This is a genomic window from Bartonella sp. AU55XJBT (assembly GCF_028618525.1).
The window spans coordinates 57,672-115,342 of record NZ_JAQITC010000003.1 but is presented as its reverse complement, the minus strand read 5'-3'; the positions used below and the strand labels follow the sequence as shown (position 1 = coordinate 115,342).

General features: G+C 39.1%; 42 protein-coding genes and 2 pseudogenes (2 of these 44 cut by a window edge). 19 read left to right on the top strand and 25 right to left on the bottom strand.

The window, feature by feature from the left end:
- The 11 genes from gpsA to acnA all read right to left on the bottom strand — a co-directional run.
- Positions 1-137, bottom strand: the beginning of a protein-coding gene (gene gpsA / locus PVV70_RS02635) for an NAD(P)H-dependent glycerol-3-phosphate dehydrogenase (protein WP_273757401.1). Its footprint begins 868 nt before the window's first position; only the first 137 of its 1,005 coding nucleotides appear in the window; its start codon is at positions 135-137; its stop codon lies off the left edge, out of view.
- 405 nt (positions 138-542) lie between these two features.
- A complete protein-coding gene (gene cyoD / locus PVV70_RS02630; protein ID WP_342760072.1) occupies positions 543-1,265 on the bottom strand; it encodes a cytochrome o ubiquinol oxidase subunit IV in 723 nt (240 codons plus the stop codon).
- A 5-nt stretch (positions 1,266-1,270) separates the two neighbouring features.
- Complete coding sequence (locus tag PVV70_RS02625; protein ID WP_273757403.1) at positions 1,271-1,939, bottom strand: cytochrome (ubi)quinol oxidase subunit III; 669 nt, start codon at positions 1,937-1,939, stop codon at positions 1,271-1,273.
- Entirely contained in the window at positions 1,936-3,954 is a 2,019-nt protein-coding gene (cyoB, locus tag PVV70_RS02620) for a cytochrome o ubiquinol oxidase subunit I (protein ID WP_273757404.1), read from the bottom strand. The genes PVV70_RS02625 and cyoB overlap by 4 nt, the downstream gene beginning before the upstream one ends.
- Positions 3,955-4,029: 75 nt before the next feature.
- Positions 4,030-5,001 carry a ubiquinol oxidase subunit II gene (gene cyoA / locus PVV70_RS02615; protein WP_273757405.1) on the bottom strand — a complete coding sequence of 324 codons (972 nt, stop codon included), beginning with the start codon at positions 4,999-5,001 and terminating at the stop codon, positions 4,030-4,032.
- 106 nt (positions 5,002-5,107) lie between these two features.
- Entirely contained in the window at positions 5,108-5,575 is a 468-nt protein-coding gene (aroQ, locus tag PVV70_RS02610) for a type II 3-dehydroquinate dehydratase (RefSeq protein WP_273757406.1), read from the bottom strand.
- 53 nt (positions 5,576-5,628) lie between these two features.
- Positions 5,629-6,762, bottom strand: coding sequence for a DNA replication/repair protein RecF (recF, locus tag PVV70_RS02605; protein WP_273757407.1), 1,134 nt, complete (start codon positions 6,760-6,762; stop codon positions 5,629-5,631).
- 20 nt (positions 6,763-6,782) lie between these two features.
- The gene (gene dnaN / locus PVV70_RS02600) at positions 6,783-7,904 is read right to left on the bottom strand and encodes a DNA polymerase III subunit beta (RefSeq protein ID WP_273757408.1); all 1,122 of its coding nucleotides are present in this window, start codon (positions 7,902-7,904) and stop codon (positions 6,783-6,785) included.
- A gap of 188 nt (positions 7,905-8,092) precedes the next feature.
- Positions 8,093-9,664, bottom strand: coding sequence for a chromosomal replication initiator protein DnaA (dnaA, locus tag PVV70_RS02595; protein ID WP_273757409.1), 1,572 nt, complete (start codon positions 9,662-9,664; stop codon positions 8,093-8,095).
- Positions 9,665-10,367: 703 nt separating this feature from the next.
- A complete protein-coding gene (gene rpsT, locus PVV70_RS02590; RefSeq protein ID WP_273757410.1) occupies positions 10,368-10,634 on the bottom strand; it encodes a 30S ribosomal protein S20 in 267 nt (88 codons plus the stop codon).
- 241 nt (positions 10,635-10,875) lie between these two features.
- Positions 10,876-13,563, bottom strand: a complete 2,688-nt coding sequence (gene acnA, locus PVV70_RS02585) for an aconitate hydratase AcnA (RefSeq protein ID WP_273757411.1) — start codon at positions 13,561-13,563, stop codon at positions 10,876-10,878.
- A 296-nt stretch (positions 13,564-13,859) separates the two neighbouring features.
- Here acnA and ccmA point away from each other — a divergent pair, with 296 nt between their 5' ends.
- Genes ccmA through PVV70_RS02560 form a run of 5 tightly spaced genes read left to right on the top strand, consistent with a single transcriptional unit; the run spans position 13,860 to position 16,805 of the window.
- The gene (ccmA, locus tag PVV70_RS02580) at positions 13,860-14,471 is read left to right on the top strand and encodes a heme ABC exporter ATP-binding protein CcmA (RefSeq protein WP_273717504.1); all 612 of its coding nucleotides are present in this window, start codon (positions 13,860-13,862) and stop codon (positions 14,469-14,471) included.
- 11 nt (positions 14,472-14,482) lie between these two features.
- Positions 14,483-15,148, top strand: coding sequence for a heme exporter protein CcmB (ccmB, locus tag PVV70_RS02575; protein ID WP_273717503.1), 666 nt, complete (start codon positions 14,483-14,485; stop codon positions 15,146-15,148).
- 46 nt (positions 15,149-15,194) lie between these two features.
- A complete protein-coding gene (locus PVV70_RS02570) occupies positions 15,195-15,974 on the top strand; it encodes a heme ABC transporter permease (RefSeq protein WP_273757412.1) in 780 nt (259 codons plus the stop codon).
- The gene (locus tag PVV70_RS02565) at positions 15,962-16,213 is read left to right on the top strand and encodes a hypothetical protein (RefSeq protein ID WP_273757413.1); all 252 of its coding nucleotides are present in this window, start codon (positions 15,962-15,964) and stop codon (positions 16,211-16,213) included. The genes PVV70_RS02570 and PVV70_RS02565 overlap by 13 nt, the downstream gene beginning before the upstream one ends.
- Positions 16,188-16,805, top strand: a complete 618-nt coding sequence (locus PVV70_RS02560) for a DsbE family thiol:disulfide interchange protein (RefSeq protein ID WP_273757414.1) — start codon at positions 16,188-16,190, stop codon at positions 16,803-16,805. The genes PVV70_RS02565 and PVV70_RS02560 overlap by 26 nt, the downstream gene beginning before the upstream one ends.
- A 535-nt stretch (positions 16,806-17,340) precedes the next feature.
- Here the strand turns inward: PVV70_RS02560 and PVV70_RS02555 are convergent.
- From PVV70_RS02555 to PVV70_RS02540, 3 genes and pseudogenes are all read right to left on the bottom strand, one after another.
- The gene (locus PVV70_RS02555) at positions 17,341-18,354 is read right to left on the bottom strand and encodes an Hsp33 family molecular chaperone (RefSeq protein ID WP_273757415.1); all 1,014 of its coding nucleotides are present in this window, start codon (positions 18,352-18,354) and stop codon (positions 17,341-17,343) included.
- Positions 18,355-18,389: 35 nt separating this feature from the next.
- Positions 18,390-19,187, bottom strand: a pseudogene (locus PVV70_RS09785) (ornithine carbamoyltransferase).
- A gap of 38 nt (positions 19,188-19,225) precedes the next feature.
- The gene (locus PVV70_RS02540) at positions 19,226-20,440 is read right to left on the bottom strand and encodes an aspartate aminotransferase family protein (RefSeq protein ID WP_273757597.1); all 1,215 of its coding nucleotides are present in this window, start codon (positions 20,438-20,440) and stop codon (positions 19,226-19,228) included.
- Between the two features lie 487 nt (positions 20,441-20,927).
- Between PVV70_RS02540 and PVV70_RS02535 the strand changes: the two genes are divergently transcribed.
- Positions 20,928-21,458, top strand: coding sequence for a GcrA family cell cycle regulator (locus tag PVV70_RS02535; RefSeq protein WP_273757418.1), 531 nt, complete (start codon positions 20,928-20,930; stop codon positions 21,456-21,458).
- Positions 21,459-22,278: 820 nt separating this feature from the next.
- Here PVV70_RS02535 and PVV70_RS02530 read toward each other — a convergent pair.
- Both PVV70_RS02530 and PVV70_RS02525 read right to left on the bottom strand, forming a co-directional pair.
- Positions 22,279-22,869, bottom strand: coding sequence for a Smr/MutS family protein (locus PVV70_RS02530; protein WP_273757419.1), 591 nt, complete (start codon positions 22,867-22,869; stop codon positions 22,279-22,281).
- 46 nt (positions 22,870-22,915) lie between these two features.
- A complete protein-coding gene (locus PVV70_RS02525; protein ID WP_273757420.1) occupies positions 22,916-23,608 on the bottom strand; it encodes a Tim44/TimA family putative adaptor protein in 693 nt (230 codons plus the stop codon).
- 168 nt (positions 23,609-23,776) lie between these two features.
- Here PVV70_RS02525 and PVV70_RS02520 point away from each other — a divergent pair, with 168 nt between their 5' ends.
- Positions 23,777-24,271 carry an FxsA family protein gene (locus PVV70_RS02520; RefSeq protein WP_273757421.1) on the top strand — a complete coding sequence of 165 codons (495 nt, stop codon included), beginning with the start codon at positions 23,777-23,779 and terminating at the stop codon, positions 24,269-24,271.
- Positions 24,272-24,416: 145 nt separating this feature from the next.
- Positions 24,417-24,893, top strand: a complete 477-nt coding sequence (secB, locus tag PVV70_RS02515; protein WP_100129769.1) for a protein-export chaperone SecB — start codon at positions 24,417-24,419, stop codon at positions 24,891-24,893.
- 68 nt (positions 24,894-24,961) lie between these two features.
- Here the strand turns inward: secB and PVV70_RS02510 are convergent, their stop codons facing one another.
- Complete coding sequence (locus PVV70_RS02510) at positions 24,962-27,262, bottom strand: NADP-dependent malic enzyme (protein WP_273757422.1); 2,301 nt, start codon at positions 27,260-27,262, stop codon at positions 24,962-24,964.
- A gap of 197 nt (positions 27,263-27,459) precedes the next feature.
- Here PVV70_RS02510 and mutS point away from each other — a divergent pair, with 197 nt between their 5' ends.
- Entirely contained in the window at positions 27,460-30,204 is a 2,745-nt protein-coding gene (gene mutS, locus PVV70_RS02505; protein WP_273757423.1) for a DNA mismatch repair protein MutS, read from the top strand.
- Positions 30,205-30,544: 340 nt separating this feature from the next.
- Here mutS and ilvD read toward each other — a convergent pair whose 3' ends face one another.
- The 3 genes from ilvD to PVV70_RS02490 form a co-directional block, all read right to left on the bottom strand.
- The gene (ilvD, locus tag PVV70_RS02500) at positions 30,545-32,383 is read right to left on the bottom strand and encodes a dihydroxy-acid dehydratase (protein ID WP_273757424.1); all 1,839 of its coding nucleotides are present in this window, start codon (positions 32,381-32,383) and stop codon (positions 30,545-30,547) included.
- 437 nt (positions 32,384-32,820) lie between these two features.
- The gene (locus tag PVV70_RS02495) at positions 32,821-33,072 is read right to left on the bottom strand and encodes a DUF1150 domain-containing protein (RefSeq protein ID WP_005774433.1); all 252 of its coding nucleotides are present in this window, start codon (positions 33,070-33,072) and stop codon (positions 32,821-32,823) included.
- 29 nt (positions 33,073-33,101) lie between these two features.
- Positions 33,102-33,530 carry an Hsp20 family protein gene (locus tag PVV70_RS02490; protein WP_273757425.1) on the bottom strand — a complete coding sequence of 143 codons (429 nt, stop codon included), beginning with the start codon at positions 33,528-33,530 and terminating at the stop codon, positions 33,102-33,104.
- Positions 33,531-33,650: 120 nt separating this feature from the next.
- On the opposite strand from PVV70_RS02490, the gene nth reads away from it, so the two are divergent.
- The 10 genes from nth to PVV70_RS02440 all read left to right on the top strand — a co-directional run bounded on the left by nth (position 33,651) and on the right by PVV70_RS02440 (position 43,948).
- Complete coding sequence (nth, locus tag PVV70_RS02485) at positions 33,651-34,391, top strand: endonuclease III (RefSeq protein WP_273757426.1); 741 nt, start codon at positions 33,651-33,653, stop codon at positions 34,389-34,391.
- Positions 34,392-34,547: 156 nt separating this feature from the next.
- Complete coding sequence (rpmI, locus tag PVV70_RS02480; protein WP_005774429.1) at positions 34,548-34,751, top strand: 50S ribosomal protein L35; 204 nt, start codon at positions 34,548-34,550, stop codon at positions 34,749-34,751.
- 33 nt (positions 34,752-34,784) lie between these two features.
- Entirely contained in the window at positions 34,785-35,186 is a 402-nt protein-coding gene (gene rplT / locus PVV70_RS02475; protein WP_005774428.1) for a 50S ribosomal protein L20, read from the top strand.
- A 94-nt stretch (positions 35,187-35,280) separates the two neighbouring features.
- Complete coding sequence (gene pheS, locus PVV70_RS02470; protein ID WP_273757427.1) at positions 35,281-36,363, top strand: phenylalanine--tRNA ligase subunit alpha; 1,083 nt, start codon at positions 35,281-35,283, stop codon at positions 36,361-36,363.
- Positions 36,364-36,394: 31 nt separating this feature from the next.
- Positions 36,395-38,809 carry a phenylalanine--tRNA ligase subunit beta gene (pheT, locus tag PVV70_RS02465; protein ID WP_273757428.1) on the top strand — a complete coding sequence of 805 codons (2,415 nt, stop codon included), beginning with the start codon at positions 36,395-36,397 and terminating at the stop codon, positions 38,807-38,809.
- Positions 38,810-39,638: 829 nt separating this feature from the next.
- The gene (locus PVV70_RS02460; RefSeq protein WP_273757429.1) at positions 39,639-40,547 is read left to right on the top strand and encodes a metal ABC transporter substrate-binding protein; all 909 of its coding nucleotides are present in this window, start codon (positions 39,639-39,641) and stop codon (positions 40,545-40,547) included.
- Positions 40,544-41,374, top strand: a complete 831-nt coding sequence (locus PVV70_RS02455; protein WP_273757430.1) for a manganese/iron ABC transporter ATP-binding protein — start codon at positions 40,544-40,546, stop codon at positions 41,372-41,374. The genes PVV70_RS02460 and PVV70_RS02455 overlap by 4 nt, the downstream gene beginning before the upstream one ends.
- On the top strand, positions 41,371-42,237 hold the full coding sequence (locus tag PVV70_RS02450) for a metal ABC transporter permease (protein WP_273757431.1): 867 nt from the start codon (positions 41,371-41,373) through the stop codon (positions 42,235-42,237). The genes PVV70_RS02455 and PVV70_RS02450 overlap by 4 nt, the downstream gene beginning before the upstream one ends.
- Positions 42,234-43,139, top strand: coding sequence for a metal ABC transporter permease (locus PVV70_RS02445; protein ID WP_273757433.1), 906 nt, complete (start codon positions 42,234-42,236; stop codon positions 43,137-43,139). The genes PVV70_RS02450 and PVV70_RS02445 overlap by 4 nt, the downstream gene beginning before the upstream one ends.
- Before the next feature lie 422 nt (positions 43,140-43,561).
- On the top strand, positions 43,562-43,948 hold the full coding sequence (locus PVV70_RS02440) for a YbaN family protein (protein ID WP_273757434.1): 387 nt from the start codon (positions 43,562-43,564) through the stop codon (positions 43,946-43,948).
- Positions 43,949-44,466: 518 nt separating this feature from the next.
- On the opposite strand, the gene pncB is transcribed toward PVV70_RS02440, so the two are convergent.
- From pncB to aroA, 5 genes and pseudogenes are all read right to left on the bottom strand, one after another.
- The gene (pncB, locus tag PVV70_RS02435; RefSeq protein WP_273757435.1) at positions 44,467-45,771 is read right to left on the bottom strand and encodes a nicotinate phosphoribosyltransferase; all 1,305 of its coding nucleotides are present in this window, start codon (positions 45,769-45,771) and stop codon (positions 44,467-44,469) included.
- A 116-nt stretch (positions 45,772-45,887) separates the two neighbouring features.
- Positions 45,888-54,472: pseudogene (locus PVV70_RS02430) on the bottom strand (GH36-type glycosyl hydrolase domain-containing protein).
- A 231-nt stretch (positions 54,473-54,703) separates the two neighbouring features.
- Positions 54,704-56,404 carry a 30S ribosomal protein S1 gene (gene rpsA / locus PVV70_RS02425; protein ID WP_273757436.1) on the bottom strand — a complete coding sequence of 567 codons (1,701 nt, stop codon included), beginning with the start codon at positions 56,402-56,404 and terminating at the stop codon, positions 54,704-54,706.
- A 133-nt stretch (positions 56,405-56,537) separates the two neighbouring features.
- Complete coding sequence (gene cmk / locus PVV70_RS02420) at positions 56,538-57,185, bottom strand: (d)CMP kinase (RefSeq protein ID WP_273757437.1); 648 nt, start codon at positions 57,183-57,185, stop codon at positions 56,538-56,540.
- Positions 57,182-57,671: the end of a 3-phosphoshikimate 1-carboxyvinyltransferase gene (aroA, locus tag PVV70_RS02415; protein WP_273757438.1), read on the bottom strand. It continues 839 nt past the right edge of the window; 490 of the gene's 1,329 nt are visible here — the last part of the coding sequence; its start codon lies off the right edge, out of view; it ends in the stop codon at positions 57,182-57,184. The genes cmk and aroA overlap by 4 nt, the downstream gene beginning before the upstream one ends.

Sequence of the window (57,671 nt, the reverse complement as noted above, 5' to 3'; positions counted from 1 at the left end):
CGTTGTTCTTGTAATTTCTCGATGTGTTGAGAATTATATCCCCAAAGTAAAACATTATGACCATTACGAGCAAGAGCAATCGCTAACGCAGTACCAAAAGAACCAGCACCAATAACTGTCATTGCAACGGTTTTCATTAAGTTTTCTGATTATTCTCTAAATTGTCGATTTCAGTTGCACGCTATTATTATAAATAACTTCAATGCTCTCTTTAATATAAATCTTGTAAAACTACAATGTTACTTCTTCGTAGCTTTATCTCACATAAACATAAAAATGTGTTCTTCACGCTCTCTTTATCTGTATTGAACTGTACAAATACCATCCTTTGTATATTCTACAAATAGCTCTCTATCTCAAAAATCAAAGCTTGACTAAATGCACAATGGATCGTCTTCTTAAAAATAAAAGCACGTCCAAAATCATGATATGCATTCTATTGATATCTTACCCTTAACCTCCTCTTCATATCCTACGAATCTTTGCGAGTCCCCCTGTAGAGCTTATGCATGCCACATCAGCTCTACAGGTATTTCTCACAACTATTCCACAGGAGAGTGCATACTTGGAGTTTGCTCCATGGGCACTTCTGAACCAGGCACTTGATCTACAGGAGTCTGCATACTTGGAACTTGCTCCATAGGTACTTCTGAACCAGGCGCTTGATCTACAGGAGTCTGCATACTTGGAACTTGCTCCATAGGTACTTCTGAACCAGGCGCTTGATCTACAGGAGTCTGCATACTCGGAACTTGCTCTATAGGCATTTCTGAACCAGGTACTTGATCTACAGCAGATTGCATACTTGGAGTTTGCTCCATGGAAATTTCTGAGTTCAGCGTCTTTTCTGGCTGTTTTCTTACAGATATATCTTTATTTGATAGCTGCCCAGATACTGAAGAATCATCCATTCTTGATATTTCTGGTTCAATAACACGTCCTGAACCACCCATCATATTATAATTCAAATGGGAAATAGCCCACCACGTACCCCCAATAATAACAAAAACGCAAATAGCAGCAAACCATAAAGCGCTTAAATTCCACTTAGCATCTGGACCAGAGCTCAAGTGTAAAAAGAAAACAATTTGTACTATAATCTGAATAATTGCCATCCCAATAAGATACGCAACCTTTGTACTAATTGCCCAACTTTCCATCATTCCATACATTACAGGAATAAAAGAACCTAAAGTGAAAAATACAGCCAGAATAAAACCGACCAAATAGGAACCAGTACTGGGACCATGTGTTTCTTTTTGCATGCTCATCACAACGCTCCTAACAGATAAACCATGGTGAAAACACCAACCCATACAATATCAAGTAAATGCCAAAAAATGGAAAGGCATGCTAAACGCGTTTTATTATTCTGATCCAAGCCATTATGACGGAGATGAAAAAACATCACAACCATCCAAAGAAGACCAACACTTACGTGAAGTCCATGGGTGCCAACCAAAGCAAAGAATGCTGACCAATAAGCAGAGAGAATTTCTCGACCAAAAAGCTGTAAACCTGTTGCAGGATCGATACCCGCATAAGCATTTGGATCATAATAAAAGACCTCACCCAATAATTCATGGAATTCATAAAGTTCCATACCAATGAAGCAACACCCAAATGCAAAGGTTATGGCCATCCATAAACGCACACCACTGATGTTATTTTTATGTGCCTGTACCATTGCAAAGCCATAAGTGACGGATGAAAACAATAAGAAAGCAGTCTCAACTAAAACAAACTTTAAATCTATAAATTCATTGCCCGCTTTACCGCCCCCATAAGAAGCAGAAAAGACAGCAAAACTTGAAAAAAGTGTCGAAAACAGGATCAAGTCTGAAAGAATATAGACCCAAAAACCAAACGTCATGACCGAGCTACTATCGTGGTGAAGTTTATCCACAGTACTCGCATTATTCATTGTTACTGCACTCATACTGTCACTCCTTGTTTTTTAAGAACAGCTGTAAAGGCATCTTCAGTTTTTTGTACTTCTTCAGCTGAAATATAATAACCATGGTGATCACCTGTTAATGAATGACACACAAGCGTTGCAATAAAACCAACCAGTCCGATCGCAACAAGCCACCAAATGTGCCAAACAAGTGCAAACCCAACAACTAATGAGAAGAAGCCAGCAATAATTCCAGCCGATGTATTCGACGGCATATGAATTTTTGTAAATCCACTTGTCGGACGTTGATAACCACTTTTCTTCATATTCCAATAAGCATCATCAGACTGTATCTTTGGAAGAAGAGCAAAATTATAGGAAGGAGGCGGTGAAGAGGTAAACCATTCAAGTGTACGTGCATCACCCCAAGAATCATTTAACGTTACCGGTAAGTGACCTTTATGCTTAATACCGTACCAAATTGCCAAAACAACCTGTAACACAAAACAAAGGATACCAAGTAAGATAATAAAAGCACCTAGAGCAGCAATAATAAACATCGGCTGCCAACTAGGTTCCATGTAATGCTGAAGACGACGCGTCGCTCCCATTAGCCCAAGGGCATAAACAGGGAAAAAGGCAAGATAAAAACCAATAAACCAACACCAGAAAGATGCAATCCCTAGCATACGATTTGGTTTATAACCAAAAACTTTTGGAAACCAAAAAGCAAGTCCAGCTAAATAAGCAAAAACCACACCTCCAATAATTGTATGGTGGAAATGCGCTACTAAAAAGAGCGAGTTATGAAACTGCCAATCAGCAGGAACAATCGATAATAAAACACCGGTTAATCCACCACCAACAAAGGTAAAGATCATGCCTATGCACCAAAGCATTGGAGGTTCAAAGCGTATCCTTCCTTTATACATCGTGAGCAACCAATTGAAAACTTTTACACCTGTTGGAACGGCAATAATCATCGTTGCGATACTAAAAAAGGTATTTACAGCTTCACCGCCACCCATTGTGAAGAAATGATGCCCCCAAACAAGAAGCGAAAGAATCAAAATAACCAACATGGCCCATATCATGGAAGTGTAACCAAAGAGGCGTTTTGAAGAAAAAGTTGATACGACCTCAGAAACAATTCCAAAAGCAGGAACAACCAAAACATAAACCTCTGGATGACCAAAAACCCAAACATAGTTAATCCATACCATTGGATTTCCGCCACCAACATTGGTAAAGAAATTCATGCTCAGATAACGATCACAGGCCAAAAGTGCAAAGGCTACAGTTAAGACAGGATAAATCACTAAAATAAGGACATTACTGACAAAAGCGCTCCAACAAAAAACAGGCATTCTCATCATTGTCATTCCAGGAGCACGCATCTTAATCATTGTTGCAACGAAATTGATTGCCCCCATAGTTGTCGCAATACCAGAAAGCTGAAGTGACCATAAATAATAGTCTACCCCTGTATCTGGACTCGTTTGCAACTCTGTAAAAGGTGGATACATGAGCCAACCACCACGACCAAAATTACCAACACCTAGCGATATATTAATCAAGATTGCTCCAGCTGCTGTAATCCAAAAACCTAGATTATTTGCAAAGGGAAAAGCAACATCACGCGCACCAATTTGAAGCGGTATAAGATAATTGAAAAGACCAAATAAAATGGGCGTAGCCATGAAAAAAATCATGATCGTGCCATGCGCCGAAAAAATTTGATCAAAATGCTCAGGGGGCAAATAACCTGCTGTCTCACTCCCAAGAGCTAAAGCTTGATGCGTTCGCATCATAAGCGCGTCCGCAAAACCGCGAACAAGCATAATAATTCCAAGTACTATATACATAATACCGATACGTTTATGGTCAACAGTTGTAATCCAATTTCGCCATAAAATCCCCCACCACCCAAGCGCCGTTAAAGCAACAAAAGCAACTAAACCAATTACAACAATCGCGATACATGTATATAAAACGATCGGCTCATGTGCAAGCGCATGAAAAGCACCTGCCGTAGGATCTGTAAGTCTTCCAAACATTTCTCAACCCATTTCAAATGAAATTCAAGTTTAAAAGAAACCTTATGTTAAAAGGGCTCTTTCTCTATTGATCCTTTAAATAACATCAGGATCAAATACTGAACACAATGCACCCCACAGTGTCTGAGCAGCAGCACGTTTCATTAAATCTTCATTACATACCGTATTTTCACCGACACATCGATTAACAATACGATAGTAAAGCCGCTTCTCAACGGGTGCAAAATAACGAACCTCAGCATCTTTCTCTTTCGCAGCAATATCACCCATACGAGGCGCAATAGAAAGTTGACGATAAGACTTACGATCAAGTGCTCGACCATTAGCCCGAGCTTTTACAATCCAATCTTCAAAATCCTGCGAAGACACAGAATGCCACTTAAACCGCATCCCTGAAAAACCATCGCCGCTGTAATTTGCTGAGGTCCCCTTGAATACGCCTTGTTCTTCAGCGATCAAATGCAACTTAGCATTCATCTGCGGCATAGCGTAAAGAACTGTACCCAATTTAGGGACCCAAAAGGCATTGACAGAATTTTCTGACGTCAATTGCAATAAAACTTGACGTCCTTTAGGCGCGTAAATTTCATTGACCGATGCAACACCATATTGAGGATAAATAAAAACCCATTTCCAATCAAGAGCTATAGCATCAATCTGCAACGGCTCTCCTTCACCCACAACCTCTATTGGAAGAGGCTTAGCAGGCTCAAGCTTATAGGTATAATAAGCCGCTAGTGAACCCAAAACCATTACAATTACAATTGGGATACCCCACATTACAGCTTCAATTTTATTTGAATGCGCCCAATCAGGAGAATAGTTCGCTTTCGTATTCGAAGCACGATATTTTATCGCTAAAAATACCACACTCACCATGACTGGAATGACAACACAAAGCATAACAAGCACACAAACAACAATCAAAATGAGCTGCTGACGTGCTACATAACCTGATGGCTGAAGGACATCCATTTTACAACCAGACAAAAGCAGTGCTCCCCCTAAAATCACAAGCATTCCTAATTGTCGAACAAAGCTTTTCATCTTCTTTTACCCCCGTCATATGCACTAAAAATTGCCATAAATATAATACCTCATATTGTACAGATTTGAAAATAATTATCAAGTGAATTCAATGCCTATATTATTCTTATCCAACGCTTAACTCTTTACCTTTACAACTTATTAATTGTTTTGCAATATACTCAAGCGCAAACCGATATCCATCACTTCCAAACCCACTTATGAGAGCGTCTACACCTGCCGATGTGTAAGAATGGTGACGGAAAGTTTCCCGTTGATGAATATGGGATAAATGAACTTCTACTTTTGGCCCTGAAAACATTTTTAGAGCATCAAGAAGAGCAACAGATGTATGACTGTAAGCCGCTGGGTTGATGATCAATCCAGAACTTAGCCCTATAGCTTCTTGTATCCATTCTACTAGCTGACCTTCATAGTTACTTTGATAAAAACTGATGATAAAATTAGCTTTCTTTGCCCATTCTTTGCAACTTTTTTCTATATCTTCTAAAGTTTCAGTTCCATAAATTTCTGGCTCACGTTGACCCAGAAAATTTAAATTAGGACCATTTAAAATCGTTATCATCACAGACATGGCAACCCTTTTCTTCTCGACCATCACTTATTAAAAAATATTTAGCATGTTTTTTACAGCAATAAAGTGCCATCCTTAATCTCAAAAAATTCCGCGCGTCCTTTTAAGTCATCAAATAAAAGACGATCTGTTCCTGTCATAAATGTTTGCACAGCTAAATCATCAAGAATATCAAATAAAGCAGCACGTCGATGTGAATCAAGATGAGCAGCCATTTCATCAAGAAGAAGAATGGGAGCCCTTTGCGATATCATACCTGTTAGACGAGCATGACACAAAACCAGACCTGTCAGCAACGCTTTTTGTTCGCCCGTTGAACAAGATGTTGCTGCTCTATTTTTATCCGCATAAAAAACTTGTAAATCTGTACGATGTGGTCCCTCTAATGTCCGCCCAGCAGCACGATCCATTGCACGATTACGCTGCAATTGATCACAAAATTGCTCTTCAACTTCAGTAGCTGATAGTCTCCTTAGAGCTGTTTCTAAAAAACCATCAATTTGCAAAAAAGCCCGTGGAAAAGGTATCTGAGATGGCATTTGTGTAAACATGTCATTTAAAAGCCTAATAACATCAATACGCGCCGCAGAAATAGCTGTCGCCAATTCTGCCATCTGCTTTTCTAAAGCATCAAACCAAGCAGTATCTTCATTGCCATCCAAAAATAAACGATTACGTGCGCGCATCGCTCTATCATAATCAGCTATGCGGCGCCTATGCAAAGGATCAATGGCCAAAACCATACGATCCAAAAAACGACGGCGCTCAAGCGAAGGACCTGTAAAAAGACTATCCATAGAGGGTGTTAAGATACTAATATGACTGTAATCTGTTAAACAATCACTTGGCGCATTCACACCATTAATATGGACCTTTCGACTGTTATCGCTAACCTCCAAAGCTGTACCAATCTTTACTTCACCATAAAGAGCACATTCAAGACAGGCAAAGATAACAAATCCTTCACCACCTCCATCTATCAAGCTAATATCAGAATATGCAGCCCGTCGCAAACCACGACCCGGAGAAAGAAAAGATAACGCCTCTAAAAGATTCGTCTTACCCGCACCGTTGTGGCCCGTGAAAACCACATGCTGACCCGAAAAATGAATATTAAAAAAAGAATAATTGCGATAACGTAAAAGCTTTAGCTGCCTCACAGACACTTTATGCACATGACTTGCCATGCATTGCAAAATAATCGCCCCTAAACACGAATAGGCATCAGTACATAAAGCACATCCGCATCATCATTATCACGAATCAAGGCTGGTGCTCCAGCTTCAGCCAGCATAAAAACCATTTCATCGCTTGAAAGCTGCCCAGCAATATCCAAAAGATACCGTGAATTAAACCCTATCTCAAGTGGTTCAGATGTGTAAGTTGCGGATAATTGATCTTCCGCACTGCCCGAATCAGGACTATTCACAACAAGCCTTAACTGTCCATGCTCAATCGTTAACTTAACTGCACGCCCCCGATCACTCGAAATCGTTGAAACTCGATCAACCGCAGAAGAAAAATCCTGTCTATTAACAACTAATTCTTTATCATTTCCAAGAGGGATAACACGTTGATAATCTGGAAATGTTCCATCAATTAACTTTGATGTAAAAATCACGGAACCTACAGAAAAACGAATCTTTGTCTCTGAAAGCTCTACACATACATTACCATCATTTTCTTCTGAAAGAAGTTTTTGCAACTCTCCTACAGCTTTACGAGGAACAATAACACCAGGCATTCCTTCAACTCCTGAAGGCGCTTCCATCTCAACTTGTGCCAAACGATGACCATCCGTTGCCACCAAACGCAGTTTCAAAACATCATCATGAATAACATGGAAGTAAATACCATTAAGATAATAGCGGGTTTCTTCAGTAGAAATGGCAAATTGCGTACAATCAAGTAAATGTTTCAACCCTGATGCCGATAGAGAAAAGCGATAACCAAACTGCCCAGGAAGTGACTCTGGAAAATCTGCCTTTGGAAGACACTGAAGTTGAAAATGCGCACAACCCGAAATAACGGACATTGTACCTGATTGATTCTCATCGACGGATAATGCAACTTCATTGCCATCAGGAAGCTTCCGAATAATATCATAGAGCAAATGTGCCGGAACAGTCGTTGCTCCGGCTTGTTCTACATTAACTGTAAAAGATTCTGTAACCTCTAAATCAAGATCTGTTGTCTTTAACTGTATATGACCATTTTCTGCATCAATCAGAACATTCGATAAAATAGGAACAGTATTACGGCGCTCTACCACACGGTGAACACGACCAAGAGACTTGAGAAATTGATTCCGATCCACTGTAATGCGCATAAAAGCCCCGTATGATTTACCAAAAACTATAAGAATTCCTTCGAATTAAAACAACAGATTCTTTTTAAAGAATCGCCTGCTGGAGTTTATTAAACCTCTTTTAAAATGGCAAGTCACTCCTGCATAAGAAAAAACAAACCCTTTTATTAAATCCCTTAAAGTTTCTTCAAAAAAAGAAATGATAAACGCTATACAGCCTGTTCTCCAATCAATCGCTTCAGTAATTCAAGTTCCTTGGCCAAGGTCTGATCACCGCAAACTAAATCTTCAATTTTACGTACAGCGTGTAAAACCGTTGTATGATCACGTCCACCAAAACGGCGTCCTATTTCTGGCAACGAGCGAGGCGTTAATACTTTCGCTAAATACATCGCAACTTGCCGTGGCTTTACAACCGTACGTGTTCGACGATTAGACAACAAGTCCTGTTTAGAAACATTATAATGGCGCGCTACCGTACGCTGAATTTCTTCAATCCGAATGCGCTTAGGTTCACCAGGACGAGTCAAGTGACCTAATAACTCATCAATTCGTTCTAAAGATAAATCAGACTCAAAAGATTGACGAAATAAGAGCTGGTTAAATGCACCTTCAATATCGCGCCCTGACCCTAAAACCGTTTTTGCAATATATTCCAAAACATCATCAGAAATTGATATCATGCTATCATCTTGCTGTGCCACTTTCAACCGCTGGCGCAACATTTGCAAACGCATTTCATAATCTGGTGCCTCAATTTCAAGGGCAACCCCTCCCTGAAGACGAGACCGAACGCGAAGATCAAGCGATTCTAATTCCGCTGGCGGACGATCTGCAGCGACAACAACCTGTTTTGCACTATCAAGCAACATATTAAGTAAATGGCAAAATTCATGTTGTATCGACTTACCTTGCAAAAACTGCATATCATCAATAATCAACAGGTCGATATCGCGAAGCTGTTCTTTAAAAGAAAGAGCATCATTATCACGAATAGCTGTTGCAAAACGCCACATAAAATATTCAGCAGTTAAATAAATAACACGTGCAGATGTTAAACGCTTCAATGCAGAAGCCGCAATCGCTTGAAGCAAATGTGTTTTTCCTAAACCAACAGACGCGTGAATAAAAAGAGGATTAAAACGCAAAGCACTTTTATGCCCCTCTGCAATTGAACGCGCCGCTGCTAAAGCAACGCGATTAGATGCCCCCTCAACAAAGCTTTCAAAAGTGTAGCGAGAATCAAGGGGAGATCCAAAAACTCCCGCTTGAGAACTTTTGACTGAATGCTCTGCAGAATTCTCAACAAAAGATGAAGTCGCCGGCTCCTCCAGCACAACAGAAGGCGCACTTGTTTTACAAACAACATCTCTTGAAACCCGTTCCATACCGCGAACGATGACTTCAACACGAAGAATTGCTGAGTTCTCTTGTTTCCATAAATGAGTCAAAAGAGAACCATAGTGATTATTAATCCATGAACGTAAAAAAGCTGTAGGAACAGAAAGCTTTACAAAAGTATGGCTATACTCAGCAAGTTTCACACGACCAAACCAACTGGTATAAGCTTCAACACCAACCTGCGCCTTTAATTGTGCCATAACGCGTACAAAAGCCGCCGCACTCTCCTCCTCTGAAACAATAGAATGCCCTATAGAAGCACTTCTACAAACAACCCCATCACTCTCTGTCATTCTATTCTTTATTATGTTCTCTGCCGACAGGATATTCACCGAAACCCTTTTAAAGGAACTAGCTTTAGAGTTCAATTTATCCACCATCTTCCATCCTGATAAAAATAAAATTTTGTCCTGCCAAACCACTAAAATAAATCTAGCAAAGGCAAAACGCCCTACCCCAAATAAGATTACTCACCCTCCCCTAGGATAGCCTCATCACAACCCCACTAACAAAGATGACCAATAAGATTTACTTGCACTCATGATATGACCCACCCTTCTAAAATGGTAAACATACCAACTAAGAGAACTAAAAAACCATCAAAAAAAACCACCCAACACAAAAGCTTTTAAAAAGCCTAAACCAAAGATTTTATATTCAACAAAATATAGGATAATGTGCTGATGTGACCCCTTCATACTTTTTAGTCTTCATGAGAACCATACAAAACAGCAGAGGTAAAAAGCAAGAGGTCAAAATAAAATCAAAAGCTCCAAAAAAATGCTCATTTCAATGAGGAATGAGAAAAATAATTGATTCAATTCATTTTTTTTCTCTGAATTTACCAATCATTAAAGAATCTCTTCAAATTAAAAAAAAAAAATAAAATGCTTGACAAAAAAGACTCTGTAAAAATCCACAAAGCTTGTGGATAACCATACTCCTCCCCTATAAACTTTCTCTCCTTTTTCAAGAGGAGAATCGTTGTCGATTCTTGTTTTCAATCGAAACTCTTTGAAAAGATAAACAAAAAGCCAGTATCCTTACGGATACTGGCTTGATTCTTAATAAAATAGAAAAAGCTTAAACGCTGAGAGCCTTTAAACGCTTCGCTAAACGTGACACTTTCCTCGCAGCAGTATTTTTATGAAAAACGCCTTTAGAAACCGCACGCATAATCTCAGGCTCAAAATTCTTAAATGCAATTTCTGCAGACGCTTTATCGCCCCCTGCTAAAGCATCATCAAACTTACGCATAAAAGTACGAACGCGTGAACGGCGGGCCCTATTAACCTGTGTGCGTGCTGCAACCTTGCGCACCGCTTTTCGAGCAGAAGGTGTATTCGCCATAAATATAATCTCTCTTTCAACACCTTGGTAAAATGATTCTCAATAACAACTCTACCAATGTAAATAAACCTAACCCAAGCAAAACTATAAAGTTTCCTATAACTCATGTAGCTTATAGCGCAATGTCAAAGCCAACGTCAATTAAATTTTCAAAGACAGACATAAAAAACGAAGCTAAATTCTCTAATCCGCAACTTTATAGCTTAATCGTTTAAAGATATTCCTCAACGAACAAAGGTATTTAAACAGCTAGCTTACGCAAGACATATTGTAAAATTCCACCATGATGCAAATAATCTAGCTCATCTTCAGTATCAACACGGCATAATAATGGAATGGTTCTTACCGTACCATCAGAAAAAGTAATTGTCGCCACTGTCTTTTGACGAGGTTTCAAGTTATGAATCCCTTCAATCGTTACCTTTTCATCTCCCTTTAAGTCTAAAGATTTCCAACTTAGCCCCTCCTCAAAGACAAAAGGAACAATGCCCATACCAACAAGATTAGAGCGATGAATCCTTTCAAAAGATTGCACAATTACCGCTTTGATACCAAGAAGATTGGTCCCCTTAGCGGCCCAATCGCGTGACGATCCATTGCCATATTCAATTCCCGCAAAAACAACGAGCGGAATACCTTCTTGTTTATACGCCATTGCTGCATCGTAGATGGTTTGTTCTACCGCTGACGGATAATGAACCGTATAACCTCCTTCTCGTCCATTTTCTCCTAACATAAAATTACGAATGCGAATATTGGCAAAGGTCCCACGAACCATAACTTCATGATTCCCACGACGGGTCCCATATTGATTAAAATCAGCGACGTTAACACCATGATCCATTAAATACTTTCCAGCAGGAGAAGCTGCTTTAATAGAACCAGCAGGAGAAATATGATCTGTCGTGATTTTATCACCAAACAAACCTAAAATTCGTGCCTCCTTAATATCTGGTAAAACATCTGGTGTTTTCTGCATATCATCGAAATATGGTGGATTACGAACATAGGTGGATTGTTCATCCCAAGAATACGTAGACCCCGTAGGGATCTGAACTTTTTGCCAATTTTCATCACCCTTAAAGACGTCTGCATACTTTTCGGCAAAAACCTTACGCGTGACATTTTCTTCGATAAACGCCTGTATTTCTTGAGAAGTTGGCCAAATATCTCTCAAGTAAATCGGTTGACCATCTGAATCTTCACCAAGAGGTTCTTTGGTTAAATCTTTACGTACCGTTCCGACAAGCGCATGTGCAACAACTAATGGAGGGGAAGCTAAATAATTCGCTTGCACATCAGGGGAAACTCGCCCTTCAAAATTACGATTTCCTGAAAGAACTGCAGCGGCAATGACACCATTGTCATTAATCGTTTTGGAAATATCTGGATGCAAAGGACCAGAATTCCCAATACATGTTGTGCACCCAAACCCTACTAAGTTAAATCCTAATGCATCTAAATCTTTTTGCAATCCCGAATTTTGAAGGTAAGCTTCAACGACTTGTGAACCAGGTGCAAGAGAAGTTTTTACCCATGGCTTACTTTTGAGACCTTTTGCCACAGCATTTCGCGCCAAAAGACCTGCTGCAATAAGAACACTTGGATTCGATGTATTTGTACAAGAAGTGATCGCTGCGATTACCACATCACCGTGACTAAGCGTATATTCTTCTCCTTCAACCTGATAATGCTCATCTTGTCCAGAAGTTTTCTTATAGTCTTCAACCAATGCCTTTTCAAAACCTTGCCCAACATTTTCCAATGCAATACGTCCTTCAGGACGTTTAGGACCAGCCATAGAAGGAACAACGGTTCCCATATCTAATTCAATGGTATCACTAAAAATGGGATTAGCCACCACTTCGTCATGCCACATTCCTTGTGCTTTGGAGTAAGCCTCCACTAAGGCAATTCGATTTTCATCACGCCCTGTCATATTGAGATAACGCACCGTCTCCTTATCAATTGGAAAAAAGCCACAGGTTGCTCCATATTCAGGTGCCATATTCCCTATCGTCGCCCGATCAGCAAGCGTCATATGCTCCAAACCAGGGCCAAAAAATTCAACAAATTTACCAACAACGCCCTTCTGGCGGAGCATTTGGGTCACCGTCAACACCAGATCGGTAGCTGTTACACCTTCTTTAAGCTTCCCTGTTAGGCGAAAACCAATCACTTCAGGTAACAACATAGAGACGGGTTGGCCTAACATTGCCGCTTCGGCTTCAATGCCACCAACACCCCAACCTAAAACACCCAAACCATTAACCATCGTCGTATGCGAATCAGTTCCCACACAAGTATCAGGATAAACTGTCTCCCTCCCCTCTTCATTCTTCATCCACACGCATTGTGCTAAATATTCGAGGTTAACCTGATGACAAATCCCTGTTCCTGGAGGAACAACGCGAAAATTTTGAAAGGCTTGTTGTCCCCATTTCAGAAAACGATAACGCTCACCATTGCGTTCATATTCATGCTCAACGTTTTCCTTAAAAGCCATGGGAGTGCCAAAATCATCAACAATAACTGAGTGATCAATGACGAGATCAACGGGTATGAGAGGATTAATTTTTTCAGCGTTACCACCAAGTTTGACCATAGCATCACGCATTGCAGAAAGATCAACAACCGCCGGAACACCAGTAAAGTCTTGCATAAGAACGCGTGCAGGACGGTAGGCGATTTCTGCCCCTGCGCTCCCTTTGTCGCTTAACCATTTAGCAACATTGAGGATATCCTCTTTTTTAACCGTGCGACCATCTTCAAAGCGCAATAAATTTTCGAGAATAACTTTCATCGAAAACGGCAAACGCGAAATGCCTTCAAGCCCATTCTTCTCCGCTTCGATCAAGCTATAATAAGTATATTCTTTGCCACTAACATTTAACGTTCTGCGACAATTAAAGCTATCAATGTGAGTCATGACTGTCCACCCTCATACTACAAACTACCCAATTTCCAGGAATGAACAACACAAACCACGAGTCAAGGTCGCAGCTTGAGTGCAGACGCAATTACCTCCGCCATCCACTTCCCCCTCCACCTTGCATAGGTAAATGCGGAAATCAGCGCCAAAAACCATTCTACACCAGATTTTGATGTAACGCACCTCTTATAGAACTATTTCTAGAACTATTCTAGGGACAATTGCATAAAAAAACGTGTTTTTTTATTCTATAATGCAATAAAGAATAGGAAAATAAAAAAATAGGCAATCGCATGGTGTTATCAGGCAAAGATTTAGCAGCTTACAGAAACGAGGAAATTCTATTCAAAGGTCTTTCTTTTCGTTTATTTCCACAGCAATTGATAACAATCACTGGACCAAATGGCATTGGAAAATCTACATTGCTCCGAATCATTGTCGGTCTTCTTGAACCTGCTGAAGGTCATATCATACTTAAAGACTATGAACAAAGATACCCTGTTACAACTGCGTGTCATTATCTTGGTCCTCAAAATGCCATGAAACCTCTTTTATCTGTCATTGATAATTTGCAATTTTGGGCAGAGTTTTATGGACAACCTCTATGCTCCCCCTATGAAGCCCTTGCCGATCTTGGTCTTTCTGATCTTGAATATTTACCCTTTAACGCTCTGTCTACTGGACAACAAAGGCGTGTCGCTCTTGCCCGCCTTTTGCTCTCCTATCGTCCTATTTGGATTTTAGATGAACCCATATCGGGACTTGATAACCATGCTCAAAAACGCCTTACTCGTATTCTTCAGCGTCATCTCAATCAAGGTGGTATGATTATCGCCGCAACCCATAATTCTTTAGGCATTCCAGAAAACCATACAATCGCTCTGGAAAAATTTTTACCTCTCTAGGAGAGAATAAAATGAAAGCACTGTTCTGGCGTGATCTTAAACTATTATTAGCGCCACAAGCCTCGTCGCTAACAGGACTATTGTTTTTCATCGCTGTTGTGATCATAACCCCCTTTGCTATTGGACCAGATCCCAAAATTCTTGCACAAATAGGGCCAGGAATATTGTGGTTTGGTGCCCTTCTTTCAGGACTCCTCAATCTGAATAAACTTTTTCAAATTGATCGTGATGATGGCAATCTCGACCAATTTATCCTTTCAGAACAAAGACAAAGTTTTATGCTGATTGTCTTTACCAAATGCATCGCCCATTGGGTAGGAACGATGCTTCCTCTCATTTTTGCTACGCCTATTTTGTCCCTCATGCTCCACTTAGATGTAACGATAACTTTTACAACAATACTTACTCTTTTATGCGGAACACCTGCTATTATTTTTATTGGCGCCATAGGAGCAGCACTTGCAAGCTCATTGTTGCATAGCACTCTTCTTATTTTCATCATTATCTTACCGTGGATCATTCCAATTATGATTTTTGGCGTTTCAGCGGCTACGGCTCCAACAAATCCAAATGCCTCTTTTCTCACTTCCCTAGCTCTTCTTAGCGCTTTTTCACTTTTTTTGAGTCTCTTTAGCTCTTTTGTTGCCGCACTAACGCTCAAGCTTTTATCAGAATAATAAAAGATGATTGCCGCATAGCAAAACTCTGCCTATTATGAATTTCATGAATGAACTATCTCACACATATAAAATGAGGTCACTCCCTGCAAGTTTTGCCCGTTTCATGAAAATAAGCAAAATCATTATACCTTGGTTAGCCGGCATAACATTGTGTTTTCTTATCTTAGGACTCATTCTCGTGGTGCATTCCCCTGATGACTATCAACAGGGTATGACTGTTAAGATTATGTACCTTCATGTACCTTTCGCGTGGTTGTCTACATTCTGTTATGTAACGATGAGTGTAGCGGCATTAGGAAATTTGATTTGGAAATATCATCTTGCTGATGTAGCTCTCAAATGTGGTGCGCCCATTGGAGCAATTTTTACCGCCTTAGCTCTCATGACAGGAGCTCTTTGGGGGCGCCCTACATGGGGAACATGGTGGGTATGGGATGCACGGTTAACATCGGTTTTAATTCTGCTTTTTATCTATCTTGCCATTATCCTGCTTGGACGTGCTTTTGACAACCAAGTAAAAGCCGCTCGCGCTACTGCAATTCTTACCCTTGTTGGATCTGTTAATATCCCTATTATTAAATTCTCCGTTAATTGGTGGAATACATTGCATCAACCAGCCTCTCTGTTACGTGCTGGAGGACCAACAATCGACAATACTATGTTATTGCCTCTTATAACTATGTTATTTTGTTTCATCTTTATGTTTATTACGCTCTATTTGATGGCTATGCGAAATGAAATCAATCGTCGTCATATCCAAATACTTCAGATTAAAAAATCCCGTCGTGCACAACACCAGGACTCCTCATCATGCTTGACCTAAATGGCATCCACAGTGGACTGTTAGGAAACTTATCTTTGAAAATTGATTTTTTCCTTGGCACCCTTAAACACAAGCAAATTGTTGTTTTAAGCTATACGCTTTCTGCAATCTCCCTCTTATGTCTTATTGGCTATATTCTTTGCAAAGCCCTATACCAAAAAAAAATTCTCCAACAGCTAAACAAAAAAGAGCTGTCACAAAAAGAAAAATACAATGAAAAATATCCCTCCAAAACTTAAAAAAAATATATCTTTGCCTGTTTTGTTTGTTCTTTTTGGACCATTTGTGCTTTTTCTCCTTCTTATGGTGTTTTTTTTCAACTTTATGGATAAAAAACACCCGCAAAATCCTTCTCTTCTCCCAAATGCATTGGCTGGGAAAACAGCCCCCGAGACACACCTTCCTCTTCTTGATCAGGAAAATTATCTTCATTCAAAACAGTTTAAAGGACGTGTCACATTGGTCAATTTTTGGGGCTCTTGGTGTTTACCCTGTCGCCAAGAGCATCCTCTTCTTATGAAGATTGCACAAGATAAACGTTTTGATCTAATTGGTATTAATTATAAGGATAACAAAGCAAACGCCCTGCGCTTTTTAAATCGCTTTGGTAATCCTTTTAAATTGATTGGCTTTGATGTTTTAGGATATACAGCCATTGACTGGGGGGTATATGGACCACCAGAAACCTTTCTCTTAAATAAAGAGAGCATCATTATTGTCAAACATGTTGGTCCCTTAACATGGCAAATTTATCAAAAAAAAATCCTCCCCAAAATTGAACAAGCAATCATGACAGAAGAAAAAATGAAATATCAACATATTGATTTATAATTATAATTTACCATTTTTCTCTATTAAATGAAAACACCGAATACTACGAGATTTTTTCAAATCTTTTTATGTTGAATCAAGAAAAACAGCTAAGAAAAGACTAAAAATGCCTTTTTGTGCATTTTTTTAATATAAGTATAATAAACAATGTTTTAAATTGAAAAATACAAGAATGCAGGTTTGTAAGAAGACAAAGTTTTATCGTTCTATGCACGCCATTTTATTTATAGGTTCTTATTCTCTCGATAATTTCTCTTATGGTTATAACCAATGATCTTTTTTTGACTCTTAAGTAAGATGAATTCGAGTAAGAAAATATGACTATAGTCAAAAAGAAGCCCTTTCGAGAGAAGAAAGTAGCTTTTACAGGGCACTCTTTTTTAAAAAGCATATCGAGTGAATCATGATTTCAAAAGAAAGATCATTAGAATACACCGAAAAATGCTAAGGAAAAAATATTCAAGAGGTTCATATGAGCTTATGTTTTAAGTTTTTATAGCGCGAATAAAATGGCCTTTTGTTGCAATCATCATGTTTATGAAGTTGATTCTATGTTTTCTTCGCAAAATTCTTGCGGTGTAAAACGATACGTTTTCGAGCAAAATTCACATGTCACTGAAATATGTTCATTTTTAACCATTTTATTGCGTTCATCAATCGGAAAGCCTTCTAAGATTCCTTTGATTTTTTCACGCGAACAAGAACATTGATCGACAAGGGAAAAAGGATTAAAAACTCTCACACCTTGTTCATGAAAAAGACGGAATAAGAGCTGTTTACTCCCGACTTGGGGATCTGTTAATTCTGAACTTTCAATCGTTGCTATGAGTATTTTAGCTTCTTGCCATTGGTTATCTAATTGGGTTTGAGTTTTTGTTTCTTCTCGCTTTTGATGAAGGTCATCTATTTGATGATGGGACGATGCTTGAGGCAAAAATTGAGTCAAAACCCCTCCAGCTCGCCAGCTTTTCTTCGGTTTTCCTTGTTGATCACGATTGATTAATATAGCAACAGCCAAACGGATATCAGTAGGAATTTGCTCTGATTGACCAAAATAAGTACGAGCAGCTTCTTGTAAATTTGATCCATCTAATGCAACTATCCCTTGATAGGGTTGCATGTGAGAACCTTGATCAATCGTGAAAGCTAAAGTGCCCTTTCCTAAAAGCGTTTCTGAAGAAATTTGATTATTATCTATGGCTTGTTTAAGCTGTTCTTTATCAAAACGAGCGTATCCTCGTAAACTGGAAGGAGGAGAAAAATCGCACACCAGCATATTAACTGGTCCATCCGAATGGGTTTGTAAAATAAATTTTCCCGTAAACTTGAGAGAAGTTCCAAGTAGAACAGTTAAAAGTAAAGCTTCTGCCAGAAGATAAGAAACCGGTTCAGGATATTGATGTCTGTTAAGAATAGAATTTAAAGTTTCCCCAATTTTTACAGCACGCCCACGGATATCAAGCTCTTCAACTTGAAAAGGAATCACACAATCATCTTCATGCAAGGAGATGTTGTAGAGAGAGGCTTCATCTTTAGCTTGTTCACGCATGATTTTACCTTTTATTATAATTTATTGTAGAGAGGCTATTGTGGAGAGAAAAACGCATCTTGTAAACACCAAGAAAGAATTGCTTTTTGAGCAGGAAGACAATGTATAAAAAAACATTAAGTTTTGCTCATTTCATGAGAGCTTCCTGCACTTGATAAGACTGAAAATAGAATGACTGCGCGCACAAAATTCTTGCCTCATGGAGACTCTATCGGTTATAATACAAATCGGTATCTTGAGCCGTTTTTTTTTGCGAATTATGGATAAGATGTGTCCCCATTCATGTGCCCGATGTATAAATTGTTCTTGCGATTTACTGCCCTTTGAAATGGCCATACGCAAATGAAAATAAAAAAGAGCCACAGCTTTAATCAATGAATGGAGCACTTTATTCCCATCCGTGCAAATATTTTGTCAATCATTGGCTCTCGATGTTCCTCATAGGTTTATATATCTGCTAGAATTTTGTAAGGATGTGTATCATCTATAAGGGCATTAATAACAGGGATTGGTGCATATTGTGCCAATTCAAACATATGTTTATGTTTTGTTATTCGCAATATTACGATATCCACAAAACGCGATAAAATGCATACTGTATCGGCTATGATTTTACTATGACCACACTGCATCTCTGACCCTATGAGCCTAGATTGTATCTCCGCCAAAGCTGGTGCACACTGATATCGAATGAAATATTGGTTCGTGTGGATGATTTTTCAAAAATCATCACGCGTGTTTCCCCATAAAAGATTTTGAACCTTTCACTGCTTTTTAAAAGATGCTTTAAGGATTTTTGCATAATCGAGCAATGTACGTGTTATTGCTGGCATTAAAATGGATAAATCCGTGAAATGACAAAGAGCTTTTATTAGGTGTGCACTATTTGTTTTTCTTTATTTACTTGTGAAAGATACGCTATTGCTTTTTCAATACGATGCAAACTTTCATCTATTTCTTCTTCCCTAATGATAAGAGGAGGCAATAAGCGCACAACGTTGTTGTTGGCTGCAACACTTAAGAGATATTCATTTTCCAAAGCATTAACGACAAGATTTGCAGGAACAACACACTGAATACCCACCATAAGGCCCATCCCCTGAACTGCGCAGATAATATCAGGATAGATATTGAGAATATGCAAAAGTCCACTTTTCAGCCTATCCCCCATGTTTTGCACATGGTTAAGAAAATTTGGCTCTAATAGAACATCAAGAACACTATTTCCTACAGCCATTCCAAGAAGATTTCCTCCAAAGGTTGAACCATGGGTTCCAGGTGTCATACTTTTTGCAACTTTATCCGTTGCAAGGCAAGCGCCTAAGGGAAATCCCCCTCCTAATCCTTTTGCGAGGGTAAGAATATCAGGCGTGACATCACTCCATTCATAAGCAAAAAGCTTTCCTGTTCGTCCCATGCCCGTTTGGACTTCATCAAAAATCAATAACAGACCATTATCATCGCATATTTTACGCAAAAATCTTAAATATTCATGAGAAACCGTTCGTATTCCTCCTTCTCCTTGTATAGGTTCAATGAGGATAGCGGCAGTATTTTTATGAATAGCGTTACGCAAAGCAATTTCATCACAAAAAGGGATTTGAATAAATCCACCCGCTTTAGGTCCAAAGCCTTCAAGATATTTTTCATGTCCAGTTGCAGCAAGTGCTGCAAGTGTCCGTCCATGAAATGCCCCTTCAAAAGTAATTATTTCAGTGCGCGCTGGATGACCCGAAGCATAATAATAATGACGTGCCGTTTTGAAGGCGCATTCCAATGCTTCAGTGCCTGAATTGCAGAAAAAAACCTTATCCGCAAAACTATTTGCACAAAGCCGCGTGGCAAGAGCTGTTTGTTCAGGAGACTGAAAAAGATTGGAAACATGCCAAAGTTTTTCAGCTTGTCTTTTGAGCGTATTAACCAATTTAGGGTGGGCATACCCTAATGCATTAACAGCAATGCCAGATGTGAAATCAAGATAATGTTCTCCTTTATCGGAAATAAGCCATACCCCACGCCCCTGTTCAAAATGCAAGTTTCGTCGTGCAAAACATTCATAAAGTGGTTGTATAGAGATGGCATCCATCATAATTCCCTTTATATTTTAACATTTTCAATATATATATACAAAGCAACACTACAAATAGAACAACATGACGTATCTCATTCCGGTGCTTTAAACATTTCACTCGATTAATGATTACACCTATGGAATAGATCATTACACCAATTGAAAAAAAGTCAATGAAGGTTCTACAGATAAGCATTTTGGGGAAAAGCCTTAAACGAAAGTGGATGTTTAACCTATGATTGATTTGCAAGTTGGGGAAAACATTCTAAATAAACTCTTTGAGAGGCAAAGACTCTTGTCATAGAGTGAGTGCATATTGTAATTTGCACTATAGTTAAGCAAAATGATGTGTTTTGATTTGTAAGTTCCACAGGTTGGATGATTTTCTTATGCTCACTTAGAGTGTAAAATTCTTTCATTCAGCGCATTGAAGACATTATTGAAACATTTGAAGATGCAAAGGGGAAGCATCTCAGTGACGTAATCGGAATGGAGTGCTGATATGGGTTGGACATGTGAACGCGTTGAGCTTCTTAAAAAGCTTTGGAGTGAAGGATTAAGTGCAAGTCAAATTGCTGCTCAATTAGGTGGGGTCAGTAGAAATGCAGTCATCGGCAAAGTACATCGATTGAAGTTGCCAGGACGTGGCAAGACAGCACAAGGAAATGTACGTGCGCAAAAAACTCCCGCAAGTAGTCCATCATCTCCACGGACGCGTCGCAACACATCCACAGTATCGCCAATAAACACATCATCTGGCAACGTTGAAGAAACAACTTTAAAGACAGAGTTTGTAGCAGAAGATGTTAAAGAAGTTGATATGTCCACGAAATCTAATGTTGTGGTACCTATATCACGTCAACTTAATTTGCTACAATTGAGTGAAAATACATGTAGATGGCCGGTTGGCGATCCATTATCAGCTGATTTTCATTTTTGTGGTGCTGATTCTGATGAAAATAGTCCCTATTGTGCCTTTCATGCTAAGTTAGCATTCCAACCAATATCTGAAAGACGACGAATAAGGGTATAATATCCGCCGATATAATTTCATATTCTGTACCTTCTGTGCCTCATAATTAAATCTCGATGATAAAATTATTATGAGAAAGAGATTTGATGAGGTTTTTAATGAATAAAAACCTTTCTTTATGAAAATATTCAACGAAGTTGTATCTTTTAGCGCTATTGCACAACGCCCTGTCTTATAAAAATAATTTATCGTTTGGCAACCTGAGTGAAATCTATGAATATTTCTCTTACTTTAAGCCTTCTTATATTGAATCGATCAAAATCTTTTGGTTTGCCCATCATAAGTAAGAGGAGAGTTGTGTGGAGTAAAAACACTTAAAGAAAGGCTGCCGCCTAATAAATCCTCTCAAATTCTAAAGGCTTAAAGAAATGTTGCAACACTGAGGATTAGACAAAGTGTGTAATGATACCTGCTTGCCCCTTTACTAAGATAAAGATGATCGTATACAGTGAACTTTATAAACTTCATCGAGATAACTATTTCACGCGCCCTGCCATGAAATAAGCTTGAAAGTCTTAAGAGATATTTTTTAAAATTAAGTGCATGAATATGGAAATTCCATGGCGTTCTGTTTTGCGTGAGGGGTGTATCCCCTAAAAAGACACACGATAAACAAGAGCATTAAGCAATGCGTAGAGCGTAAAATAACATCTTCATAAGAAAAGGAAAATAAGGAAATATTGTATTCAAAACTCTTACGCAATAAACCAAAATAATAAAATTATAATTATAAATCAATGTGTTATCATGATTCTTCTATGATCTATAATATATGAGACCTTTTGAAGTCAATATTGAACCTGAAACGACTACAATAGCATCACATTCCTTTTCCCGACACAAAACGGCGCAACCAAACATAAAGCGCACCCTCACCACCATGCTGACGCGCGGCTTGTTCAAACGCATGAACATAATATCGAAAAGCTGGTGTTGATAACCAATACGGAACAAATCTATACAAAGCTCCATCACTCCCAACAGATCGGCCTTTTCCCGTAATCACAAGGACGTAACGCAATCCACTTTGTTGAGAGGATTGTAAAAAATTTTTTAAGAAAAAATAAGCTTCTTCCTGCATATAACCGTGAAGATCAAGACGCGCCTCAAGAGGATAACGACCTTGGGAAATTTTACGATGTGCAACACGATCAAAGAAATGCATCTTATGTGCTTGTGTAACGACTCTCTTTTCTCTTTTAATAATTGTTGAGCGTTGTTGATCTTCCTGAACCCCTAAAGAGATTTGAGTTATGCAATGTTTTTTATCAGTAATATTTGCAATATCTTCTGAAATAGAAGAGAGCCTCTTATCATGAATCGGTGTTGTCGTACGACAAACCCTCTCCCATAAAAGGCGATCTTGTGAAGTTAATAAATCTCTTTTTTGTCTCCATTTACTTGAGGACATTTTAATTTCTCATAAATTATTGAGTAATTATGGAAGAAAAAATACTTTAATTTTCATCTTCTGTAGCAAAAAGCTTCCAGTTTGGATCCGGCGATAGGCTATTGCGAACAAAAGTCCAAATATCTCTAATTTCTACAATAGCATCGGGATCACCGTCTATACGCTCACCCTGTTCATTATAAGTAACAGAAATCATCTCACTGATAATACGTATCGTTAAAAGTTCATTCTTTTCTTTTATGGCCGCCGCAACAAACTCAATTTTATTAATTCCAACAAAAGTAAATTCTATTCTTTCTTTGTTTATTTCTCTCTGCTCAATAGCAGTACAAAAGCTCTCAAAAACATCCTGACAAAGCAAGCTTTTAAGTTGACCGCGATCACCTTTAGCAAAAGCTGTTACAATCATTTCATAAGCAATTTGTGCACCTTTTATAAAAGATTGAGGAGAAAAATGAGGATCAATTCTACGCAGTGCACGCAAATTTTCATTCAAAATACTCCCCTCTGGTGCAATCTCATCAATTTCACTAAAATCACCTTTTTGTAAATTTTTTTGATGAGGGAACGAAACAATATTATCCGTCGTTTCTGCCTCAGTTTGTTTTTTAGAGCGACGCGAATAAGGATCAAAAGGAGGCTTTTCAAACCCAATTCGCTTCCCTAATACACTACGGAGTTGCACAAAAATAACAACCATAATAACAAGAGCGATGACAAGTATAACGTCAAATTCCATGGGCGCTGTCAATCTCCAAGTTTTAAGTCTGTAATAAACATTGCAGTCAATATCATTTATCAATAAATATGTAAAATAGGGAATCCTCCCATTCAAATATTTTTATAGATTTTATTAAGGAGTGCTCTTAAGAATTTCTTCCCACCTCATCCAGAAGGAAATTTTCATGTGATAAAACTTTATTCTATAAATCCTCGTTTTTTTTTCGTTATTCTTCTCTGCATTCTTTTAATTGAGATCGCTGGTTTTATCTTTGTTGGTCAAGAAATTGGCATTTTGGCAACTTTGAGTTTGGTTATTCTCACAACCATAGTTGGGGTTGTTTTATTGCGAATTCAAGGGATTAGCCTTTTAAAAAACATACAAAGTGAACTTATCCAAGGACGCACATTAGAAAACAATATTATTAATGATGCTTTCATCATGTTTAGTGCGATTTTGCTTATTCTCCCAGGTTTTGTAAGTGATCTCTTGGGAATATTGCTTCTTATTAAACCAATTCGCTCTGTTGCTTGGCATTTCTTTTCATCATTAAAAAACACAATGAATCCCAATACAAAAAGAAAAAATAATTCTGAAAAAATAATTGATCTTAACGCTGAAGATTACAAAATTCATGATACGACAGAATCTCCCTGGCGCAAAAATGATGATAATCAGTGAAAGTCTTAAAAAATCTGTAACGAACGAAAAAAAATAATCAAGATAAAGAGCGCATTCCTTGCAACCTTTTGCAAGGCGTGATAACCAATTCGATCTTTAGATCTAAAATAAATATACATATTATAAAATGAGAGAGGTTCGTCGTATGGCCGAAGGTGAAATGAACAACAGTGGTGGAGAGCCGGTTTTTGCTGTATTAACGCAATATTTAAAAGATTTATCATTCGAGAACCCAGGCGCTCCTCATTCTTTGCGTGCGCGTGAAAAATCACCACAAATTGATATAAATATTAATGTCAATGCTAATCCAATTGGTGATGATAATTATGATGTTGTCTTGTCTCTTTCCGTCAAAGCCAATGATAATACTGAAACCTTATTTCATGTAGAACTGATTTACGGAGGTGTTTTCCACCTTAAAAACATTCCACAAGAACATGTTATGCCTCTAGTCTTTATTGAATGTCCCCGTCTTTTATTTCCATTTGCTCGCCAAATTATATCTGATGCTACTCAAAATGGTGGTTTTCCACCTTTGTGGATTGATCCTATTGATTTTGCAGCCCTCTTCCAAAAGCGTCTCGCTGAAGAACAAAAAGACAATCAAATACAACCTTCTTAAAAATTTGTTCTTTTGCTATCATAAAGCCCTTTAATATATTACTGGTATATTAAAGGGCTTTTTTTCCTTTAGACGACTTTTGCCGCATGATAAGCTGCAAGCATTGCGATATTGACAACATCTGTATCGCTTCCACTAAACGGTACAATTTGAACAGATTTTTCCAATCCAATTAAAATAGGACCGATGATGGTTGCTTCTCCAAGTTCTTGTAACATTTTGCTTGCAATAGAAGATGCATGATAGCCAGGCATAACCAAAATATTAGCGGGCTCTGTTAATCCCATAAATGGATATTGCTGCATCAATTTAGAATTAAGCGCTACATCAGCACTCATTTCTCCATCAAACTCAAAATCAACTTTGCGTTCATGCAAAATATTAATCGCGTCCTGAATTTGTTGTGTAACCTTCCCTTTCATATAACCAAACGTGGAAAACGCTAAAAACGCAACCCTTGGCTGATACCCAAATCCACGTACAAACGAAGCGGTTTGTTCCGCTATATCCGCTAATTCTTTAGCATTAGGATTTTCATAAACCGCAGTATCTGCAATAAACACAGTTCGTCCACGGCAAATAGCCATTGAAATACCAATTAATTGTTCTTTTGGTTTGTCATCAATTGCCCGACGTATATCAACCAGCGCTGTTTCATAATTGCGTGTCACCCCTGTAACCATTGCATCCGCATCTCCTAGTGCCACCATACACGCAGCAAAATAATTTCGATCATTATTGATACGGCGATGACAATCGCGCAACAGCCAGCCTTGACGCTGCATCTTTTTATAAAGATAATTCGCATAAGCATCTGTACGACAGGAAAGCTTAGCATTCATCACTGAAATGCCTTCACGCTCCAGATCAATTCCAGCGATAATAGCTGTTTCTTTCACTTGCTCTTCACGACCAACCAAAATTGCTTGTCCTAATTTTTGATGAACATAGGAAACAGCAGCCCGCATGACTTGTTCTTCTTCACCTTCTGCAAAGACAATTTGTTTTGGTGCTTGACGAACATGGTTATATACTCCACGCATCACTGAAGAAGTAGGATTACGTCTCGCATTCAAATCACGCTCATAGGCCTCTAAATCATCTATATTCTTTTGCGCAACACCGCTTTCCATTGCTGCTTTTGCTACCGCACTTGAAACAACCGTGAATAAACGCGGATCAAAAGGAACAGGGATGATATAATTAGGACCAAATTTTAATCGCTTTCCGCGATAGGCTTCTGCAACGCTGTCAGGAACTTCCTCATGTGCTAAATCGGCAAGGGCCCTCGCCGCAGCAATTTTCATGTCTTCATTAATAACCGTTGCACGTACATCAAGTGCACCACGAAATATATAAGGGAAACAGAGAACATTATTAATCTGATTTGGATAATCGGAACGCCCTGTTGCGACAATGGCATCCTGACGCACTTGCAAAACCTCTTCCGGCGTAATTTCTGGATCGGGATTGGCCATGGCAAAAATAATTGGCTTTGGCGCCATAGATTTTACCATTTCAGCGGTCAGTGCACCTTTAGCAGAAACCCCGAAAAATATATCTGCCCCTTCCATTGCTTCCATAAGTGTACGTTTATCCGTTCGAACAGCATGCGCCGATTTCCACTGATTCATTCCCTCTTTGCGCCCTTCATAGACCACACCCTTTGTATCACATAATATGATATTTTCAGAACGAAAGCCCATCGCTTTAATCAGCTCAATACAAGCAATCCCAGCAGAACCAGCACCATTACAGACTAACCGCGTATTTTGCATATCGCGTCCTGTTAAAGCCAAAGCATTGAGAACACCAGCAGCCACAATGATTGCTGTACCATGTTGATCATCGTGAAAAACAGGAATATTCATCACTTCACGCAGGCGACTTTCAATCATAAAGCACTCAGGCGCTTTAATGTCTTCAAGATTAATTCCACCAAAAGAGGGTTCTAAATGACGCACCAAATTGATAAAACTTTCCGTATCTTTGATATCAATTTCTAAATCAATGGAATCAATATCCGCAAAACGCTTAAACAGCACTGCTTTGCCTTCCATGACCGGCTTAGAGGCAAGGGCACCTAAATTTCCTAATCCTAAGATAGCTGTACCATTTGAAATAACAGCAACAAGATTGCCTTTTGCTGTATAATCATAAGCGAGCGCTGGATTTTGAGCAATTGCCTTAACTGGAACTGCAACACCTGGTGAATAAGCAAGGGCTAAATCATGCTGTGTTGCCATAGACTTTGTTGGAACAATCTCAAGCTTTCCTGGTCGACCACGACTATGAAAATCAAGAGCTTCTCGTTCGCTCGCACTGTAAACCGTTTGAGACATTTTCTGATCCTGCTCGCTCTTTTTCATCTCACTTTATTTTCTCCAAAAACAGTGTAAATTTTGCTTGATAATGCGTATAATCATTCGATTTGATTCATATGTTAGAAATCGCTATTCTTTAGCCTTAGCAAATCTGATGATGTGTTTCAATTTAGAGATAAATAAATATCGAAGTAAACAAAAAAGAGTAAAAGCTTCACTGAAAGGGAACAGGCCACATAAAAATGGATAAAAAAAACGACCATAAAAATAATTTAATTCCACAGCCTGCTTCCCTCTCTGCTTCCTCTCAAGAACGTCTTACACCTATGATGGAGCAATATATAGAAATCAAAGCCGTCCATCATGATTCCCTTCTTTTTTACCGAATGGGGGATTTTTATGAATTATTTTTTAATGATGCAATTGAAGCTGCTCAGGCTTTAGGGATCACACTCACAGCACGCGGGAAACATTTAGGGCAAGATATTCCTATGTGTGGTGTTCCAGTTCATGCTGCAGACGATTATTTGCAAAAACTAATTGCTTGTGGTTATCGCGTTGCTGTTTGTGAACAAACAGAAGATCCTGCTGAGGCAAAAAAACGCGGCTCAAAATCTGTTGTTCGGCGTGATGTTGTTCGCCTTGTAACGCCTGGAACGATAACAGAAGAAAAACTCCTTGATCCAACACGCGCAAATTATTTGATGTCACTTTCTCGTATAAAAACCGTTGATGGAGAAGAATTTGCCCTTTCTTGGATTGATATCTCAACAGGCATATTTCGTGTAACAGAAAGCCGCCAAGAAAAACTTTTAGCCGATATTATGCGTGTAGATCCACAAGAAATCATTGTTGCTGATTCCTTTTTTCATGATCAATCGCACAAATCACTTTTTAATGTTCTTGATCGTATCGTTTCACCTCAACCGGCTTGTCTTTTTGATACCCTCACTGCTGAACGCGATATTTGCACTTATTTTAAACTTTCAACGCTTGAAGGTGTTGCCGATTATTCACGCTGTGAACTCTCTGCAATCGTGGCTGCTATTCGTTATATCGAAAAAACACAAATCACGCATCGTCCTCCCCTCATGCAACCTGAGCGCCAAAATGAAAGCGCTACCCTCTTTATTGATGCTGCAACCAGACTAAGCCTTGAGCTTATTCGAACAACATCAGGTCAACGGGATGGAAGCTTATTAAAAGCTATTGATCGCACTGTAACAGGAGGAGGATCTCGCCTTCTCATTGATCGCCTTATTGCTCCTCTTACTACCCCTTCAGCTATTGATACGCGTTTGGATTCTATCGATTTTTTTCTCCGTAATACTTCTCTTGCAGAAGCGATAAAGCTCACTTTAAAAGGGGGACCAGATATGCCCCGCGCTGTTTCACGTTTGGCTCTTGGAAGAGGAGGTCCCCGTGATATGGCAACGATTCAACGCGGCTTTGAAATCATTCGTGAAATTCATCAGCTTCTTAATAATGAGCTCCTGCCTCAAGAAATAAGTGATATACAAAAGGTGTTTTCAAATCTACCCGTTGCTTTACATTGCCATTTAGACCAAGCATTGGCTGATAATCTCCCATTGCTTAAACGCGATGGTGGTTTTATTCGTTCCAATTATCATCAAGAGCTCGATGAAATGCGTGCCTTACGGGATGAATCGCGCCGTGTCATTGCTGAACTTCAAGCACAATATGCCCAAGAAACAGATATTAAGACGCTTAAAATAAAGCATAATAATATTTTAGGCTATTTCATTGAAGTCACCAGTATACAAGCATCTGCCCTTACAAATAATCCACAAGCGAAAGCACGTTTTATTCATCGACAAACAATGGCAAATGCTATGCGTTTTACGACAACAGAACTTGCTGATCTTGAAAGCCGTATTGCCCATGCTGCAAACCACGCCTTGACACTTGAACTGGAAATCTTTGATACGCTTGTTCAGGAAATTATTGAACACGTTGATTTTATTCGTAAAGCTGCTGAAGCCCTTGCTATTTTAGATGTTTCTGTCGCTTTAGCACATCTTGCTGAAGAACAAGGATATTGCCGCCCTAAAATTGATCATTCACTAACCTTTCATATCACCGCAGGACGCCATCCAGTTGTTGAACAAGCACTCCGAAAGCAAGCAGCCGAACCCTTTGTTGCCAACCATTGTGATCTCTCTGTGCAAGAAAATCAGCAATATGCAGCAATCTGGCTTTTGACAGGACCTAATATGGGAGGAAAATCAACTTTTTTGCGGCAAAATGCGCTCATTGCGATTATGGCACAAATGGGATCCTTTGTTCCAGCGGCTTCAGCACATATCGGCGTCGTTGATCGACTATTTAGTCGTGTTGGTGCTTCCGATGATCTTGCACGGGGGCGCTCAACCTTTATGATGGAAATGGTTGAAACAGCAACGATTCTCAATCATGCTAGCCACCATTCCCTTGTCATTCTTGATGAAATAGGACGTGGAACATCAACCTTTGATGGACTTTCGATTGCTTGGGCTGCCGTTGAATATCTTCATGAAGTTAACCATTGTCGTGCTATTCTCGCTACCCATTTTCATGAAATGACAGCCCTGACCGAAAAACTTGACAGACTGCATAATGTAACCATGAAAGTTAAAAATTGGGATGGTGATGTGGTTTTTCTCCATGAAGTCACACCAGGAGCCGCTGACCGATCCTATGGTGTACAAGTTGCAAAGCTTGCTGGGCTTCCTCCAGCTGTTATTACGCGAGCTACAGATGTCCTCCATCAATTAGAACAAGGTGAAATGGCTGGAAAAGGACATAAACTCATTGATGATTTACCGCTCTTTTCTCTTAAGGCAACCTCTCCCCTCAGCGAAGAGAAAAACAAACATGATGTACTTCACGAAGCTTTAAAAAATATTCATCCCGATGAGCTCTCCCCTAAACAAGCTTTAGAAGCAATTTATCACCTCAAACAACTGGAAAAAAATAATCCTTTATAGGCCAATAAAACACAGTATTTTTTCTTGATGGTTCTCACGCATATTAAATTTTGCGCACTGTTATCATCGCTTTCATGCAAAATTTCTTAAAAAGCATGAGACGGATATAAAGAAAGCATGTGTATAGACATTTCCTCAAACCAATTGTTTATTTTCTTGTAAAAAATGCCTAACGTCTAACAATCATAGCTCTGTATTTTTACTTCTCTCGCAAAACCTTGCACCCTAGTTTAAAATATTTTTCCAGAGTAAGGTGCAATAATCAGCTTGGAATATTAAAAAATACTTACTCAATCTCTTATCACACCGTTCATTTTCCAAAACCGGACCTTTTACGTAATCATATGCTACGAACTGCACCCTTCGCAGCAGATGTTGTCATTGCAGCATAGGCTTTGAGAGCCTTTGAAACTTTGCGCTGACGCTTCTCAACCGGTTGCCAAGCATCTTTTCCTTTTGCTTCCATGTTAGCACGACGCTGCTTTATCTCAACGTCATCAACCAACATATGAATACTCCGGTTTGGAATGTCAATTTCTATGATATCCCCTTCTTCCACCAACGCAATTTCTCCTCCTTCAGCCGCTTCTGGTGAAACATGTCCTATCGAGAGCCCTGAGCTCCCCCCTGAAAAACGTCCATCCGTAACAAGTGCACAAACCTTACCCAATCCTTTAGACTTAAGATAACTCGTTGGATAAAGCATTTCTTGCATTCCAGGCCCCCCACGTGGTCCTTCATAACGGATTAAAACAATTTCACCTGATTTAATTTTATCATTTAAGATTGCTGAAACAGCTGAATCTTGGCTTTCAAAAATTCTTGCCGGACCTTTAAAGGTCAAAATTGATTGATCCACACCTGCTGTTTTTACAATACAGCCATCTTTAGCAAGATTTCCATAAAGAACTGCCAATCCTCCATCTTGTGAATAGGCATGTTCCCTATCGCGAATCACACCTTTTTCACGATCACGATCAAGAGTCTCATAGCGACAAGATTGGCTAAAAGCTATCTGTGTCGGAATACCCCCTGGAGCAGCACGATAAAATGTACAAACTGTTGGTTCATTGGTTTGTTTCACATCCCAACGATCAAGAGCTTCTTTCATGGTTTTTGCGTGAACCGTATAAGTTGATGTATCAATGAGTCCTGCCGCATCCAATTCGCCTAAAAGCCCCATAATACCACCCGCGCGATGCACATCTTCCATATGAACATTCGCAACAGCAGGAGCAACCTTGCATAAAACTGGAACACGTCGTGAAAGGTGATCAATATCCGTCATGGTAAAATCCACCTCACCTTCCTGCGCCGCTGCTAAAAGATGCAGTACCGTATTGGTTGACCCACCCATGGCAATATCAACGGTCATGGCATTTTCAAAAGCCCTGCGTGAGGCAATAGAGCGTGGCAAAACTGTTTCATCATCTTTTTCATAATAACGCTTGGCCAATGCAACAATCTGCCTTCCAGCTTCTTCAAAAAGCATCCGTCGATCTGCATGCGTTGCGAGCACTGATCCATTTCCAGGAAGTGAAAGCCCCAAGGCTTCCGTTAAGCAATTCATGGAGTTGGCCGTAAACATTCCTGAACAAGAACCACATGTAGGGCAAGCAGCACGTTCCATTTCAGAAACTTCTTCTTCTGAATTTTGTTCTGAAGCGGCGGCGACCATGGCATCAACCAAATCAACCCTTAAATCTTGATCTTTCCATTTAATCTTACCGGCTTCCATAGGCCCCCCTGAAACAAAGATTGTTGGAATATTCAACCGTAAAGCAGCCATTAACATTCCAGGTGTAATTTTGTCACAATTAGAAATACAGACAAGAGCATCCGCACAATGGGCGTTGACCATATACTCTACAGAATCAGCAATAATTTCACGTGAGGGCAAAGAGTAAAGCATTCCATCATGCCCCATGGCAATTCCATCATCGACAGCAATGGTGTTAAACTCTTTTGCTACACCACCGACAATGGCTATCTGTTGTGCAACCAATTGTCCAAGATCTTTTAAGTGGACGTGCCCTGGTACAAATTGTGTAAAAGAATTCGCAATCGCAATAATGGGTTTACCAAAATCCGCATCTTTCATCCCTGTTGCACGCCAAAGACCGCGAGCTCCCGCCATATTACGCCCGTGTGTCGATATTCTTGAACGATAAGAAGGCATTATTTTTCCCCTCAAATAATTTCATTTTGCTTGTTGTGCTGTAACTTCACTATAAAAACAAGAGCTTTAATATTCAAAAGAGAAAAATACCTTGTACTGAGGCATTTGAAGCACAAAATTAAAAGCCCTGCATAAACTTCCTCATAAAGACACAAAGCTTTTATTTTTCTATGACTTGTTAATCAACATCTAATCCCAGCGTAACTGCATGTTTGAAACAAGTATCAAAACGGTTCAGCGCAGCACAAACTCTTCCAGACTTTTATATGCTAGATTTAGTGCGTATATTGCATCTATCTGTTTGCGTAATTTCTGGAACAAGACGACAACCAATTGGTAAAGACTATACAAAGAGAAATACAGCCCTCTGCCCTTTAATTGAAAAAAAACAAATAGAATTTATTAAAGAGCTTAAGTTTTTTCTCGTAAAGCTCAACCTAATGTAGAGTGACAATTTGGAGTTCGTGCTCATTGGCTCCAGCAAGAGCAATAGAGCGCTCATCGGATAAAATGATCGGATAACCTGTTTCACCAAAGAGCGCCCATATGGTAATGCCTGGGGTCATAGGTGGAAGATCTGGAAAGTTTTTAGCCAAATCATCTGTACAAACCTTTTTTAAATAAGCAATCTGTCCCGCATCAGAGTAGGACGTGTTCTGAAACGATAAGCTTTGTTTATGTTCTCCCATTTCACTGTTCCTTTACGCCTTAACTTTTATCACTCATCACGACTGACTTTAATTGGAATCTGTTTTATTTCTTTTTTTAATTTTGGTTGATACAGATTAATTGATAAAAGACCATTTTTCAACTCGGCATTTGTGACATTCATCCCTTCCGCAAGCACAAAGGTCCGCTGGAATTGTCGTGCGGCTATACCGCGATATAAATATTGATGATTTTGATTGTCTGTTTGTTTACCATGAATAACCAATTGATTATCATCGAGCAAAATATTAAGATGATTAATCTTAAATCCAGCAACAGCTAAAGTTATCCGGATATGATTTGCATCGTCGTTTTTATGTAAACGTTCAATATTATAGGCTGGGTAAGCCTCATCAGCTTTACCGATACGTTGTAATATTTTTTCTACGGTTTCAAATCCTAAAAGAAAAGGATTGGAGAAAGGTGTCACATGTGTCATTCATGAGTATCCTCTTTAAAGCGGCTTTACTTGACCAAACCCTATACAAAGTGTTCGCTGCATTCTTCTCATATGGCGAGCGTGAATGATAACTTCAAGAGAGAAGATTAAGAGAGTTCCATGGCTCAAAGTAACATAAAATTATCAAAAGTGCGAAATTTATCTGGTGTATTATACAATGAAGATGAAATTGCAGAAATATTTCGCCGTTTTTCTGTGCAACGCCCGACACCTAAGAGTGATCTTAACTATATAAACACTTTTACACTATTGATTGCCGTTGTTCTTTCAGCTCAAGCGACAGATGTAAGCGTTAATAAAGCGACAAAAGAACTCTTTCGCCTTGCTGATCAACCGGAAAAAATGGTTGCATTAGGAGAAGGAGAAATAGCACATCATATCCGTTCAATTGGTCTTTGGCGTGCAAAAGCACGTAATGTTTATGCACTTTGCAACTGTTTAATGGAGCAATATGGTGGCCAAGTCCCTGATACGCGTGAAGCACTTATGGCTCTTCCAGGCGTGGGGCGCAAAACAGCTAATGTCGTTTTGAATGTTGCTTTTGGTCAGCCTACCTTGGCGGTCGATACACATATTTTTCGCTTAAGCAATCGTCTTGGTTTGGCACCTGGCAAAACACCAGAAATCGTTGAAAAAAAATTATTAAAAATTATACCGATTCATTATCTTCGTTATGCGCATCACTGGCTGATTTTGCATGGGCGTTACATCTGCAAAGCACGTAAAGCACAATGTAGGCAATGCATTATTGCCGATTTATGTAAAGCTGCAAGTAAAACAAATGCTATTCCAGCACCTTTGGTTGAAATTCAAGGCAATGGAGCACCGATTTTTTTGTAATATGCTCTTGCTATTTTGTGTATACTAGCTTATGAAAACGTCCTTAGAGAACCGCCCGGCAGGGCATGCCGTGGCTGTTTTAATGCTTATTCAAGTGTTGGTCCACTTGAATGGATGGAATATTCGATTGAATTCATTAATGTATGGAGTAGCAAAATGCCCAAGATGAAGACCAAATCATCCGCTAAAAAGCGGTTTAAAATCACTGCGTCAGGCAAAATTAAAGTAGCAGCCGCCGGTAAGCGCCACGGCATGATTAAGCGTTCGAATAAATTTATTCGCGATGCACGTGGAACAATGGTTTTGTGTGAACAAGATGCTAAAAAAGTTATTCAGCATTATTTGCCGAATGGTCATTAAACCTTGCGCTTTTGATTTTGAGGAGATTATAACATGGCACGTGTGAAAAGAGGTGTGACAGCACACGCTAAGCACAAAAAAGTTCTTAAACAAGCTGAAGGCTTTTACGGTCGACGTAAAAATACCATTCGTGCTGCTAAAGCAGCCGTTGATCGTTCAAAACAATATGCTTATCGTGATCGCAAAAATAGAAAGCGTACTTTCCGTGCTTTGTGGATTCAGAGAATTAATGCGGCTGTTCGTGCAGAAGGTTTAACTTATGGACGCTTTATTGATGGCTTATCAAAAGCCGGTATTGAAGTTGATCGTAAAGTTCTTTCAGATATAGCAATCTATGAGGCGGAAGCATTTTCTGCTTTAGTCGCTTCGGCAAAAAAAGCTTTAGAATATTTAAAAGACACAACACCTAACGCTTTTGAAAGCGCTGTCAAGTAAGCCAGTGGTGTTCTCTTAAAGCATTTATTTATTCGAGGTCCCGTGCTGGCTATTGCGAGTGCGGGTTTTTTTTATTAAAAAAATAGGCAAAAATATGAACGATATTGAGCGTCTGGAACAAGAAATTTGTTTAGCTTTAGAAGCTGCAGGTGATGAACAGGCACTTGAAACAGTGCGTATTGCAGCATTGGGTAAAAAGGGCAGCATCTCTGAAAAACTAAAAGCATTAGGAAAAATGGAGGCAAGCGAGCGCCAAAAAGTTGGACCCGTTCTTAATGGGTTAAAAAATCGTATTTTAGAATTATGGGCGCAAAAGCGTGATCTTCTAAAAAGACAAGCAATGGATGCTCGTCTTTCTCGTGAAACGGTTGATATTACATTGCCTGTTCGCTCTTCGCCTATGGAACGGGGGCGTATTCATCCTATTTCGCAAGTGATTGAAGAAATTATCGCCATTTATACGAAATTGGATTTTTCTCTTGCTGAAGGGCCAGATATTGAAACAGATTATTATAATTTTACGGCATTGAATTTTCCTGAAGGGCATCCAGCACGTGAAATGCATGATACCTTCTTTTTTGATGTTGATAAAATGGGAGAACGCAAATTATTGCGGACCCATACCTCGCCTGTACAAATTCGCACACTGGAAAAACAAAAAGCACCGATACGGATCATTATTCCTGGGAAAACTTACCGCATGGATTCGGATGCAACACATTCACCCATGTTTCATCAGGTCGAAGGCCTTGTCATTGATAAAACCTCGACCATTGCTCATATGATGTGGCTGCATGAAACCTTTTGTAAAGAATTTTTTGAAGTTGCTTCAGTAAAAATGCGTTTTCGTCCCTCTTTTTTCCCCTTTACCGAACCATCTATGGAAGTGGATATTCAATGTGATCGTTCTGGTTCAGAAGTAAAGTTTGGCGAAGGACAGGATTGGTTGGAAATTTTAGGATGCGGAATGGTGCATCCTCATGTGTTGAAAAATGTTGGTTTGGATCCCGATGAATATCAAGGCTTTGCATGGGGAATGGGCATTGATCGTATTGCCATGTTGAAATACGGTATGCCTGATTTACGGGCTTTTTTTGATGCTGACCTGCGTTGGTTAGACCATTATGGCTTTCGTTGCTTTGATATGCCTGCTTTTTTTCCTAATAGAAATGTGTGATCTTATCATCGCTTTCATGTGAGGTTTTAAAATGAAATTTACTTTGTCGTGGTTAAAAGATCACTTAGAGACAGATGCATCTTTGGATGAAATTTGTGAGAAACTAACAGCTATCGGTCTTGAGGTTGATCACGTTGATGATCGCTCTTCTTTAAAAGAATTTGTTATTGCGAAAGTTTTAACGGCAGTAAAACATCCTGATGCAGATAAACTCCAAATTCTTTCAGTCGATACGGGAACTGGTACGCCTGTTCAAGTTGTCTGTGGCGCGCCAAATGCACGTGCTGGACTTGTTGGTGTCCTTGCACAACCAGGCACTTATGTTCCAGGACTTGATGTGACATTATCTGTAGGAAAAATCCGCGGCGTTGAGAGTTTTGGGATGATGTGTTCACAAGCAGAGCTTGAATTATCAAATGAGCATGATGGGATTATCGAACTTCCAGAAGATGCACCTATTGGGGGAGTATTTGCAGCTTATGCTGGTCTCGATGATCCAATCATTGATATTGGTTTGACTCCCAATCGCTCTGATTGCACAGGTGTTCGTGGTATTGCACGTGATCTTGCTGCCGCTGGAATCGGGCAATTAAAAGAATTGTCTTTACCAAAATTTGAAGTTTCCTTTGACACACCTCTCGACGTTTCATTCGATTTTTCGCAAAATTCATCGTTATGTTTAGGCTTTGCTTGGCGTGAAGTGCGTAATGTTCAAAATGGCCCATCACCACAGTGGATGCAACAGCGTTTAAGTGCAATTGGTTTAAGACCGATTAATGCGCTGGTTGATATGACTAATTACATTAGTTTTGACCTTGGTCGTCCGCTTCATGTTTTTGATGCTGATAAGATTAAAGGGAATTTGTATGTACGTTGTGCGCGTGAAGGAGAGAAACTTCAAGCACTTAATGGAAAAATCTATTATTTGAGCGTTCAGGATTGTGTCATTGCAGATGAAGAAGGTGTTGTTTCGATTGCCGGTATCATGGGTGGAGAAAGAACGCGTTGTGATGAAACAACACGGCGCGTTATTATTGAATCGGCGCTTTGGAATGCGCAAAGCATCGCACAAACAGGGCGAGCATTAGCTCTTATCAGTGATGCACGTTATCGGTTTGAACGGGGTGTTGACCCGGCTTTTATGGAAACAGGGCTTGAGATTGCAACAGAATTGGTCTTACGTCTTTGTGGCGGTGAAGTATCCAAGGCAAAAATTGTTGGCTATCAGCAACAAAAAACCAAACAGATCGCTTTTCCTTTTTCTGAGATTAAACGTTTGACACATTTGGAAATAGAGCCTGCAAAAGTCATCTCTATTTTAACGAAACTTGGATTTTGTGTTGAAGGAAAAGGAGATGTCGTTACAGTAAAAGTGCCATCTTGGCGCCCTGATATTATGGGTAAAGCCGATTTGGTGGAAGAAGTCATGAGGATTTATGGGTTAGATAAAATTAAACCTATTCCTTTGGAAACTTTCGCAGAAGGAAAAGATCAAGTTTTAACATGCGTGCAAATTCGTTCACGCGCTACCCGTTTGGCTTTGGCACATCGCGGTATGAAAGAAGCGATAACGTGGTCTTTTATCTCTGAAAATCAGGCTCTTGCTTTTGGGGGAGGTCAAGCAGAGCTTAAATTGGTTAATCCTATTGCCGCTGATATGTCAGTGATGCGTCCTTCTCTTTTACCTGGTTTGCTTATGGCAACGCAGAGAAATGCTGATCGTGGTTTTTCTGATCTTGCTTTGTTTGAAGTTTCCAGCATTTATGAAGGTGATACCCCTGATAAACAACGACGTGTTGTAAGTGGAATTCGTCGTGGCACAGAGAAATTTGAAGGTGCTGGGCGTTTTTGGAATGGAAATGCAACAGCCGTTGATGTTTTTGACGCCAAAGCAGATGCTTTAGCCGCTTTAGAAGCATGCGATATAGATGTTGGGAAAGTACAGATTGAAGTTGGAGCCCCTGATTGGTATCATCCAGGTCGTTCAGGTGTCATAAAACTTGGTTCAAAAATTATTCTTGGTTTTTTTGGTGTGCTTCATCCAGCGACCTTAGAAAAATTAGATATCAGTGGTCCTTTATGCGGCTTTGAAATTTTTCTAGATCAAATTCCAGAACCAAAGAAAAAAACAACGAAAAGCCGTCCTCCTTTGAAATTATCGCCGTTTCAAATGGTGCGGCGTGATTTTGCATTTATTGTTGACAAAAAAGTTGCTTCTTCTCTTATTGTCCGTGCTGCTCAAGGAGCTGATAAAAAACTTATTCATTCCGTCCAAGTTTTTGATCTTTTTGAAGAGCAAAGCCTTGGTGCAGATAAAAAATCTGTTGCCATTGAGATTGTTATTCAACCGATTGAACGTACTTTGACAGATAAAGACCTAGAAGAAATTGCTGCAAAAGTAATAGAAAATGTCACTAAAATGACAGGCGCTTATCTTCGTCATTGAGTATTTTTAAAAGACTTTTATAAAGATAGGAGCACTTTTGAGTGCTCCTTTATTTTTTAAGGGTTTAAGATCTATCGAATTCTTTTTAAAGAGAACTTTATTACAATACATTGATTTATAATGATAATTTTTATAAAGTCTGTAATATTATAGGACTTATCATTTCAACCCCTCTTTGAATGAATCAAAATCTTTTATTCTCAATACCTTAAAGTGGAGTGGTTGTTTAGAAACCATAAAAAAGAAATAAAAATGCTTCTTACACAGGCTCTCAAATACCAAAGCCTGTTACAATATGAGGAATTAATCGTGCAACAATGGGATTTAAAAAATAAAATAATGATACCGCATTTTGTAAAATCAATGATGAAGCTCAGCCCCTTTGGGGTCTGTATCTTTCAGCTCAAGCCCATGAAATAAATATAAGGTGTTTTGTTAAAAAAAGTCGCATGAATAACATAATAAGTCTCTGTTTTGAGCGTTCTGTTTTTTTATGAGAGATGTGTCATCATTGAAATGAGCTGTTGATTCAGCAGTAACAGAAAAGTCAGAGGTTTTATGAGATAAAAAGTGCCATAAAACACAAGCTTACCAGCAACGAATGAGAAGGATATCTCAGCTTTTTATTGAATGCTTCGCAAAACAACAAAGCAATTTTTCTTTAAAACCATTCGCTTTCTTCAAGATGAATTTTCAAGACGATAAAAAATTATTTTTAAAGGACTTGAAAAGTTAATTTTTGTAAAAATCCTTCATTGCAAATGTAAAAGATAACTGTTATTGCTAAATGATAATGCAAATCATTCGCAATAAAATAAAGAGAAATTTAATGAATATAAAAAAAATTTTTACTCTAATTTTGGGAAGTTTTATTTTTCTTACTCCCAATTTAGCGGTATGTGCTGGTAAATTTAAAGCTGTTACGACATTCACCATTATTGCCGATATGGCGCGAAATGTAGCGGGTGATGCAGCTAATGTTGAATCAATCACGAAACCAGGTGCTGAAATTCATGAATATCAACCCACCCCTCGTGATCTCATGCGTGCGCAAGGTGCAAATCTTATCCTATGGAATGGGTTAGAGTTAGAACTTTGGTTTGAAAAGTTTTTTCAAAATATCAAGGATGTTCCAAGTGTCGTTGTTTCAAAAGGCGTTGTACCCATTACAATTGGTGAGGGTCCCTTTAGTGGTAAGCCGAATCCTCATGCATGGATGTCACCGACCTCTGCTTTGATTTATGTTGATAATATTCGCGATGCCTTTGTAAAATATGATCCTGAACATGCTGCTATTTATAAAGAAAATGCTGAAATTTATAAGCAGAAGATTCGCGCCACCATTGATCCAATTAGAGCTGAATTGGCAGGAGTTCCTCAAGATAAACGTTGGCTTGTAACGAGTGAAGGTGCATTTAGCTATTTAGCACGTGATTTTGATCTAAAAGAACTTTATTTATGGCCTATTAATGCGGATCAGCAAGGAACACCGCAGCAAGTTAAGCATGTTATTGATATGGTTCGAAAATACAATATTCATGCCGTTTTTTCTGAGAGCACGATTTCTCCAGCACCTGCAAAACAAGTGGCAAGAGAAACAGGAGCTAAATACGGTGGTGTTCTCTATGTTGATTCTCTGAGTGAGAAAAATGGTGAGGTCCCCACTTATATTGACTTATTACGTGTCACAAGTGGACGTATTAGCAAAGCCTTATTAGAGGGAGTAAAAAGCCAATGACGGAATGTGGAATATTTGCCCAAGGAGTAACGGTAACTTATCGTAATGGGCATACAGCTTTACGCGAAGTAAACTTTGAAAGTCCAAAGGGTTCTATTACAGCATTGGTTGGCGTTAATGGATCCGGTAAATCAACATTATTTAAAGCAATTATGGGGTTTGTACGCCCATCAAAGGGAAAAATTCGCATGTTTGATTTGCCCGTTGATGTAGCTTTGAAAAAAAACCTTATTGCTTATGTTCCTCAAAGTGAAGATGTGGATTGGAATTTTCCTGTTCTGGTTGAAGATGTTGTCTTGATGGGGCGCTATGGTCATATGAATTTCTTTCGCTATGCCAGCGCACGAGATTATGAAGCTGTTCGCGTTGCCTTGGAACGCGTAGATATGTTGCCTTTTGCTAAGCGCCAGATTGGAGAACTTTCTGGTGGACAGAAAAAGCGTGTTTTTTTAGCGCGTGCTTTGGCACAGAAAGCAAAAGCTATTTTATTAGATGAACCGTTTACAGGTGTTGATGTTACCACGGAAGATAAAATCATTGCTTTGTTACAAGATCTCCGTAAAGAAGGAGCCGTAATCTTGGTCTCTACGCATAATTTAGGCTCTGTTCCGGAATTTTGTGACCATACGGTTTTAATAAAAGGAACTGTTTTAGCTTCTGGGTTAACAGAAAAAATCTTCACAAAGGAAAATCTGGAGAAAACTTTTGGAGGATCTTTGCACCACCATATTTTCGATCTTCAAGATACTAAAAAAAATAATGTTTTCATGGGAAGAAAACAATCCGCAGTTTGTGAAAATATTGAAAAAGTGGAACACGTTGCATGATTTCTTTTTTGCTTGAGCCACTGAGCTATCAATATATGGTAAATGCAATGTGGGTTTCTGGATTAGTGGGGTGTGTTTGTGCCTTCCTTTCGGCTTTTTTGATGTTAAAAGGTTGGTCATTAATTGGTGATGCGCTATCTCATTCGATTGTTCCTGGTGTCGCAGGGGCTTACCTTTTAGGGTTACCTTTTTCACTTGGCGCTTTTTTTTCTGGTGGTCTTGCTGCAGCAGCTATGCTGTTTTTTAATCAGCGGACAAAGCTGAAAGAAGATACCATTATTGGTCTCATTTTTTCTTCCTTTTTTGCTTTTGGATTATTTCTCAAATCATTAAAACCAATGGCTGTTAATATTGATACGATTGTTTTAGGAAATATTTTAGCCGTAAGTTCATCAGATATTATACAATTGGCTTTTATTGGTGTTTTCTCTTTGTCCATATTGCTTTTGAAATGGAAAGATCTCCTTGTTTCTTTATTTGATGAAACACACGCACGTGCCATTGGATTGAACGTAAAGTTTTTAAAGATTCTCTTTTTTACACTGCTTGCTGCTTGTACTGTTGCTGCTATGCAAACGGTTGGAGCATTTTTGGTTATTTGTTTGGTTGTGACGCCTGGAGCAACAGCTTATCTTTTGAGTGATCGTTTTGTAAATATCTTGGTTATTGCAGTTATAATTGGGACATTTACAAGCGTATTAGGTGTTTATGTGAGCTATTTTTTGAATGCACAAACGGGTGGTGTTGTCGTGCTTTTTCAAGCATTCTTATTTATATTAGCTTTTATTTTTGCTCCTAAACACGGATATATTGCTGCGCGTTTACGGATAAATGCGGCAAAAAAAGGTGTGATGTTATCATGATTGATCAATTACTACTTCCTTTTCAATTTTCTTTTATGTTGAAAGGCATGCTTATTGTTATGATCCTTTCTATTCCAATGGCGATGCTTTCTTGTTTTCTTATTTTGAAAGGATGGGCCTTGTTAGGCGATGCCATTTCCCATGCCGTTTTTCCAGGTGTTGTTGTTGGTTATATGACAACACCGTGGGTGATAGCGTTTTTAGCTTCTTTGCCATTTGCTTGGTTCCAGCATATGCGTCCAGAGAATATTACAATGACTTTGATTACTTGCGGTGCTTTTGTTGCGGGTATGATTTGTGCACTTACAACAGGTTTTTTGGGAAGCAATAGTCGTATCAAACAGGATACAGTGATGGGTGTTGTTTTTTCATCGATGTTTGGTTTAGGGCTTGTTTTGGCAACATCTATCTATAGTAGCCTAGATTTAAATCATATTCTATTTGGTAACCTGTTGGGCGTTAATTGGCTTGATATTACGCAAACAGCGATCATTTCTGCCATTGTTACTTTTATTTTAGGCGCAAAATGGCGCGATTTTATGCTGTATATTTTTGATTCGGTACAAGGTCGTGCAATGGGGTTGCGAATATCACTGCTCCACTATACCCTTCTTACAATGATTTCTCTTACAATTGTTGCGGCTTTGAAAGCTGTTGGAATTGTGCTTGTTATTTCTTTACTGATAGCACCAGGAGCAATTGCTTATCTTGTCACAAAACGGTTTTCTTTTATGCTAATGATCGCGATACTTGTTGCAGCTTTTTCTGGTTTTTTAGGGATTTACCTCAGCTTATTTATCGGATCTGATTCTGCTTCTACAATTGTGTTGATCTTAACGTTGATTTTCATTGCCATTTTCATGATGATTTTCTTTCGTCAAAACACAGTTCAAGAAACTTGACGGTGATAACATGCATATCAGCCATGCATTTTTATATATTGTTTCTCATGCTTATTTTAATTAGAGGTTGAGTCGCTAGGTTATTTTTCCTCCTAATGTCTAGCAAATGAATGCAGTACGTATTCTCCCCCCCCCAACGCTGCATTCTTAATTAAGAGGCTGCATTGATTTATTCTGCAGCCTTTTTATTTTTTTACTTTTCTAAAATCTCTTCTTATTTCTTGAAACCGTTTAAAATAATTATCATATTGCAAAGCTATTTAGTATCTTGAAGGAACTTATGAAAGTCAAAGACACTTACATATAGAAATGCTGGAGAGAGGGGAAATGGTGGAGAGAAATTATCCATTCAAATATATGAATAGTGAAACAAATACTATTTTTTGTGTAAAGTTTTACGTGGAGGAAAATAATACGAGAGAATGAAGAAATATTTCAAGATATCACACCCTTTACGCCTCTGCTATTATATAGCAGGTTGGGTAATGGTTATATTAGGTATTATCGGTGTGGTATTACCTATTATGCCAACGCTGCCTTTTTTGTTGGTTGCCTCATGGTGTTTTACGCGTTCTTCTCCACGTTTTCATCACTGGTTGAATAATCATCGTATTTTTGGTCCCCCTCTTAAACGATGGGAAGAAAGAAGAGCTATTTCTCCATTTGTTAAAATTTTTGCCGTGATGAGTATGGCAGGAGGAGGATTATCCTTTTTCGTAATGGTACACCCTCCTTTATGGATTTCTTTACTCGTTGCCGTTATATTATCGTTGATTGCTATTTATATTGTGACACGTCCATCTTCATAATGATAGAAAAGACTTTATGAGAGATGTTCTTTTTAGCTTTGACTTATTTGTTAGAACAATAAGAGAGACTTTTCCTGCAAGTTTTAGATATAACCTCTCCATGTTCAAAATACATGTGAAATAACAAGATTTTTAAAAGAAATTTGATTAATGATATGTTTGTGAAATAATTTTTATGAGCAAAGAAAATTATGTACAATCCCCTTAAAGCTCACAAAAAGTTGCTTTGTAAACGATGATAAATTACATTCATTAAAAGGCTTTATTTTTGTAGAGTATGTAAGTTTCGCTAAACTCTTGGTACATTAAGTTTTTTAAATGCATCATGTATATTTTTAAGTTTTGCTTATCGCACCTTATGTCAGTAAACCGCATATATGAGAAACCAAGTGGGGTCCACTCAACAAGAAGCTGGAACGATTTACTATGACCTACAAGGGTTAAGAATGCTCGTCCTTAGAGGAGGATAAAGGTTAAATTTTTAAACAATATATTCTATTCGTTTAAAGAGCCCAAAACTACATCTTTATAGGTCTAGCAAAGCGCTTTTTATTGCTAAAAAAATTGAGATAACGTTGTATTTCCTTTGAATCACCGATCATTTTTTCAGGATTATCTGAAAGTTTTACGGCTGGTCGACCATTGGCATGGGTCACCTTACAAACAAGGGAAAGAGCATCAAGGGTTGCGATTTCTTGCGGAGCACAGCCTGTAAAGTCATTGGTAAGATCAGTCCCCCATCCAAAACTCATGCGCACTTTTCCATGAAAATGATGATAGGTTTTTTCAATTGTATCGACATCAAGTGCATCAGAAAAAATTAAGAGTTTTTCGCGTGGATCTTTCCCTTTTTCTTTCCACCATTGAATAATACGTTCTCCACCTTCAATAGGGGGTGCACTATCCGGTCTAAAACCCGTCCAATCTGCTACCCAATCTGGGGCATCGCATAAAAATGCTTCTGTACCAAAGGTATCAGGTAAAACAATGAGAAGATTTCCACCATAATAACGGTTCCAATCTTGCAAAACTTGATACGGCGCTCTACGTAATTCATCATCGTTGTTGCTGAGAGCAGCAATAACCATAGGCAATTCATGCGCATTGGTTCCAAGAGCTTCTAAATCTGTATCCATGGCAAGAAGAACATTAGAAGTTCCCGTAAAGGAATGACCAATGCCTTCTTTTAATGCTTCAACACACCAGCGCTGCCATAAAAAAGAATGGCGACGCCGTGTCCCAAAGTCGGATATTTTAATATCAGGCAATTTTTTAAGGCGTTCAACTTTACTCCACATTTTTGCTTTAGCTCGTGCATAAAGTACATCAAGAGCAAAGCGATCCAGTTTTTTCATAGCAGCACGTGAGCGTAATTCACTGACGATAGCAAGGACTGGGATTTCCCACATGGAGCTATGAGCCCATGAACCATAAAAATTCAGAATATATTGGCTATCTTTGCGGGTTAATTCATATTCTGGGAGTTGAAAATTCTCAAGCCACTGAAGAAAATCCGGTTCAAAAATTTGTTTACGTCCATAAAATGTATTACCAGCAAGCCAGATCATTTCTTTTTTTGTAAAGCGCAAACTAAGAGCGTGATCAAGTTGGGCACGCAACTCACCCTCATCAATATCATCGACAAGATGTATTGTTTTAGAACGATTTATGAGGGAAAAAGTAACATTAACAGTGGGATAAAGCCCCCAAATCATCTGTACCATAAGAAGTTTATAAAAATCCGTATCAAGAAGTGAACGAATAATAGGATCAAGCTTCCAAGTATGATCGTAAACACGTTTGGCAATATCCGGATGATTCATAATCCTCTTTCTTTCGGTTTCATAGAATTTAAAATTATTGTGCTCCAACAAGATCCATATAGGAATGAGAAAAACTATAACAACTCTAAGATTTTGGGCAAGAATAAAAAAGCCCTTTAGCTTTTCTGTTTTGAGGATTTAAGTATGCGTATGATTTCATGTTTTCCCGTTTTTTGTAACTTTATCCCTGTATGAACTTCGGTATATTTTTTGCCATTAACGTGAAGTATATTTTCAGATCCCCATTTGACTTTAATGGTATAAACAGCCTCATAAAATTTCATTTTTACTTCATACTTTGGCCAAATAGAAGGTAAATGCGGTTTTAAAAACAACAAATCTCCCTGACGCTGTATTCCAAGAATAGCTTGTGTTGCAGCGCGATAAAACCAGCCTGCTGAACCTGTATACCATGTCCAGCCACCTTGTCCGCTCCGTGATTCAACGGCATAAATATCTGCGGTCATCACATAAGGTTCAACACGATAAGTTTCAGGGGCTTGTCCATGATTAATAGGATTAATTGTGGAAAATAAGTGATAGGCTTTATCGCTTTCATTCATTTCAGCAAGCGCTAAAATGCTCCAAATAGCACCATGGGTGTATTGTCCACCATTTTCTCGAATACCTGGAGGATAACCTTTTATATAACCAGGTTCGAGCGTTGTTTTATCAAAAGGAGGCCAGAAAAGACGGAGAAGTTTCCCTTTTTCATCATAGAGATGTTCAAGCATTGAGGCCATAGCTTGTTTTTGACGCTCAAGCGGTGCCATTTGAGAAATGACAGCCCAAGATTGGGCAATGGTATCAATTTGGCATTCATCATTGATTTTAGAGCCAAAAGGTGTTCCATCATCAAAATAGCCACGTCGATACCAAGCACCATCCCAAGCATTTTTTTCTAGGGATGTTTTTAACCGTTCAAAATATGCACTCCATGTTTCAACACGGCTGTTATCACGCCGTTTTTGAGCTAAAGGAATAAATGCTTGTAGTGTGCACCCAAGAAACCACCCTAACCAAGTGCTTTCGCCTTTTCCTTGCGCACCTACTAAATTCATGCCATCATTCCAATCGCCACCTAAAATAAGAGGAAGGCCGTGAGGTCCACAGTGTTTAATGGCAAGGTCTAAAGCTAAAGCACAATGTTCATAAACTGTTGCAACCTTTGAGGATTGGGCGGGTTGAAAATAAGCATCCTGTTGCCCACTTTTGAGAACATCACCTTCAATAAAAGGAATGAGCGTATCAAGAAAGGCATCATCGCCAGTGGTATTGACATAAAGAGCCGTTGCATAGGCAAGCCAAACAATATCATCAGAAATGCGTGTGCGAACACCAGCATTTGTATCAGGCAACCACCAATGTTGCACATCTCCTTCAAGAAATTGATGCGCTGCAGCATTTAACAATTGTTTATGGGCTAATTGTGGTTCTAGCAACAATAAAGACAAACTATCTTGCAACTGATCACGAAAGCCAAATGCACCACTTGCTTGATAAAAGGCAGCGCGCGCCATGATACGGCATGAATAGATTTGATAGGGAAGCCAATGGTTGACCATAAGATCAAAAGAGGGATCAGGTGTTTTTACTTGGAGTGGGGAAACAAAATCACTCCAATATTGTTTTTGTTGTGTAAGCAAAGTTTCAAAATCAGTTGAACGTACTTGATCGAGTAATTTTTCAGCTTCTTGTCTATTTTCAGCGCTGCCAAGATAGAAAATGATTTCTTTTGTTTGTCCTGGAAGAAGGTCAATATCATAAGCAAATGCTGAACAAGGATCACATCCTGCTTCAATGGTATTCGAAAGTGTACTAGCTTTACGGATCACATTTGGATGTGTTACAGTTCCCGTTGCACCGATAAATTCGCTGCGATTGGTTGTGGTGCTGGTTGGCGTTTCGGATGCTGATAAAAATGTAACTTGTTGAGATTTTTCAATGTGATAGGGATTTTGAATAAAATGTGTTCCCCATTTATCCTCGTAAGAGGGAACAATGAAGGGGGTATATTTTGTTTGGGTCTTGCCTAAAACCCATTCAACATAATTATAAAGGCGTAAACTGCGTGGCTTTTCCCCTTCATTCCTGAGGATAAGACGTGAAAAGCGAACAGGTTTCTCTAGGTCGAGTGTATGAGTCAGTTCTAATGCGATTTCTGAATGTGTCGATTTAAAAGTTGAGAATCCAAAACCATGACAAACCTCATAAACAACATTTTCATCACATTCTACAGCAGAAACGGGTGAGAAACGTTTTAAAGACAGGCGGTCTACAAGATAAAGAGCTTCTCCTGGGCGATTGGAAACAGGATCATTGCTCCAAGGGGTCAATTGATAATCGCGGCTATTGTGAGCCCAAGTAAAAACTGCCCCTTCAGCAGACACATGAAAGCCAAAGCTTTTGTTAGCAATGACGTTAATCCACGGATGGGGTGTGGTGGTATGTCCTCGAAGACGGATCACATAATAGTTATGATGATTAAATCCACCATAACCATTCCAATATTGTAGGTCTTTTCCGTCAACGAGGATAGGAAAAGATTTTTGTTGACTGATAAGACCAATGGAAGAAAAGAGGCTTTGTTCGGTTTGTTTTGTTCCATATCTTTCTTCGCTATTTTTTTGGAAATTTAATTTATAATGAAACTCTTGATGACTCTTACGAGTTGCTAAATCCAAATCACTCCCATTAATTCGTTTCAGCTGTTCAGATAAAGAGCCATTTTCGGCATCAAGAATCATGCGTGCGGATGCAAGAAGCGTTTTAAAACTTTGCTCACTCATTTGATCACGCCGAAGCGTAAAAATATGTTGGCGTGCATCTGTTTCTTGCGTGTGATGTTGATAAGATTCGCATACCCATTCAAGAGCGCGTTGTGTATTTTGTATATAGGAAAACGCTTGTTCATTGAGAATGACTAAATCAACAATGAGTCCGCGCATACGCCAATATTCATGTGCTTTAAGGAGCTCACGAAGCACAGTTATATTTCCCTCGTTATTTAATCTAAGAAGACAAAGTGGATTGTCTCCTGAAATGGACATGGGCCAAAGATCAGACTGTTTTCCAAGCGTTTTTGCTAATATTTCAGAAGGAAGACGCCATGTCCGATCAAGATAGATAAGTGGCGTTGCATATTTTTGATAGACAATCGCTTCTTTAAGTGAGGTTCCGCTCTGGTACAGTGCAACTTGTGAGCGTGTCCATGCCATTGAAAGTTCTTTTTGAAACATATCAGGTTGTCGATAATGTTTCATATGATGATGCAGCGCTTCTTGTGTATGAGCAACAAAAGTCCAAAAAATAAGTTCTGCTTTTCCATGGGCTGGAATTTTTATACGGCATCGCAGTGACATAATAGGATCAAGAACACAACCTTGACTATTACTAAAATGAGCATTTCGATCAAATGCAGCGGGACGATGAATGGATCGCCCCCGACCAATAAACAGTGAGCGATCCGTTTCAGCTTCTGTTTCTCTAAGAGTATCTGTTGTACTGGAAACAAAATGAACAATATAAATTTCAGGATCATTAGGTGAGCGTTTGCGCCTTTTGGCAAAAATTGTTTTGCCTTCCTCAGCAATTTCTGTCTCTATAAACATTCGTGAAAAAACAGGATGAGCACAATCCATATCCATTGTTGCAAGCGCTAGTTCACCATACGAAGTAACTTCGATAAGACAGTCTTTGTTTGTTGTATTCATCAGTTGAATACGTCTACCTTCGCCGCACCCTTCAGAGATAATAAGACATTCAAGGGTTGATTTGATACCATCAACCATTTTCGTATATTCAGCCTTTTCATCCGTAAAAATGCTGACAGCTTCTTCTTCAATAACGCGTGTTGGTTCGCTGGTTACAGACCACCACCGTCCACTATGTGTATTGCGTAGAAAGAATAAAATCCCTTGTTGATCTTCTGTCGCATCAGGAATAAAGCGCGTAATCGCATAATCGTACCAACGGCTATAGCCAGAACCATTCGCTGTCAACATGATAGAATAAAAGCCGTGAGACAAAAGCAAAGTTTCCCGTGGTTTAAGCAGCGGATTTGTAATAATGCGTAAAGGAGCGGCATCCAATGCTTCAGACTTATTGCGCATACGATTAATAGCTTTGGTGTGAATCACAGGAATAAGATGGGCAGCGCGCTCTTGTAAAAGCAATTGCGTTGCTTCAATAACGGGATCACGGTGAAAACGATCACGCATTCGCCCTTGAAAAATAACATTGTTAAGAGCAAGGATAGACATACCATGATGGTGCGCATAATAATTGCGTACAATAGCGTACTTTTCCCCTGTTTTTACACGTGAAGAGGTAAAATCAACAGAATCATAATAACCATATGTTCCTAAAGCTCCAAGATCACGGAGTCGTTTTAAGTTGGCAACAGCGCAAGCAGGAGCATATTGTGCTGCAAGAAAGCTAGCATAAGGAGCAATGACAGCATTGCGTGAAAGACCACGTTGGAGTCCGAGGCTTGGAACACCAAAATGAGCATATTGGTAATTCATTAAATGATCACGAGCATTAAATGCAGCCTCTGAAATACCCCATGGCAATTCCCGTGTGTGAGCATATTGTATTTGACAACGAATAATCAACCGATTGGTTTGATCCAAGAGAGAGCCTAAAGGTTCATGCATCACAAGAGATGGCATAAGATATTCGAACATAGAACCAGACCATGATAAAAGAGCACCTTTCCACCCTATGGGGACGAGGAGTCGACCAAGATGAAACCAATGTTTAGGCTTTATATCCCCTTTTGCGATAGCAAAAAAACTTGCAAGACGTGCCTCTGAAGCGAGTAGATCATAACAGTTTTCATCGAGTTTGTTTTCTTGAACACGATATCCAATGGATAAGAGATGCCGTTTAGGTTGTTCTAAAAAGCCAAATTTCATATCAAAGGCTATTTGCCTTGCCGCTATAGCCAATCTGTTTAGTTTTTTGCATAATTTTTCAGGATCATAATGAGCCGTTGCATCATGATGATAAGCGTCGCAAGTTTCGATAAGGCATTTAGCCCAACAAAGCGCACGAGCCGATTCTATTGTTTGAATTTTCTGGTCGAGTTCATTAACTAAGTCTACAATATCGTGGGCTGCACATGAAAGATCCTTGATGTGAAAAGGTATCGTATTTTCTTGTTCTACAAAAGTACGGACAGAGTGATGAAAACGAACAATATTTTCTTCAACTCTTTGGCGTAAAGCACGTAAACTGAGTTGATGGTCTGAAATTTCTTTAACCGTTTCTTCAAGAATAATAAGAACATCCGATAAACCTTCTCGATCACTTTGAAAAAGAAGATGCGGTTTTTCAGCCCATTCCCTTAAGGCAGAAGAGAGTGTTACCAAATGACCAGCAAGATTTCCTGAATCAACGGTTGAGACATAAGTGGGTAAAAGAGGTCTGAGTGTATCCGTTGCATACCAATTATAGAGGTGACCATGGAACTTTTCCATTTTTGCAAGAGAGCGTAATGTACATTCAATACGGGTAATTGTTTCTTCAAAACCAATCCAGCCAAAATCACGTGCCGCAATAACAGAAAGGAGATAAACCCCGATATTTGTAGGGGATGTACGTTGAGCAACAAGCGGTTCAGGGTCTTCTTGAAAATTATCGGGAGGCAAATAATTGTTTTGCTCATTGACAAAGGTTGAATAATAAAGCCATGTCCGCCGTGCAATAGAGCGGAGGATTTTTTCATCTTTTGAAGAAAGTTCAAGGCTATCTTGAAATGTTGAAGGTCGACTCGCAACCCAAGCAATGAAAGGTGAAAAAAACCATACTATCCCAAAAGGCAAAGCAATAAAGCTTGCAAAACTATCAAAAAAAAGAGCGAGTGTTAGGGCAAGAGCACCAATAAGTGATGCTGGTGCCATTGTAAAAACATAGAAAAGCAAACTATTAGGCATTGATTTTGTTGTGGCAGAGGTTTTCCATTCAAGAAGATGCTGTCTTGAAATCGTCATACGATAGAGTGTACGAATAATCGCATCAGTCATAAAATAGGCCGAATGAGCAAGAAAAGTCGTCTTAAGAAAGATATCAGCGCTTGTAAGAGCGGTTTTATTCCAAATTAATCGAAAATGTCCGCGCAAAGAATGATCTATATTGGATGAAAAAAACGTTTTTAATACACATAAAATGGGGGCAATGAAGGCGCTAAACAGCAAAAATATCTGCCAGATGATTGCACTCTTCAATGACAAAAGAGCCCATCCTGCAAACGCTGCAAATAACCACATTAATGGTGTAAGAGAACGACGCAAATTATCCTGCATTTTCCAACGCATCACGGAGCTTATTTGACGGGAACAAAAAAGATAGGGCAAAAGTTGCCAATCACCACGAATCCAGCGATGATAACGCATAACATCAATATTATAAGCCGTTGGATAGTCCTCAATGACTGTGATGCTACTAACCAGAGCAGTACGGGCATATCCTCCTTCTAAGAGATCATGACTAAGAACAGTATTTTCTTTAACTTTGCCGTCAAGTGCTTGTTCAAATGCATCAATATGATAAAGACCTTTACCGATAAAAGTACCTTCTCCTAAAAGATCTTGATAAGTATCAGAAACAGCAAAAACATAAGGATCAATACCACGGTTGGTCGAAAAAACCCGTTGGAAAATTGATGTTTTTTTTCCTGTTGTCAGAGACGGCATAATGCGTGGCTGCAAAACGCTATAGCCTTTGACAACTTTTCCACTTTGCGGATCAAAAATGGGATGATTGAGTGGATGATTAAGCTTTCCAACAAGTTTTGTGACACTTTCAGGGGTAAGACGTGTATCACAATCCAGTGTCATAACAAAACGGCAATCCATAGGAAGATTTGGATCAGGAGAGTAAAAACTCGTATTTTCATCGCCCCTTAAAAGCCGATTGAGTTCATGAAGTTTTCCCCGCTTTCGTTCCCATCCCATCCAACATTTTTCACCGCTATTATAAAGGCGTCGGCGATGTAAAAGGAAAAAAACAGGAAGTTCATCACGATGATAACGACTATTGAGTTTATCAATACCATTTTGCGCATAGCGAAGCAAATCAAGATCGTCTTGCGTTTCTCTTAAGGGAGCATCTACCCAATCTGTAATGAGTGCAAAATGGACCGCACCTTTAGGATTGGAAAGATAGTGTACTTCAAGATTGTGCACTTGCGCATCAATATCATCGCGTGATGTTATCAAAGTAGGTACAACAACCATTGTCCGTGCATGTTTTGGAATACCTTCTTTATATTCATAACCAATGAGCTGTCTTGATGGAACAAACCAAGAAACAACTATATTAAAGAAGGAAAAAGCCGCATCCATAGCAGGAAAAAGCGCCAATACAGTAAAGCAAAGGGACATCCAGAGTGTCATGCCAGATATTTGGAAAAAGGTATAGACTGCAAGCAAAAGAGCAAGCGTCAGAAAAGAGACAGGAATGGCAATGACTCTCAGTTTTAAGCAATAAAAAGCGCGTGCCCATTTTATGAGAAGAGGCGGCGTATATCCACAAGCCTTTTCAAATATACCACGACCATCACCGACAAGATACCACCCAACAGAGGAATAATGAGGCATATCTTCAATAGTGGGATTTGCCATTTCTACAGATTTGTGTGCAACTTCCAGCTCGCTAAGAGACGAAAAGCGTGAAATTTTTTCAATGACTTGTCGATAAATACCGCGTGAATGGGGATCAATTTCAGAAAAATCACTCTTTTTACGCAAAATAGCATCGACACAACTCACTGTTTCAAACCATACGGTCCAATCAACATCATCTATCACTTTAAGAGCACAAATAATATTGCCCATGGTCACACCATCTGCCGCCTGTCTGGTATGCTCATCGGCTGTTGCACTTTCTAAGCTACTGCCTTGACTTTCTAATTGCTTTTCAAGCCAAGTTAACGCTACGGTTGAATCGATAGATGCACTGCGCAGGCGATAGAATAAATGCGCTGAAAAAGTTGGGTCAGCAGTAAATAATTTGTACTGCGTAAAAAGAGAGTTTAGATTTGTTTTATTTTCTAAAAGAGAAATTTTATCAGCTACTTGACTGGCAAGATGGCGCATCTGGCGCGCTTTTTTGATACGCACTGAAAGACGACGAACATTTTCAATGAGTAGCATTTGCATAACTGAAGGAAGAGCCCATAATTCACCAATTGTGAGCGCACAAACTTCTTGAAACCCATTGATCATAGCCGTGAGTGTTTCTTGTGAAAAGCTGCTATCGGTATGCGCAATATAAAGCCAAGTTAAAGCAAAAATGCGTGGTATTCTTGCTTTTTGTGTAGAAAGAGGAAGTTGCTTTATGAAGGACTTAGAAAAGTTACGGCGTAGTTGTTGTATGGTTTTATCAATGGTGTAATGATTATCAATGAGCCATTGCGCAGACGGTGCGATAGTTTCATCATTTTTGGCTGCAAAATCACTGGTATGAAAGGCATGAAGGATAAGTTTAGCATTTTCATTCAATCTCTTGCGAAAATCTTCTACTCCTTCATATTCAGGGAGTAAAATTTCTTTGCCGGAAGCTATATCACGCCCTAGGTCATAAAGATCTTCTTGTACTTTATAAATTGCTCGAAGAGGGAAATCACTATTAATAAAATGGTCTTTTCTCTTCTTTTGAGAAAAAAGTACTTTATGAAAGGTATTGTGCACGCCATAATGTCCCATTATTATTCAATTACATCGCTTTTTATTTAAATTGTAAGCATTTTATCTGAATAGTGAACCGTTGATAGACAAAAAACAAACTTTTTGTTTTTATTTGCAAGCAGTTATAATAATTTTTAATGCAATAATTAAAAATTAAGGAAATAATTTCTTTAGAAAATAAAAAGGTCACTCATTTTAGGAGTGACCTTAATAATACCATCAATGTTAATGATTAATGATTAATCTTGTTCTTGTTTTTTCAAAGCCGCACCGAGAATATCACCAAGAGAAGCGCCTGAATCTGTAGAACCATATTGGGCAACAGCTTCTTTTTCCTCTGCAATTTCTAATGCTTTGATCGATACTGAAATTTTACGTGTTTTTTTATCAAAGGCTGTGATGCGCGCATCAACCTTTTGCCCAATTGCAAAACGCTCAGGACGTTGTTCATCACGATCACGTGCAAGATCAGCACGCCGAATGGTTGTCTCAAGGTTGTGGTCAATCAATTTCACATCAATATCATTGTCTTTAACAGCAATCACTTCACAGGTTACAACAGCCCCTTTTCGCAATTCACCAGAAGCAGCTGCTTCTCCAACCTTATCACTGGAAAGCTGCTTAATTCCAAGAGAAATACGCTCTTTTTCAATGTCAACATCAAGGACCACAGCTTTAACGATATCACCTTTATTGTAAGTATCAATAACTTGTTCACCAGGACGGTTCCAATCGAGATCAGAGAGATGAACCATACCGTCAACATCGCCTTCAAGCCCAATAAACAGACCAAACTCTGTTTTATTTTTAACCTCTCCCTCAATTTGTGAATTGACAGGAAATTTATTGGCAAAAGCTTCCCATGGATTTTCAAATGTTTGCTTTAAGCCAAGAGAAATACGCCGTTTAGAAGGATCAATTTCAAGAACAACCACTTCTACTTCTTGTGATGTAGACAGAATTTTTCCAGGGTGAACATTTTTCTTTGTCCAGCTCATTTCAGAAACATGGATCAATCCTTCAATCCCTGGTTCAATTTCAACAAAACCACCATAATCCGTAATATTGGTCACAGCACCCGTAATTTTCTTACCAATCGGATAGCGGACACTGATACTTTCCCAAGGATCACTTTCAAGCTGTTTCATTCCAAGAGAAATACGGTGCGTATCTTGATTAATGCGAATAATCTGAACTTTGATCGTTTGACCAATTGTGAGCACTTCAGATGGGTGATTAACACGCCGCCATGCCATATCTGTAACGTGTAAGAGACCATCAATCCCACCAAGGTCAACAAAGGCACCATAATCTGTGATATTTTTCACCACACCTTCAACAATTTGGTTTTCTTCAAGATTTTGTACGATTTCTGAACGTTGCTCAGCGCGGCTTTCTTCTAAGACAGTACGACGTGAGACCACAATATTGCCACGACGACGATCCATCTTCAAAATTTCAAAAGATTGTGCATTATGCATGAGAGGTGAAACATCGCGAATGGGACGAATATCAACTTGGCTGCGCGGCAAGAAAGCAACCGCTCCATCAAGATCAACTGTGAAACCACCTTTTACTTGGCTAAAGATAACGCCCTCAACGCGTGTACCAGCATTGAATTTTTCCTCTAAACGGACCCAACTTTCTTCGCGACGTGCTTTTTCACGCGATAAAACAGCTTCGCCCATCGCATTTTCAATGCGTTCAATATAAACCTCAACTTCATCGCCAACTTGCAAAGAACCATCTTTTGCTTTAGCTCCAAATTCTTTGAGAGGAATACGTCCTTCGACTTTAAGTCCAGCATCAATAATGGCCATGTCTTTTTCGATTGCAATAACACGACCTTTAACAACAGATCCTTCATTAAGATCATTGGTTTGAAAAGATTCTGTTAAAAGGGCTTCAAAATCCGCTGTTGTGGGATTGTATTGTGACATAAGAACTCCTAATATATACCTTATCTTGTAAGGTATGAGCGCTAGGTTAGTGTTAACATGGGCAACTCCTTAGCCTTTTTCCTTAAATAAAGGAGGAAAAATTAGCGCCAAGCTGGGAGCTGCCTTAATGAACTTATCCAATTATATGCATTTTTATGATTGGATCAATAAAAGCACATGCAATTGCAAATGTTGCTTCTATACTCAATTCTGACGTATCAAGCAAGTGGGCGTTTTTTGCCGGTTTTAGGGGGCTTTGTTTGCGTGTTATATCGCGACTGTCTCGCTGTTCAAGATCGCTAAGTATTTCATGGTAATTTGCTTGCCCCCCCTTTTCTAAAATTTCTTGGTAACGACGTTTGGCACGTATCTGAACATTGGCTAGAACATAAAACTTGATATCAGCATCAGGACAAACGATCGTGCCAATATCTCGCCCATCAAGCACACTTCCAGGTAAAGTTTTGGCAAAATTACGTTGTTTTTCGATAAGAATTTTACGTACAGCAGGATTAATCGCTATCTTTGAAGCCGCTTCACCAAGTTCATGAGAAGAAAGAAAAGCAGGATTTAAACTATTAAAATCAAGTTCTTTAGCATAAATGATAGCATTTTTTTCATCATTAAGAGCCAATTTTTGTTGTAAAAGCGCATGAGCAACACCACGATAAGTAAGCCCTGTATCCAAATGATGAAGATGATAATGTGCAGCAATTTTGCGAGCTAAGGTCCCTTTACCTGAGGCAGCAGGTCCATCAATGGCAATAACAAAAGGCTTCAAGCGATTTTTCCCCCAAGCTGTTTTATAAAAGGAATAAATTCTGGAAAGCTCGTAGCAATCATGCGTTTATCATCAATGGTAACAGGCTTTTCTGATACAAGCCCAAAAATGAGAAAACACATAGCAATTCGATGATCAAGATGTGTGGTAACATGTCCACCCCCCAAACCTTTAGCAGAACCTTTCCCATAAACAACGAGAAAATCTTGACCTTCTTCACAGTCTACGCAATTAATTTTTAATCCTTGTGCAACAGCAGACAGCCGATCTGATTCTTTAACACGCAATTCTTCAATTCCTAGCATCACTGTTTTGCCTTCAGCAAAGGCTGCTGCAACCGCCAAAGCAGGATATTCATCAATCATCGATGGAGCACGTTCCTTCGGCACAGTAACACCTTTGAGGATCGATGATTTTATCCGTAGATCGGCAACATCCTCTCCACCTGTTTGGCGTTGATTCAAAAATTCAATTTGAGCGCCCATT

Bases quoted from the DNA above. Each gene is read 5' to 3' on its own strand.
- PVV70_RS02535 (WP_273757418.1), top strand. From the start codon at position 20,928: ATGGGTTGGACATGTGAACGCGTTGAGCTTCTTAAAAAGCTTTGGAGT.
- dnaA (WP_273757409.1), bottom strand. From the start codon at position 9,664: ATGGTGGATAAATTGAACTCTAAAGCTAGTTCCTTTAAAAGGGTTTCG.
- pheT (WP_273757428.1), top strand. From the start codon at position 36,395: ATGAAATTTACTTTGTCGTGGTTAAAAGATCACTTAGAGACAGATGCA.
- pheS (WP_273757427.1), top strand. From the start codon at position 35,281: ATGAACGATATTGAGCGTCTGGAACAAGAAATTTGTTTAGCTTTAGAA.
- PVV70_RS02565 (WP_273757413.1), top strand. From the start codon at position 15,962: ATGCTTGACCTAAATGGCATCCACAGTGGACTGTTAGGAAACTTATCT.
- PVV70_RS02450 (WP_273757431.1), top strand. From the start codon at position 41,371: ATGATTTCTTTTTTGCTTGAGCCACTGAGCTATCAATATATGGTAAAT.
- PVV70_RS02530 (WP_273757419.1), bottom strand. From the start codon at position 22,869: ATGTCCTCAAGTAAATGGAGACAAAAAAGAGATTTATTAACTTCACAA.
- cyoA (WP_273757405.1), bottom strand. From the start codon at position 5,001: ATGAAAAGCTTTGTTCGACAATTAGGAATGCTTGTGATTTTAGGGGGA.
- cyoB (WP_273757404.1), bottom strand. From the start codon at position 3,954: ATGTTTGGAAGACTTACAGATCCTACGGCAGGTGCTTTTCATGCGCTT.
- pncB (WP_273757435.1), bottom strand. From the start codon at position 45,771: ATGAATCATCCGGATATTGCCAAACGTGTTTACGATCATACTTGGAAG.
- PVV70_RS02525 (WP_273757420.1), bottom strand. From the start codon at position 23,608: ATGGAATTTGACGTTATACTTGTCATCGCTCTTGTTATTATGGTTGTT.
- rpmI (WP_005774429.1), top strand. From the start codon at position 34,548: ATGCCCAAGATGAAGACCAAATCATCCGCTAAAAAGCGGTTTAAAATC.
- mutS (WP_273757423.1), top strand. From the start codon at position 27,460: ATGGATAAAAAAAACGACCATAAAAATAATTTAATTCCACAGCCTGCT.
- PVV70_RS02445 (WP_273757433.1), top strand. From the start codon at position 42,234: ATGATTGATCAATTACTACTTCCTTTTCAATTTTCTTTTATGTTGAAA.
- PVV70_RS02440 (WP_273757434.1), top strand. From the start codon at position 43,562: ATGAAGAAATATTTCAAGATATCACACCCTTTACGCCTCTGCTATTAT.
- rplT (WP_005774428.1), top strand. From the start codon at position 34,785: ATGGCACGTGTGAAAAGAGGTGTGACAGCACACGCTAAGCACAAAAAA.
- ccmA (WP_273717504.1), top strand. From the start codon at position 13,860: ATGGTGTTATCAGGCAAAGATTTAGCAGCTTACAGAAACGAGGAAATT.
- PVV70_RS02625 (WP_273757403.1), bottom strand. From the start codon at position 1,939: ATGAGTGCAGTAACAATGAATAATGCGAGTACTGTGGATAAACTTCAC.
- secB (WP_100129769.1), top strand. From the start codon at position 24,417: ATGGCCGAAGGTGAAATGAACAACAGTGGTGGAGAGCCGGTTTTTGCT.
- dnaN (WP_273757408.1), bottom strand. From the start codon at position 7,904: ATGCGCATTACAGTGGATCGGAATCAATTTCTCAAGTCTCTTGGTCGT.
- cyoD (WP_342760072.1), bottom strand. From the start codon at position 1,265: ATGCAAAAAGAAACACATGGTCCCAGTACTGGTTCCTATTTGGTCGGT.
- rpsT (WP_273757410.1), bottom strand. From the start codon at position 10,634: ATGGCGAATACACCTTCTGCTCGAAAAGCGGTGCGCAAGGTTGCAGCA.
- ilvD (WP_273757424.1), bottom strand. From the start codon at position 32,383: ATGCCTTCTTATCGTTCAAGAATATCGACACACGGGCGTAATATGGCG.
- PVV70_RS02455 (WP_273757430.1), top strand. From the start codon at position 40,544: ATGACGGAATGTGGAATATTTGCCCAAGGAGTAACGGTAACTTATCGT.
- PVV70_RS02560 (WP_273757414.1), top strand. From the start codon at position 16,188: ATGAAAAATATCCCTCCAAAACTTAAAAAAAATATATCTTTGCCTGTT.
- recF (WP_273757407.1), bottom strand. From the start codon at position 6,762: ATGGCAAGTCATGTGCATAAAGTGTCTGTGAGGCAGCTAAAGCTTTTA.
- PVV70_RS02460 (WP_273757429.1), top strand. From the start codon at position 39,639: ATGAATATAAAAAAAATTTTTACTCTAATTTTGGGAAGTTTTATTTTT.
- nth (WP_273757426.1), top strand. From the start codon at position 33,651: ATGGCTCAAAGTAACATAAAATTATCAAAAGTGCGAAATTTATCTGGT.
- ccmB (WP_273717503.1), top strand. From the start codon at position 14,483: ATGAAAGCACTGTTCTGGCGTGATCTTAAACTATTATTAGCGCCACAA.
- aroQ (WP_273757406.1), bottom strand. From the start codon at position 5,575: ATGTCTGTGATGATAACGATTTTAAATGGTCCTAATTTAAATTTTCTG.
- acnA (WP_273757411.1), bottom strand. From the start codon at position 13,563: ATGACTCACATTGATAGCTTTAATTGTCGCAGAACGTTAAATGTTAGT.
- PVV70_RS02555 (WP_273757415.1), bottom strand. From the start codon at position 18,354: ATGCGTGAACAAGCTAAAGATGAAGCCTCTCTCTACAACATCTCCTTG.
- PVV70_RS02495 (WP_005774433.1), bottom strand. From the start codon at position 33,072: ATGGGAGAACATAAACAAAGCTTATCGTTTCAGAACACGTCCTACTCT.
- PVV70_RS02510 (WP_273757422.1), bottom strand. From the start codon at position 27,262: ATGAAAAAGAGCGAGCAGGATCAGAAAATGTCTCAAACGGTTTACAGT.
- PVV70_RS02490 (WP_273757425.1), bottom strand. From the start codon at position 33,530: ATGACACATGTGACACCTTTCTCCAATCCTTTTCTTTTAGGATTTGAA.
- PVV70_RS02540 (WP_273757597.1), bottom strand. From the start codon at position 20,440: ATGGATGCCATCTCTATACAACCACTTTATGAATGTTTTGCACGACGA.
- rpsA (WP_273757436.1), bottom strand. From the start codon at position 56,404: ATGTCACAATACAATCCCACAACAGCGGATTTTGAAGCCCTTTTAACA.
- PVV70_RS02570 (WP_273757412.1), top strand. From the start codon at position 15,195: ATGAATGAACTATCTCACACATATAAAATGAGGTCACTCCCTGCAAGT.